The sequence below is a fragment of the Rhizobium sp. YTUHZ044 genome (assembly GCF_051123975.1).
In the GTDB taxonomy this organism is placed as follows: domain Bacteria; phylum Pseudomonadota; class Alphaproteobacteria; order Rhizobiales; family Rhizobiaceae; genus Rhizobium.
Genome location: NZ_CP101426.1, coordinates 3,715,687 through 3,772,493 on the forward strand (window position 1 = coordinate 3,715,687; position 56,807 = coordinate 3,772,493).

The 56,807-nt window shown below is 61.6% G+C and carries 51 protein-coding genes and 1 pseudogene (1 of these 52 running past the window's edge); 23 read left to right on the forward strand and 29 right to left on the reverse strand.

Annotated features, from left to right (window positions below; genetic code table 11):
- The 3 genes from NL154_RS18275 to NL154_RS18285 form a co-directional block, all read left to right on the forward strand.
- On the forward strand, positions 1-64 hold the end of the coding sequence (locus NL154_RS18275) for an alpha-D-glucose phosphate-specific phosphoglucomutase (RefSeq protein ID WP_210629828.1). 1,568 nt of this gene lie to the left of the window's left edge; only the last 64 of its 1,632 coding nucleotides appear in the window; its start codon lies off the left edge, out of view; it ends in the stop codon at positions 62-64.
- Positions 65-76: 12 nt separating this feature from the next.
- Positions 77-2,053 (forward strand): glycogen debranching protein GlgX, encoded by a 1,977-nt coding sequence (glgX, locus tag NL154_RS18280; protein ID WP_434733158.1) that lies wholly within the window; start codon positions 77-79, stop codon positions 2,051-2,053.
- Positions 2,054-2,142: 89 nt separating this feature from the next.
- Positions 2,143-2,631, forward strand: a complete 489-nt coding sequence (locus tag NL154_RS18285) for a MaoC family dehydratase (RefSeq protein ID WP_210629826.1) — start codon at positions 2,143-2,145, stop codon at positions 2,629-2,631.
- A gap of 137 nt (positions 2,632-2,768) precedes the next feature.
- Here NL154_RS18285 and NL154_RS18290 read toward each other — a convergent pair whose 3' ends face one another.
- The 4 genes from NL154_RS18290 to NL154_RS18305 all read right to left on the reverse strand — a co-directional run bounded on the left by NL154_RS18290 (position 2,769) and on the right by NL154_RS18305 (position 8,004).
- Positions 2,769-3,317 carry a sarcosine oxidase subunit gamma gene (locus NL154_RS18290; protein ID WP_210629825.1) on the reverse strand — a complete coding sequence of 183 codons (549 nt, stop codon included), beginning with the start codon at positions 3,315-3,317 and terminating at the stop codon, positions 2,769-2,771.
- Positions 3,310-6,303: a sarcosine oxidase subunit alpha gene (locus tag NL154_RS18295; RefSeq protein ID WP_434733159.1), complete on the reverse strand. Its 2,994-nt coding sequence runs from the start codon at positions 6,301-6,303 to the stop codon at positions 3,310-3,312. The genes NL154_RS18290 and NL154_RS18295 overlap by 8 nt, the downstream gene beginning before the upstream one ends.
- Positions 6,300-6,641, reverse strand: coding sequence for a sarcosine oxidase subunit delta (locus NL154_RS18300; protein WP_210629823.1), 342 nt, complete (start codon positions 6,639-6,641; stop codon positions 6,300-6,302). The genes NL154_RS18295 and NL154_RS18300 overlap by 4 nt, the downstream gene beginning before the upstream one ends.
- A gap of 109 nt (positions 6,642-6,750) precedes the next feature.
- Positions 6,751-8,004, reverse strand: a complete 1,254-nt coding sequence (locus NL154_RS18305) for a sarcosine oxidase subunit beta family protein (RefSeq protein ID WP_011426818.1) — start codon at positions 8,002-8,004, stop codon at positions 6,751-6,753.
- Between the two features lie 299 nt (positions 8,005-8,303).
- Here NL154_RS18305 and NL154_RS18310 point away from each other — a divergent pair, with 299 nt between their 5' ends.
- Positions 8,304-9,341 carry a FecR family protein gene (locus tag NL154_RS18310; protein WP_259668860.1) on the forward strand — a complete coding sequence of 346 codons (1,038 nt, stop codon included), beginning with the start codon at positions 8,304-8,306 and terminating at the stop codon, positions 9,339-9,341.
- A gap of 6 nt (positions 9,342-9,347) precedes the next feature.
- On the opposite strand, the gene NL154_RS18315 is transcribed toward NL154_RS18310, so the two are convergent.
- Positions 9,348-11,519, reverse strand: a complete 2,172-nt coding sequence (locus NL154_RS18315) for a CHASE2 domain-containing protein (RefSeq protein WP_434734113.1) — start codon at positions 11,517-11,519, stop codon at positions 9,348-9,350.
- A gap of 355 nt (positions 11,520-11,874) precedes the next feature.
- Between NL154_RS18315 and NL154_RS18320 the strand changes: the two genes are divergently transcribed.
- The 5 genes from NL154_RS18320 (at position 11,875) to NL154_RS18340 (ending at position 17,421) form a co-directional block, all read left to right on the forward strand.
- The gene (locus NL154_RS18320) at positions 11,875-13,425 is read left to right on the forward strand and encodes an adenylate/guanylate cyclase domain-containing protein (RefSeq protein ID WP_434734114.1); all 1,551 of its coding nucleotides are present in this window, start codon (positions 11,875-11,877) and stop codon (positions 13,423-13,425) included.
- Positions 13,426-13,581: 156 nt separating this feature from the next.
- Entirely contained in the window at positions 13,582-13,794 is a 213-nt protein-coding gene (gene rpsU / locus NL154_RS18325) for a 30S ribosomal protein S21 (protein WP_003585885.1), read from the forward strand.
- Between the two features lie 134 nt (positions 13,795-13,928).
- Positions 13,929-14,795, forward strand: coding sequence for a tetratricopeptide repeat protein (locus NL154_RS18330; protein ID WP_210629821.1), 867 nt, complete (start codon positions 13,929-13,931; stop codon positions 14,793-14,795).
- A 431-nt stretch (positions 14,796-15,226) separates the two neighbouring features.
- Positions 15,227-16,879 (forward strand): sensor histidine kinase, encoded by a 1,653-nt coding sequence (locus NL154_RS18335; protein WP_434733160.1) that lies wholly within the window; start codon positions 15,227-15,229, stop codon positions 16,877-16,879.
- 59 nt (positions 16,880-16,938) lie between these two features.
- Positions 16,939-17,421, forward strand: coding sequence for a DUF992 domain-containing protein (locus NL154_RS18340; protein WP_221146392.1), 483 nt, complete (start codon positions 16,939-16,941; stop codon positions 17,419-17,421).
- A gap of 31 nt (positions 17,422-17,452) precedes the next feature.
- Here NL154_RS18340 and NL154_RS18345 read toward each other — a convergent pair whose 3' ends face one another.
- From NL154_RS18345 to NL154_RS18370, 6 genes are all read right to left on the reverse strand, one after another.
- Entirely contained in the window at positions 17,453-18,847 is a 1,395-nt protein-coding gene (locus NL154_RS18345; protein WP_210629818.1) for an NAD(P)(+) transhydrogenase (Re/Si-specific) subunit beta, read from the reverse strand.
- 7 nt (positions 18,848-18,854) lie between these two features.
- On the reverse strand, positions 18,855-19,253 hold the full coding sequence (locus NL154_RS18350; protein ID WP_003582338.1) for a proton-translocating transhydrogenase family protein: 399 nt from the start codon (positions 19,251-19,253) through the stop codon (positions 18,855-18,857).
- A complete protein-coding gene (locus NL154_RS18355) occupies positions 19,253-20,401 on the reverse strand; it encodes a Re/Si-specific NAD(P)(+) transhydrogenase subunit alpha (RefSeq protein WP_221146391.1) in 1,149 nt (382 codons plus the stop codon). The genes NL154_RS18350 and NL154_RS18355 overlap by 1 nt, the downstream gene beginning before the upstream one ends.
- 309 nt (positions 20,402-20,710) lie before the next feature.
- Complete coding sequence (locus tag NL154_RS18360; protein WP_011426827.1) at positions 20,711-20,935, reverse strand: aa3-type cytochrome c oxidase subunit IV; 225 nt, start codon at positions 20,933-20,935, stop codon at positions 20,711-20,713.
- Between the two features lie 223 nt (positions 20,936-21,158).
- Positions 21,159-21,911, reverse strand: coding sequence for an N-acyl amino acid synthase FeeM domain-containing protein (locus NL154_RS18365; protein WP_210629816.1), 753 nt, complete (start codon positions 21,909-21,911; stop codon positions 21,159-21,161).
- Positions 21,912-22,052: 141 nt separating this feature from the next.
- The gene (locus tag NL154_RS18370; protein ID WP_210629815.1) at positions 22,053-24,356 is read right to left on the reverse strand and encodes a putative bifunctional diguanylate cyclase/phosphodiesterase; all 2,304 of its coding nucleotides are present in this window, start codon (positions 24,354-24,356) and stop codon (positions 22,053-22,055) included.
- Between the two features lie 327 nt (positions 24,357-24,683).
- Here NL154_RS18370 and NL154_RS18375 point away from each other — a divergent pair, with 327 nt between their 5' ends.
- Both NL154_RS18375 and NL154_RS18380 read left to right on the forward strand, forming a co-directional pair.
- Positions 24,684-25,223 carry a TRAP transporter small permease subunit gene (locus NL154_RS18375; RefSeq protein ID WP_210629814.1) on the forward strand — a complete coding sequence of 180 codons (540 nt, stop codon included), beginning with the start codon at positions 24,684-24,686 and terminating at the stop codon, positions 25,221-25,223.
- 20 nt (positions 25,224-25,243) lie between these two features.
- Positions 25,244-26,737 carry a TRAP transporter large permease gene (locus tag NL154_RS18380; protein WP_221146390.1) on the forward strand — a complete coding sequence of 498 codons (1,494 nt, stop codon included), beginning with the start codon at positions 25,244-25,246 and terminating at the stop codon, positions 26,735-26,737.
- 81 nt (positions 26,738-26,818) lie between these two features.
- Here the strand turns inward: NL154_RS18380 and NL154_RS18385 are convergent, their stop codons facing one another.
- A complete protein-coding gene (locus NL154_RS18385; protein ID WP_434733161.1) occupies positions 26,819-27,925 on the reverse strand; it encodes a TRAP transporter substrate-binding protein in 1,107 nt (368 codons plus the stop codon).
- 289 nt (positions 27,926-28,214) lie between these two features.
- Between NL154_RS18385 and NL154_RS18390 the strand changes: the two genes are divergently transcribed.
- Positions 28,215-28,994: a gamma-glutamyl-gamma-aminobutyrate hydrolase family protein gene (locus NL154_RS18390; RefSeq protein ID WP_434733162.1), complete on the forward strand. Its 780-nt coding sequence runs from the start codon at positions 28,215-28,217 to the stop codon at positions 28,992-28,994.
- 92 nt (positions 28,995-29,086) lie between these two features.
- On the opposite strand, the gene NL154_RS18395 is transcribed toward NL154_RS18390, so the two are convergent.
- From NL154_RS18395 to NL154_RS18405, 3 genes are all read right to left on the reverse strand, one after another.
- Positions 29,087-30,052 (reverse strand): 2-hydroxyacid dehydrogenase, encoded by a 966-nt coding sequence (locus NL154_RS18395; protein WP_434733163.1) that lies wholly within the window; start codon positions 30,050-30,052, stop codon positions 29,087-29,089.
- Positions 30,053-30,079: 27 nt separating this feature from the next.
- The gene (locus NL154_RS18400) at positions 30,080-31,102 is read right to left on the reverse strand and encodes a LacI family DNA-binding transcriptional regulator (protein WP_020922290.1); all 1,023 of its coding nucleotides are present in this window, start codon (positions 31,100-31,102) and stop codon (positions 30,080-30,082) included.
- Between the two features lie 119 nt (positions 31,103-31,221).
- The gene (locus NL154_RS18405) at positions 31,222-31,734 is read right to left on the reverse strand and encodes a MarR family winged helix-turn-helix transcriptional regulator (RefSeq protein WP_210629809.1); all 513 of its coding nucleotides are present in this window, start codon (positions 31,732-31,734) and stop codon (positions 31,222-31,224) included.
- An 85-nt stretch (positions 31,735-31,819) separates the two neighbouring features.
- Here NL154_RS18405 and NL154_RS18410 point away from each other — a divergent pair, with 85 nt between their 5' ends.
- The 4 genes from NL154_RS18410 to cysE all read left to right on the forward strand — a co-directional run bounded on the left by NL154_RS18410 (position 31,820) and on the right by cysE (position 35,963).
- Positions 31,820-32,608, forward strand: a complete 789-nt coding sequence (locus NL154_RS18410) for a creatininase family protein (protein WP_210629808.1) — start codon at positions 31,820-31,822, stop codon at positions 32,606-32,608.
- A gap of 145 nt (positions 32,609-32,753) precedes the next feature.
- A complete protein-coding gene (locus NL154_RS18415) occupies positions 32,754-33,833 on the forward strand; it encodes a CobW family GTP-binding protein (RefSeq protein WP_221146387.1) in 1,080 nt (359 codons plus the stop codon).
- Positions 33,833-34,822, forward strand: a complete 990-nt coding sequence (locus tag NL154_RS18420) for a WD40 repeat domain-containing protein (protein WP_221154517.1) — start codon at positions 33,833-33,835, stop codon at positions 34,820-34,822. Before NL154_RS18415 ends, NL154_RS18420 begins: the two co-directional genes overlap by 1 nt.
- A 319-nt stretch (positions 34,823-35,141) precedes the next feature.
- Positions 35,142-35,963, forward strand: a complete 822-nt coding sequence (cysE, locus tag NL154_RS18425; protein WP_210629805.1) for a serine O-acetyltransferase — start codon at positions 35,142-35,144, stop codon at positions 35,961-35,963.
- Between the two features lie 97 nt (positions 35,964-36,060).
- Here cysE and NL154_RS18430 read toward each other — a convergent pair whose 3' ends face one another.
- The 6 genes and pseudogenes from NL154_RS18430 to NL154_RS18455 form a co-directional block, all read right to left on the reverse strand.
- Positions 36,061-37,038, reverse strand: coding sequence for a phosphodiester glycosidase family protein (locus NL154_RS18430; protein ID WP_210629804.1), 978 nt, complete (start codon positions 37,036-37,038; stop codon positions 36,061-36,063).
- Between the two features lie 141 nt (positions 37,039-37,179).
- Complete coding sequence (locus NL154_RS18435) at positions 37,180-38,334, reverse strand: GGDEF domain-containing protein (RefSeq protein ID WP_210629803.1); 1,155 nt, start codon at positions 38,332-38,334, stop codon at positions 37,180-37,182.
- Positions 38,335-38,444: 110 nt separating this feature from the next.
- Positions 38,445-39,469 (reverse strand): annotated as a pseudogene (locus tag NL154_RS18440) (serine hydrolase domain-containing protein).
- 218 nt (positions 39,470-39,687) lie between these two features.
- Positions 39,688-40,278, reverse strand: a complete 591-nt coding sequence (locus tag NL154_RS18445; RefSeq protein ID WP_434733164.1) for a GNAT family N-acetyltransferase — start codon at positions 40,276-40,278, stop codon at positions 39,688-39,690.
- Between the two features lie 96 nt (positions 40,279-40,374).
- A complete protein-coding gene (gene odc2, locus NL154_RS18450) occupies positions 40,375-41,508 on the reverse strand; it encodes a type III PLP-dependent enzyme (RefSeq protein ID WP_210629800.1) in 1,134 nt (377 codons plus the stop codon).
- Positions 41,505-42,014: a hypothetical protein gene (locus NL154_RS18455; RefSeq protein ID WP_210629799.1), complete on the reverse strand. Its 510-nt coding sequence runs from the start codon at positions 42,012-42,014 to the stop codon at positions 41,505-41,507. The genes odc2 and NL154_RS18455 overlap by 4 nt, the downstream gene beginning before the upstream one ends.
- Positions 42,015-42,037: 23 nt before the next feature.
- Here NL154_RS18455 and NL154_RS18460 point away from each other — a divergent pair, with 23 nt between their 5' ends.
- The 3 genes from NL154_RS18460 to NL154_RS18470 all read left to right on the forward strand — a co-directional run bounded on the left by NL154_RS18460 (position 42,038) and on the right by NL154_RS18470 (position 44,773).
- On the forward strand, positions 42,038-42,931 hold the full coding sequence (locus NL154_RS18460; protein ID WP_434733165.1) for a LysR family transcriptional regulator: 894 nt from the start codon (positions 42,038-42,040) through the stop codon (positions 42,929-42,931).
- 130 nt (positions 42,932-43,061) lie between these two features.
- Positions 43,062-43,703 carry a DUF1007 family protein gene (locus NL154_RS18465; RefSeq protein WP_210629797.1) on the forward strand — a complete coding sequence of 214 codons (642 nt, stop codon included), beginning with the start codon at positions 43,062-43,064 and terminating at the stop codon, positions 43,701-43,703.
- Positions 43,697-44,773, forward strand: coding sequence for a nickel/cobalt transporter (locus NL154_RS18470; protein ID WP_434733166.1), 1,077 nt, complete (start codon positions 43,697-43,699; stop codon positions 44,771-44,773). The genes NL154_RS18465 and NL154_RS18470 overlap by 7 nt, the downstream gene beginning before the upstream one ends.
- Positions 44,774-44,809: 36 nt before the next feature.
- Here the strand turns inward: NL154_RS18470 and NL154_RS18475 are convergent, their stop codons facing one another.
- The 4 genes from NL154_RS18475 to NL154_RS18490 form a co-directional block, all read right to left on the reverse strand.
- Positions 44,810-45,019 (reverse strand): hypothetical protein, encoded by a 210-nt coding sequence (locus NL154_RS18475; RefSeq protein WP_210629795.1) that lies wholly within the window; start codon positions 45,017-45,019, stop codon positions 44,810-44,812.
- Positions 45,016-45,711 (reverse strand): GNAT family N-acetyltransferase, encoded by a 696-nt coding sequence (locus NL154_RS18480; protein ID WP_210629794.1) that lies wholly within the window; start codon positions 45,709-45,711, stop codon positions 45,016-45,018. The genes NL154_RS18475 and NL154_RS18480 overlap by 4 nt, the downstream gene beginning before the upstream one ends.
- Positions 45,712-45,828: 117 nt before the next feature.
- Positions 45,829-46,548, reverse strand: coding sequence for a tellurite resistance TerB family protein (locus NL154_RS18485; RefSeq protein ID WP_210629793.1), 720 nt, complete (start codon positions 46,546-46,548; stop codon positions 45,829-45,831).
- 111 nt (positions 46,549-46,659) lie between these two features.
- Positions 46,660-47,298 carry a 2-dehydro-3-deoxy-phosphogluconate aldolase gene (locus tag NL154_RS18490; RefSeq protein WP_221154505.1) on the reverse strand — a complete coding sequence of 213 codons (639 nt, stop codon included), beginning with the start codon at positions 47,296-47,298 and terminating at the stop codon, positions 46,660-46,662.
- Positions 47,299-47,452: 154 nt separating this feature from the next.
- Here NL154_RS18490 and NL154_RS18495 point away from each other — a divergent pair, with 154 nt between their 5' ends.
- The 3 genes from NL154_RS18495 (at position 47,453) to NL154_RS18505 (ending at position 49,843) form a co-directional block, all read left to right on the forward strand.
- On the forward strand, positions 47,453-47,941 hold the full coding sequence (locus NL154_RS18495) for a CYTH domain-containing protein (protein WP_210629791.1): 489 nt from the start codon (positions 47,453-47,455) through the stop codon (positions 47,939-47,941).
- Positions 47,919-48,827 (forward strand): CHAD domain-containing protein, encoded by a 909-nt coding sequence (locus tag NL154_RS18500; protein ID WP_434733167.1) that lies wholly within the window; start codon positions 47,919-47,921, stop codon positions 48,825-48,827. The genes NL154_RS18495 and NL154_RS18500 overlap by 23 nt, the downstream gene beginning before the upstream one ends.
- Positions 48,828-48,913: 86 nt before the next feature.
- Positions 48,914-49,843 carry a rhodanese-related sulfurtransferase gene (locus NL154_RS18505; RefSeq protein WP_221146498.1) on the forward strand — a complete coding sequence of 310 codons (930 nt, stop codon included), beginning with the start codon at positions 48,914-48,916 and terminating at the stop codon, positions 49,841-49,843.
- 42 nt (positions 49,844-49,885) lie between these two features.
- Here NL154_RS18505 and NL154_RS18510 read toward each other — a convergent pair whose 3' ends face one another.
- Together NL154_RS18510 and NL154_RS18515 are read right to left on the reverse strand one after the other, a co-directional pair.
- Entirely contained in the window at positions 49,886-52,099 is a 2,214-nt protein-coding gene (locus NL154_RS18510) for a putative bifunctional diguanylate cyclase/phosphodiesterase (RefSeq protein WP_221146372.1), read from the reverse strand.
- An 81-nt stretch (positions 52,100-52,180) separates the two neighbouring features.
- Complete coding sequence (locus tag NL154_RS18515; RefSeq protein WP_221146370.1) at positions 52,181-53,575, reverse strand: GH1 family beta-glucosidase; 1,395 nt, start codon at positions 53,573-53,575, stop codon at positions 52,181-52,183.
- Between the two features lie 251 nt (positions 53,576-53,826).
- Between NL154_RS18515 and NL154_RS18520 the strand changes: the two genes are divergently transcribed.
- Entirely contained in the window at positions 53,827-54,228 is a 402-nt protein-coding gene (locus NL154_RS18520; protein WP_210629786.1) for a DoxX family protein, read from the forward strand.
- Between the two features lie 85 nt (positions 54,229-54,313).
- On the opposite strand, the gene NL154_RS18525 is transcribed toward NL154_RS18520, so the two are convergent.
- Together NL154_RS18525 and NL154_RS18530 are read right to left on the reverse strand one after the other, a co-directional pair.
- Positions 54,314-55,501 carry a Gfo/Idh/MocA family protein gene (locus NL154_RS18525; protein ID WP_210629785.1) on the reverse strand — a complete coding sequence of 396 codons (1,188 nt, stop codon included), beginning with the start codon at positions 55,499-55,501 and terminating at the stop codon, positions 54,314-54,316.
- Between the two features lie 190 nt (positions 55,502-55,691).
- Positions 55,692-56,747, reverse strand: coding sequence for a sugar phosphate isomerase/epimerase family protein (locus tag NL154_RS18530; protein WP_210629784.1), 1,056 nt, complete (start codon positions 56,745-56,747; stop codon positions 55,692-55,694).
- Between the last annotated feature and the right edge of the window lie 60 nt (positions 56,748-56,807).

Genomic DNA, 56,807 nt, shown 5'->3' on the forward strand with positions numbered 1-56,807 from the left:
CGCCGAAAGCATTGCCAGCATTCGTGAGCGCACGGGACGCGATGAGCCAACCGTGATCACCTGATCCGGGGGGACCATGCGGGACAGCAATTCGGCGCGGGGCGCGATCGTCTTCGAGACCGGCGTCGAATTTGCGGTGTGGTCGCATCATGCCGCGCAGATCGAACTCTGCCTCTTCGAAGATGACGGCAACAAGGAATTCGCGCGCCTGCCGATGGCCCGCGATGGCAACCACATCCATCGCCTCTTCGTCGACGGCCTCCGGCAAGGCGCCCGCTACGGCTATCGCGCCGACGGCATCTATGCGCCCGACAACGGCCTCTGGTTCGATCCGTCAAAACTGCTGATCGACCCTTACGCCAAGGAGATCGACCGGCCGTTCCGTTACGATCCCCGCCTCGGGCTCTACGGCGAAGACAGCCAGGATCTGATGCCGAAGGCGATCGTCACCACCGACACCCCAGCCACAATCGACAAGCCACTCTTCGAGCCGGGCGGTTTTATCTATGAAGTGGCGGTGCGGCCCTTCACCATCCTTCACCCCGATGTGCCGGAAACCGAACGCGGCACGGTCGCAGCCCTTGCCCATCCCTCCGTTATCGCGCATCTGAAGCGAATCGGGGTCGATGCCATCGAACTGATGCCGATTACCGCCTGGATCGATGAGCGCCATCTGCCGCCGCTCGGCCTCACCAACGGCTGGGGCTACAACCCCGTCGGCCTGATGGCGCTCGATCCGCGGATCGCCCCCGGCGGCATGGCGGAGCTGCGCAACACCGTTGCCGCTCTCCATGCCGAAGGCATCGCCGTCATCCTCGATCTGGTCTTCAATCATACCGGCGAGAGCGACCGCTATGGCACCACGCTGTCGCTGCGCGGCCTCGACAATCTGCATTATTACCGCCACGCCCAAAACAGCCCCGGCGAACTCATAAACGACACCGGCACCGGCAACACGATCGCCTGCGATCATCCCGAGGTCAGGCGCCTCGTCATCGACAGCCTGCGCCATTTTGTCCTCAATGCCGGCGTCGATGGTTTCCGCTTCGATCTCGCCCCGGTGCTGGGCCGCACCGCGAGCGGGTTTGAGCGCGACGGAGGAACGCTTGCCGCAATCTTGGCGGACGACGTGCTCGCCGACCGGATCATGATCGCCGAACCCTGGGATATCGGTCCGGGCGGTTACCAGCTCGGCAACTTCCCGCCGCCCTTCCTCGAATGGAACGACAGGGTTCGTGACGATCTGCGCTGTTACTGGCGGGGCGACCAGTGGAAGACCGGCTCGCTCGCGACGGCGCTTGCCGGTTCCTCCGACATCTTCTCCGGCAACGACGGCAAAGAGACGCGCAGCGTCAACTTCCTCGCCGCCCATGACGGCTTCACGCTGATCGACCTCGTCTCCTATGCCGGCAAGCACAATGACGCCAATGGCGAGCACAATCGGGACGGCCACAACGAGAACCATTCCTGGAACAATGGGGTTGAAGGCGAGACCCTCTATCCCACAATTCGCAAGCGCCGGATCAATGACGTGATGGCGCTGATATCGACGCTCTTTGCCACCCGTGGCAGCATCATGCTGACGGCGGGTGACGAAGGCGGCCGCAGCCAGCGCGGCAACAACAACGCCTATTGCCAGGACAACGAAATCACCTGGCTGGACTGGAAGGCGCTGAACGAGGATCTCATCGCCCATACCGCTTTCGTCGCAGGGTTGCGCCGCCGCTTCACAGTTTTCTCCGAAACAGGCTTCCTCTCCGGCAACGGCGATGTCGAATGGATCTCGCTCTCCGGCGAACCGATGACCGTTGCCGAATGGGAGACGCCGTCGCTTTCGACGCTCGGCATGCTGCTCGCCACCGGCGACCGCTCCTCGCGCGGCAGAAACACCCGGCTTGCTGTGCTTTTCAATCGCTCGGAGAGCCGCCAGTTCTTTGTGCTTCCGTCGGAAAACGAGCCGGGCTGGAGCCAACTGACGCCGGAGGGAGCGAAGAAGCCCGACGCCAGCGTGACCGTCGAGCCACGCTCCGTCGCCTTTTTCGTAGAAAAATGACCGCCTCCTCACACTCACGCAAATCCTTGTCGCAATCGTCATAAATGCACGATAAGGCTTGGCCCGGCGGCTTTTCTCACGAGGAATTCATGGTCACGGAAATTTCACTCTCCGACGTGCGGGGATTGATCGGCATGGAAACGGGTCTTTCGGATTGGATTACCGTCGACCAGACAATGATCGACGCTTTTGCGGGGGCGACCGACGACCATCAGTTCATTCATGTCGATCCCGGGCGCGCGGCCGCTGAAAGCCCCTTCGGCGGCACCATCGCCCATGGCTTCCTGACGCTGTCCCTGCTGTCGGCGATGAACTACAATTGCCTGCCGAAAGTGCGCGAGCAGACCATGGGCATCAACTACGGCTTCGATCGCGTCCGCTTCATGACGCCGGTCAAGAGCGGCGCCCGCGTGCGCGGCCGTTTTCTGCTCTCCGACGCCCGCTTCCGGGGCGGCGGCATGCTGATGACCACCTACGACGTGACGATCGAGATCGAAAACGAGAAGAAGCCGGCACTGACGGCACGATGGATCACCATCATCCAGTTCGACCCGAAGGACCGGCCGGAAGACGCGTAGGAAAGCGCCGCTATCCTACGCGCCCGGAAACGACTTCGCCGCATCCAGCACGGATGCCGCCCATTGGTACGAAATGGGCGGCACTGTCATTTGCGACCCTGAAAATCTCATCCGGTTAGGCAGCGGGCTTGGAAGCCTCAATGGCCGGCATCTTCCGCCGCCTCGGCCAAGAGCCCGAAGACGTAATCGGAAAACGACCGCCAGCACTCCACCCGGAACGTATCTTCTTCCGTCCGGAAAAGTACGATCTCCGCCTTGCCGAAGACCGTGCGCGAGGCAGCACCGACCGGAAAGGACGACAGCGACAGGTCCTGCGGGCAGCCGGCCGCAAGCGTGGTCTCCGCACCCGGCCCCGAAACGATGACCGCCACGTTGCGGTGGGAGACATCTGTCGCGGAATGCAGCGCGCCGGCGCTGGAACATGCCGCCATCAGATCGCCGCCGGCCTCGTCGATCAACAGCCACTCGTCCGGCCCGATCCAGAGCGCCGAGCGCGCACCGGCGCGGCCGGACGTTTTCGGAGCGATCGGCACAGACAGGCCGAGAGCCAAAGAAAGTGCTTTGAGCGATCCAGCGGGCGCGCGCAGCGCCACGCGGCTCGCGGACGGTGCGACGGACAGGCGCACGGTGGCGGAGCCGCCGAGACGGCCGGCCAGCGCCGGCTTGCGAATTGCGACATCAGCCATGGATGCGGCCTCCTTCCTTGTCAAAGAACACCAGATCCGTCACTTCGACGGCGATCGTCCGGTCCGGCATCGGCACATAAAGCGTCTCGCCCATCCGCGCCCGGCCGCCGGCGACCAGCGCGAAGGCGATCGACCTGCCGCAATTTTCCGACCAATAGGCCGATGTGACATGGCCGAGCATCGTCATCGGCTTCGGCTCATTCGGGCTCGCGACGACCTGCGCGCCTTCTTCGAGCACCAGCTTCGGATCCTTGGTGACGAGGCCGACGAGCTGCTTGCGCCCCTCCTTGACGAGGTCCGGCCGCTGCAGCCCGCGAATGCCGACGAAGTCCTTCTTCTTCTTCGAAACGGCCCAGGCGACGCCCGCGTCGTCAGGGGTCACGGTCCCGTCCGTATCCTGGCCGACGATGATATAGCCCTTCTCGGCGCGAAGAACGTGCATCGTCTCCGTACCGTAGACGCAGGCGCCGAGCGGTTCGGCATTGGCCCAGACCGCTTCGAGCACCGACTGGCCGTAATCGGCCGGCACGTTGATTTCGAAACCGATTTCACCGGTGAAGGAAACGCGGAAGAGCCGCGCTGGTACGCCGCAGACCGTGCACTCGGCGACACTCATATGCGGGAAGGCCTCGTTGGAAAGATCGACGCCTTCGACGAGAGGTTCGACGATCTCGCGCGCCTTCGGCCCTTGTATGGCGATGACGGCCCATTGTTCAGTCACCGAGGTCAGCCATACCTTCAGATCCGGGAATTCCGTCTGCAGGTAATCTTCCATGTGATGGAGAACACGCGGCGCTCCGCCTGTTGTCGTCGTCACATGGAAACGGTCCTCCGCCAGACGACCGACGACGCCGTCGTCATAAACGAAGCCGTCCTCACGCGTCATGATGCCGTAGCGCGCCTTGCCTGGCTTCAGCGTGTCCCAGGCATTGGTGTAGATGAGATTGAGGAATTTCGCCGCATCCGGGCCTACGACCTCGATCTTGCCGAGCGTCGATGCGTCGAAGATACCCGCCGACTCGCGGGCCGTCCGGCACTCGCGCGCAACCGCCTGGTGCATGCTCTCGCCCGAGCGCGGATAGAACCAGGCGCGTTTCCAGTTGCCGACATCCTCGAAAACAGCGCCATGCGCTTCTTCCCAGCCGTGCAGCGGCGTCTTGCGCGTCGGATCGAACAACTTGCCGCGCGAATGGCCGATCAGCGTACCATAGGTCACCGGCGTATAGGGCGCGCGGAAGGTGGTGAGACCGACTCGCGGGATTTCCTTGCCGAGCATTTCGGCGGCGATCGCCAGGCCATGCATATTGGAAAGCTTGCCCTGGTCCGAGGCCATGCCGTTGGTCGTAAACCGCTTGATATGCTCGATCGAGTGCATGCCCTCGCGCACGGCGAGGCGGATATCCTTGGCGCAGACATCGTGCTGGAAATCGATGAAGGCCTTGGCATTCGTCTTTGGGCCGGCGCCTTCGGCAGCACCGATCATCCCGCCGGTCCAGTCATAGGGCTGCTCGGCCGAGATCGTGATCTTGCCGCCGCCGCTCTTGCCAGCGGCCTGCGCCATCAGTTCGCCGGCGGCAAGCGATTCCTCGACCGTCCGCTGCAGGTCGTCGGTGCCGTTGCAGGCGCCGACAGACAGGCAATCCTGCGCATAGGTGCCGGGCAGGAAGCGCTGACTTTCCGCCTCGAAGGCCACCTTGCCGCGCGACTGCGAGAACAGATGCACCGACGGCGTCCAGCCGGCCGAAACCAGAAGCGCATCGACCGCGATCTTGCGCGGCGAACCGCCGCCGTTGCGCGCCACCGTCATCGATGAGATGCGCAGCCGCCCCGCCGTATTGACGACCGACTGGCCGGTGAGCACGTCGATGCCAAGCGCACGCGCCTCCGCCAGTACCGCCGCTCCCGGCGCCTGTCTGCAGTCGACGATGGCGGCGACCGAGACACCGGCCCGCTTGAGATCGAAAGCCGCCTCGTAGGCGGAGTCATGCGCCGTGTAGATGCCGACATTGCTTCCGACGGCAACGCCGTAATGATTGAGGTACATCCGCCCCGCCGAAGCCAGCATGATGCCGGGCCGGTCGTTGTTCGGAAATACCATATGCCGCTCGATCGCGCCGTTGGCGAGGATTACCCGCTTGGCGCGGACCTGCCAGAGCCGCTCGCGCGGCAGATCGCTCGATGGTTTGGCGATATGATCGGTGACGCGTTCGGCAAGGCCGACGAAATTGTGGTTGTAGTAACCGAAGGCGGTCGTGCGGATGAGCACTTCGACATTGTCCATCGCCTTCAACCGCGCCACGGTTTTCTGCGCCCAGGCGTAACCATCCTGTCCGTCGATCCTGACGCCGGCATCGTAGCGCAGCGCACCGCCGGCTTCCGCCTGCTCGTCGCAAAGGATCACCTTCGCACCGGTCTGGGCCGCTGCCAGCGCCGCCGAAAGTCCGGCCACACCGGCGCCGACCACCAGCACGTCGCAATGGGCGTAGCGGCTGGCATAATGGTCCGGATCCTCCTCCGTCGGCGCGACGCCGAGGCCGGCAGCGCGACGGATGAACGGCTCGTAGACATGTTTCCAGGCGGAGCGCGGCCACATGAAGGTCTTGTAGTAGAAGCCGGCGGCGAAGAACGGCGACATCAGGTTGTTGACCGCGCCGACGTCATAGGCAAGCGAAGGCCAGCGGTTCTGCGACTGGACGATCATGCCGTCGAAGACTTCCTGCACCGTGGCGCGCACGTTCGGCTGCTTGCGCGCCTTGTCACGGGCGACGTCGATCAGCGCGTTCGGCTCTTCAGCCCCTGCCGAGAGGATGCCGCGGGCCCGGTGATATTTGAACGAACGGCCGACGAGATGAATGCCGTTGGCGATCAGCGCCGAGGCGACAGTATCACCTTCTAGCGCGGTATAGCTCTGGCCGTCGAAGCTGAAGCGCGCGGTCTTTGCAGGCGTCAGACGCCCCTTGCCGACGATACGATTGGCACCGCTCATTGCGCCTCTCCTTCCACGGCTTCATAGGTCTCGACAGGCCCGTGCTGTTCGGCCTCGGCACCGATCCGCGGCTTCGGCTCGCCTGCCTTGTAGGTCATGATGAACTTGTCGCTCACCGTATCGCGCGCCGCGTTGAAGAAGCGGCCGCAGCCGTGAATATGCCGCCAGCGCTCGAAGATCAGCCCCTTCGGGTTGTCACGCAGAAAGAAATACTCTTCGAATTCCTCATCCGAGATCGAGGCGATATCGGCCGGCCGCGCGATATGCGCGTCACCCGCGCCGCGGAATTCGAGTTCGGAACGCTCTTCCTGACAATAAGGGCAATGGATCAGCAGCATATGAAATTTCCTTCTCCTCCCTTTCTCCCCAGCAGGGAGAAGGTACGTTCAAGGCGGATGAGGGCGTGAATAACCAAAGAAGCGAGCATCTGAGCGAACACGTTCATCATCAGTGCGCCACCGCCGCAGCCGCCGCTTCATCGATCAGCCGGCCGCTGCGGAAGCGTTCCAGCGTCAGGCCGGCATTGAACTTGTGCGCTTCATCGCGGGCGATCAGATGCGCAAAGAGATTGGCCGAGCCCGGCGTCGCCTTGAAGCCGCCGGTGCCCCAGCCGCAATTGACGTAAAGCCCCGGAACCGGCGTCTTCGACTGGATTGCCGAACGATCCGGCGTATTGTCGACGATGCCACCCCATTGCCGCATCATCTTGACGCGCCGGAACATCGGAAAGAGTTCGCAGATGGCGTCGAGCGTATGCGTGATGATCTGCAACCCGCCGGTCTGGGAATAGGAATTATACTGGTCTGTGCCGGCGCCGATGACGAGCTCGCCCTTGTCGGACTGCGAGATATAGGCATGCACCGTGTTCGACATGACGACGCAGGGGAAGATCGGCTTCAGCGGCTCGGAGACCAGCGCCTGCAGCGGGCTCGACTGCAGCGGCACGCGCACATCCGCCATCTTCATGATTGTCGATGTATGGCCCGCGGCCGATACGCCGACCTTTCTGGCGCCGATGAAGCCGCGCGAAGTCTCGACCCCGGTCACCCGTCCGTCCGGACCGCGCCGGATGCCGGTCACTTCGCAGTTCTGGATGATGTGCACGCCTCGGTCTGAGGCTGCCCGCGCATATCCCCAGGCTACAGCATCGTGCCGCGCCGTGCCGCCGCGGCGCTGCAGCGCCGCACCATTGATCGGATAGCGCGCACTGGCAGAGATGTCGAGCGGCGGACAATAGGCCTTCGCCTGCTCCGGCGTCAGCCATTCATTGTCGATGCCGTAAAGCCGGTTGGCGTGGATGTGTCGCTTGAACGACTGCTGGTCGTGAATATTGTGCGAGAGCATCATCACGCCGCGCGGCGAATACATCACATTGTAGTTGAGCTCCTGTGAAAGCCCCTCCCAGAGCTTCATCGAATGCTCGTAAATGTGCATGCTCTCTTCATAGAGATAGTTCGAACGGATAATGGTCGTATTGCGCCCGGTATTGCCGCCGCCGAGCCAGCCCTTCTCGATCACCGCCACATTGGTGATGCCGTGCTCCTTGGCAAGATAGTAGGCGGCTCCCAAGCCGTGTCCGCCAGCGCCGATGATAACGACATCGTACTCGGCGCGCGGTTCCGGCGAAGTCCACTGCTTCTCCCAACCTCTGTGGCCGCGAAGGGCCTCCCGCGCCACGGCAAAAACCGAATATTTCCGCATCCGCCTTCTTCTCCTTCGGGCAAGGGCTGTTCTCGCGCCCATACAAATCGCAAATCCAAATGCGGCACAACGGCTCTTTTGCGACGTGCGAGAGCTTCACTTTTGACACTGAACGACATCGTGTCGAAAACTGCGCAGTTTCCGATGCTGTCCAGCGATGACTCTGAAACGAACGTCATCTTGCATGATGCTGCGAAGAACGCCGTTCTCCGGGCGGCAGACTTGCCTAACCCAAGAGGGTGAAAAGACAAGCAGTTAGTATGATGTTAATTTTTCCCCGTTGCCGGGACTGGTGTATCATGGGCATACGGAGGCGGGGTTTATTCCAGGCGCTTTTCATTGCGCTATGCGGCGTCCGGCTGGCAGCTGCCGCCGAGCCGGTCGGCCAGGCTGTGGTTATCAAGACCGAGGTGACGGGACAAGCCGGCCCGATCGAAGTCAACAACAGCGTTCACCGCGACGAGCGTATCAGGACATCGCAATCCGGACTCGGCCAATTCCTGTTTCGCGACGGTACCAAGCTGGCGGTCGGCTGGGGCTCTTCGGTCGTCATCGACAAATATGTCTTCGACGATTCACAATCGGTCAAGAAACTCACCATCAAGGCAGCGAAAGGTACCTTTCGCTGGGTCAGCGGCAATTCCCAATCCTCGGCCTACCAGATTCTGACGCCCGCCGGCACCATCGGCGTGCGCGGCACCGCATTCGATTTCTACGTCGGCCAGGACGGCACCACGGCCGTCGTCTTGCTGAACGGTGCGGCCAGCTTCTGCGGCCCGGGCGGCTGCCGCCAGTTGCAGCAGCGCTGCGATTGCGTCGTCGCCAAGCCGAACGGCGATATGTCGCCGGCCCGCCGGGTCGATCCGAGCGTTCTCGATACACTCGGAAATCCCCGCGCCCTCCCCTTCCTCTCCGGCAACCAGCGGCTTGCGGGCGGCATCGGCATGCTCGGCGGCTGCAATATGGCCTCGGTTGCACCGGAACGAAAAGACAGAGTGCGACCTCCGCCGGCAATTGCGCCAGCTCCGCAAAGACAGGATCCGCCGCAGAGACAGGCCGAGCCACAAAAGGAGCGACCGAGCAAGCCCGATAAGCCCCATCATGACCATGACAGGCCGCATCATGACAAGCCCCATCATGACAAGCCGGATAGACCGGACAAGCATGATGGCCATGGCCGGCATGACAATGACGGCAAGCCCGGAAATCACGGCGAGGATCATCGCGGACACAACCGCGGTGATCATGAACATCACGATCGCGATCACAATCGTGATCATGATGATGACAACGATCGCAACCACGACAGGGGTTGGAATTTCAATCGTGGCCGCTGAGGCCCGTCAGTCTGCAGCGCTCTTTTCGATTCCCTCCGGCACTTCGCGGAAATGACCGGTCCTGCCGGATATGCGCTGGTAGAATTCCGCCAGACCGCCGATCACCTGCACTGCCCTGAGCTTTGCGGTCCCGATAAGCTTACGGCTGTTCCTGGAATGCGATTGCAGGGCCTGCATCAGCTGCCGGTGAACGACCTCGAGCGCGGCGAATTCCTGGGACACCGCCACCCGTTCATCGCCGACGACGGCAAGGATCTGTGTCCGGCTGCTCTTCCCCTTGAGCGGAAGGGCGCCCGCTTCGATCAGCGCCATTCCCTGCACTGAGCGTGCGGTGCGGTCGGAGATAAGAATATCGAAGCCGACTTCCTTGCAGGACGATTCGATGCGGGCCGCGACGTTGACGGCATCTCCGACAGCCGAATAGTTGAAGCGGGTCTTGGCGCCCATATTGCCGACGCAAGCAACGCCGGTATGGATGCCGATGCCGATGCCGACCTCCTGATCGGATCCGAAACCGAAGGCGTCGGCGGCGTTCAGTTCGGCGAGTGTCTCGCGCATGGCGAGCGCCGCGCGAACCGCCTTGATTTCGTGATCCGCAACATCGACCGGCGCATTCCAGAATGCCATGATCGAATCGCCGATAAACTTGTCGAGAGTACCTTCGTTGGCCACGACATGACGGCTCAGCGCGTCGAGCAATGTATTCAGGAAGGCAACGACATCCGTCGGTGCCAGCCTTTCGCTGATCTCGGTGAAGTTCCTGACGTCGACGAACATTACCGTCAGCTCCCGGTCATCCCCACCGAGGCGCAAGGCATCGCGGTTATGTTCGATGCGATGGAGCAGTGACGGAGAAAGATAATGTCCGAAGGCGCGCCGCACCTCGCGCCTTTCCCGGTCGATCACCAGAATGCGGAACGAGGTTGCGGCAAAATGGGTGATCGATCCGCTGACGATCGGAGCCAGCGGATCAAGAAGAAGCCCCGCATAAAGAAAGGAGAGCCAGGAGGCCACGAGCGCCATTGCGGTAATAAGCAGGCCGCAGACCAGTGCGACGGCGGGACTGACGAAAGTCGTCACCACGACGAGCAGGCAGCCGAGCACCGCGATCGTGAGGATTTCCAGGCCGTCCGCCCAATCGGGCCGCGACAGGAAGCGGCCGGAGAGAATCTGTTCGACGGCCTGCGCATGCATCGAAACCCCGGGAACATTCTCGCCGAGCGCCGTGACGCGGATGTCCTGCAGGCCTGCCGCCGAGGTGCCGATGAAGACGATGCTGCCGTCAATGGCGGCAGCGACCTCGGGAGAGGCGCCTCCGGCGGCGAGCACCTGGCGGGCGGAGATATAGCGCTCGGCTCGGTCGGGGCTGACATAGAGCCAGAATTCGCCCGCCGCCGTTAGCGGCACGACGAAATCGCCGATCTTTGCCGATGTCATCACGCCGGCCCGATCGGGCGCGCCGGCCACTACATAAGTCGATACACCCTGCGCGACGCGCAACGCCTCGACGGCGAGATTGGGATAGAGCTGCACGCCGTCGGTCAGGAACAACGGCACCGCCCGCACCACCGGCGAAGGATTGCCGGGATTGAGGCTGATATGGCCGAGCCCTGCCGCGTTGGCTTCCAATTGCGGCCTGAGCGGCGTCGATGCGGCAAGGTAGGGCGGAGCCGAGACGGGGCTTTCCCCGGTGAAAGCAAAGCCCGCCTTGACAGGCGGCCGGTAACTGCCCTCGTTGGAAAGCCCGAAGCCGAGCACGACGGGTTTGCCGGAGATCGAGCGGGCAAATATCTCGTCATTGTCGGGGAGCTTCTCGGCCAGGGACGGGTCAACCCCCGCGACCTCGCGCACGACGTTGCGTGGCGACAGCCTGTCCGGCTCTGAAAAGAGGACGTCGAAGGCGATGGCCGCAGCGCCCATGTCGGAGAGCCGGTCCACCAGCATGGCCAACCGGTCCCGTGGCCACGGCCATTGACCGAACTCGCGCAGCGACGCCTCGTCGATGTCGATCACATGGACCGGCATGGGCTCGAATGTTCTCGGAAGCAGGCGCTGGTACTCGTCGAAAGTCACGCCACGGATCAGCTTGAAGATTCCGGGATCGTCTGCCCGCAGCATCGTCAGGGCCGCCACGATCACCAGGCCGATAACGACACCGATCTGCTGCACGCGCGTCATCATCTCAACCGGTGTCCCTCCCACGGCCGATCGAGCGGCCCGCGCCTGTCGGCCGACACGCTACGCCGCTTTCTGTCCGAACGCCATTCGCCCATGCGCTCCCGACGCTTCTTTTCGCTTTCCAGCCTTCCGCTTCCCGCCGGTCGGCGCAACAGTGTCTGCAAATTCGACGACGCTGTCGTTCCGCCATGCTTTTGCTTGGACGGCTCGGCTTCGAGCTTGCCGGGGGCGCGGCGAAATGTTCTTGTAACGGCCGAAGCGCGAATGCTTTTATATCGAAGAGTGAGGGGCTCCCGTGATTTCCGAAACCGCCGTGCGCCGCAGCGGCTATTGGCTGATCGTCGTCGTGCTGGCGATGCTTGCAGGACTGCCGCTTGCCGTCTGGCTCGACATCAGCGATCTCTCCGGAAACACCCTCAGACGCCAGGCGCGCGATATGAGCTCGCTAATATCGAGCATCCGCTCCTACTATTCCGCCAATGTCGTCGGACGCGTTCTGGCCGCGCACGCCAGCGGCGCGACCGCAGGCACGGTCGTTTCCCACAACTACGCCAATATCCCAGGCGCCATCCCGCTGCCGGCAACACTTTCGCTGGAACTCGGCGACGTCATAAAGGAGCAACAGGCCAACATCACATACCGCTTCGTCTCCGATCTGCAGTTCAAGAGCCGCGCTTCCCACGAGCTCGACGATTTCGAGAAACGAGCGCTTGCCGCGTTGCGCGCCAATCCGCAGCAGACGTTGAGCGACCTCACCCGCGTCGGATTGACCGATACCCTACGGCTCATCACGCCCGTCGTCATGAGCCAGGCCTGCGTTGCCTGTCACAACAGCCACCCGGAAAGCCCGAAGACCGATTGGAAGGTCGGCGATGTGCGCGGCATTCAGGAAGTGGTGATCAAGCAACCCTATGCAAGCAACGTCTTCGCCTTCAAATATCTGCTCTGTTATTTTCTTTTTGTCGCCGTCATCGGCCTCAGCTTCATTCTGCTGCAGCGCCAGCAGGCCCGCGCGATCCATGGCGCCAACCGGGATCTCGAAGCGGCGAACGAATTCCTGGCGAGCGTTTCGCTGAAGATTTCACGCTATCTGTCGCCGCAGATCTACAAAAGCATCTTCAGCGGACAGAAAGACGTCGTCGTCCATACCGAGCGCAAGCGCCTGACGATTTTCTTCTCCGACATCAAGGATTTCACCGCGACCACCGAGCGGCTGCAGCCCGAAGCGCTGACGGAGATGCTCAACGAATATCTCACCGAAATGTCGAACATTGCCCTCGCCCATGGCGGCACGGTGGACAAGTTCATCGGCGATGCCATGCTGGTCTTCTTCGGCGACCCGGAAACGAAGGGTCCGGAGGAGGATGCGAAAGCCTGCCTGCGCATGGCCGTCGACATGCAGCGCCGCCTCGGCGAACTCAAGGACAGATGGCGCAGAAACGGCACCGAGGAGCCTTTCGTCGTGCGCATGGGCATCAACAGCGGTTATTGCAACGTCGGCAATTTTGGCAGCAACGATCGCATGGACTATACGATCATCGGGGCGGAGGCCAATCTCGCAGCCAGGCTGCAGTCGATCGCCCAGGGCGGAGAAATCGTCATCAGCTACGAAACCTATGCGCTGGTGAACGAGATTGTCGATGCCCATCCCTTGCCGCCGATCACCATGAAGGGCATCCAGCGCGAGGTCGTGCCCTATGCCGTCGATGGACTGACGCTCGGCGCCGACCACAAAAGCCGGGTTCTCAGCGAACATCTCTCGGGTCTCGACCTGCATCTGGATATGAGCCGGCTGGAGCCTGCCGATCGACTCCGGGTCAGGACGGCGCTCAAGGAGGCAATCGCCGCCCTGGACGAGGCCCCTCCGGAAGCGGCTCGCTTGAGACAGGATGCCGGGCAGATGTGATTTTTCCACCTGCCGCCGATATCCATCTGGACTTCCCCTACTCGATCTGCTATCCCGCATCACCAATCGCAAGGCCGCGGCCGCGCGAACGTTATATTTTTGCCCCTGGCGCTGCGCTGCCTCAGGCATCAACCAAACCAAAGGAACGTGATTCTCGTGCAGGTACTTGTCCGCGATAACAATGTCGATCAGGCTCTCCGCGCTCTCAAGAAGAAGATGCAGCGCGAAGGCATTTTCCGCGAAATGAAGATGCGCGACTACTACGAGAAGCCGTCGCAGAAGCGCGCTCGCGAAAAGGCCGAGGCTGTTCGCCGTGTTCGCAAGCTGGCCCGCAAGCGCGCCCAGCGCGAAGGCCTGGTCGCACGCTAAGCGTTGCCGTCGTTTTTTCGACGTTTTCAGATGCATTGTGGCGGGGGCGATGGGTTCGCCGCCGCCTTTTTAGTTTGCCGCTGAAGATCGCATATCCAGATATCGGATATGCCGCATGGGGAAAGCGAGCCCGAATGGCTGATACCACCTTCAATCCGTCCCGCGCTTGGCGCTTTCAGAAAACCGCATTCCTGCCGGCCTTGACGCTGGCGGCCATGGTTGGCCTCGCCGGCTGCGAGACGACCAACACGACGGATGCCGTAATCCGCATCGACAAGGCGCAGGGCTCGGAAGAAAACATCGCGTCGCTGACGGCCGTTATCAACGCCAATCCGAGGGATCCCGAAGGGTATAATGTCCGCGGTTCAGCCTATGGCCGCGGCGGCCAGTTCCGTCAGGCGCTAAATGATTTCAACACTGCATTGCAGATCAACCCGCGCTTCTTCCAGGCCTATGCCAACCGCGCGCTCGTCTATCGCAACATGGGCCAGCAGCAGCAGGCGATTGCCGACTACAATGCCGCCCTGCAGATCAATCCGAGCTACGACGTCGCCTATATCGGCCGCGGCAATGTCTATCGCATAGCCGGACAGGACGATGCAGCTTTCAACGATTTCAGCAAGGCGATCCAGCTCGGCACGACCGATGGCCGCGCCTATCACAATCGTGGCCTGATCTACCAGAAGCGCAACCAGCAGGATAAGGCAATCGACGATTTCTCGAAGGCCATCTCGCTCGCGCCGAATTCGCCCGAGCCCTATAATGGCCGCGGCATCTCCTATATCGCGCTGAATGACGACGACAACGCGTTTGCCGATTTCAATCACGCGATCGATCTCAACGGCAACATCGCCGAATCCTGGGCCAACCAGGCTCTTGTCTACGAACGCCGCGGCGACAAGGCAAAAGCTGCCCGCTCCTATCGCCATGCGGTCGGACTTGACCCGAAATACCAGCCGGCCCGCGATGGTCTCGCCCGAGTCGGCGCTCCAGCCGGCTAAGGATGTGAATTGGGGCGGCCGGAACATCGGATGCCCCCAGAACCTTGGCGTTGCAGGAAAATAAATCTCCGGCAGAACCGCTTTATCGATGACCGGCCCCGGTGCGCGTGCAGCAACGGGTGGCCAGAGTAAGCCGTCATGAAGGCGCCGCATCGCTTTGAAAAGAGGGACGGAAAAACCGCCGCCGGCTTCGATGGCATGTCATAGTATGTTGCAACCTGCTTTTGCTCCCCCTAACATGTGGCTGCTTCGATAGCCCGCTATCGGGGTGTGCGAAAACACGTTGAGGGCGGTTTGCGAGAGATGCGGATCTTTGCTTTCCTGACCGCAGACGAAATTGTTGCGGACAGCGCGCACAGCAGCGCCGCGCGTCCTTCAAGACGCACGAGGGACGCGGCAATACCGGGACTTGTGGCGGCGGCGCGCAATAAATGAAGATCGTCGCACTGTTTTTTCCCAAAGCTTCGATCGGCACCTATCTGGTTGCCATGGCGGTGGCGATCGCGCTGCCGATCTTCGCCTTCGTGGCGCTGCTTCTGCTGCAGCTGGAGGACAACCAGCGCTCGACGCTGAAGCGCGAGACGGCGCAGGACGCGCTTGCCCTTTCGCGCATCATCGATCGCCAGCTTCAGGACATGGCGACGACGCTGCGGCTGCTTTCGAGCTCTCCTGAACTTGAAAACGGCGATCTCGCCTCCTTCCACGAGCGCACGGAAACGGCTCTGCGGAACAATGCGCTCTATGTCCTTGCCGTCGACCGCAATGGCCAGCAACTGCTGAACACGCGCCGGCCTTTCGGCACGCCGCTCGAAAAGACGGCAAACATCGCCGCGCTCGATGCCGCAATGAAATCCGGCCAAATCGAGGCGTCCGATGTTTTTCACGGCAGAACCAGCGGCGAGTGGGTCTACAACGTCACTTTGCCAAGGCAGGGCGATCCTGTCGCCGCCCTCATCATCACCCAGGACGCCAGGGATCTCGGCCGGCTGGTGACGACCCAAGGTCTTGCCCCCGGTTGGTCGGCCGCCGTCATCGATCAAAGCGGCCACGTGGTTGTTGCCGCCGGTCCCGCCGCCCTCAAGCCTGGCACCCCCTTCGATCCGCGCATCCTGCCGGCGCTTAGCTTTTCCCGGGGTGTTTTCGAAGACAAGGCGATCCTGCCGCACATGCTCCTCGGTTACGCACAGATTCCTGGCTGGTCGTGGAAGACGGTGATCTGGGGGCCGGTGGCGCAGGCGTCGATTCTCAGCACCTGGCGTTTCCTCATCATCGGCGGCGTCGCACTCGTGCTCGTCGCGATCCTGGCCGCCTATGCTGTCGCCAGGCAAGTCCGCAGCACCATCCGCGAGATTGCCGACATGGCGAACCGCATGGGCGAAGGCCACATCGTCTCGCCCGTTGAAACGAGCGTCATCGAGGCGAACCAGGTGGCGATCGCTCTTTCGAACGCCTCATTCGATCGCAGCCAGACCGAGGACCGGTTGCGCTTCGTCATGCATGAACTCGTCCACCGCACCAAGAACCTTCTCACGCTTGCTCAGGCCATGATGCGCCAGCTTGCCAAACAGGCCGAAAGCGTCGAAACCTTTCAAGCCGCTGTCGCCGACCGCCTGGAGGGGCTGGCGCGTTCGATCGAGCTCCTGACCAGCGAGCAATGGGGAGGCGTGTCGCTAAGGCGCGTTATCGACATCCACCTCCAGGCCTTCCCGCATGCGCGCGAACAGATCGAGGTCAGCGGTGAAGATTTCGTGCTGAAGCCGGATGCAGTGCAGAATCTTGGCCTTGCCCTGCATGAGCTCGCCACCAATTCGGTGAAATATGGTGCGCTTTCCGCCCCGCAGGGCCGCGTCCGCTTCGACTGGCACGATGTCGGGGATGAAGACAAGCCGGATGCCCTGCTCCGCTTCACCTGGGAGGAGCGCGGCGGCCCGCCGGTCACAGAGCCGTCGCGCTCGGGTTTCGGCACGACCGTCATCAAGGCGCACGCCGCCTCGGCCTTCCGCGGTACGGTAGAGATCGATTTCCGGCCAGAAGGCCTGTTATGGGTTCTGACAGCTCAGCGCTCCACGCTGGAGCGGGAATAACTCAGGAACAATCGCAACCTCAACCCGTTTCGAACAGGTCGTTCACAAGGAGACGGACCATGTTCAAGCAAACGATGACGGCCGCCGTGGCTCTGACGACGGCCGCCTGGGCAAGCCCGGCGAGCGCGGAAAATTATGTGACGCTTGGCCGCCTGGTCTGCGGATCGGATGGCGGTCAGGGTCTGATCGTCACCTCACAGAAGAACCTCATCTGCACCTACACGCCGGCAGCCGGCGGCGCCAAGGCAGTCTATGCCGGTAAAATCGAGAAGTTCGGCCTCGATATCGGCCAGACGGGCAAGAGCGTGATGATCTGGCAGGTCCTGGCAAAGACCGGCACCGACATGCCACAATTCGCCCTTGCCGGCGAATATTACGGTGTCGGCGCTGATGCGAGCATTGGCGCCGGCGCCGGCGCCAAAGTGATCGCCGGCGGCACCAACAAAGCTTTCATGCTGCAGCCGCTGAATGTCCAGGCCCAGGAAGGGCTGAACCTGGCGATCGGCGTAGAGAAGATGACGCTGGTGCCGGGCGAGATATGAGAAAGCCGCCCCAAAAGGGCGGTTCATCAGCTCAATGCGCGATCGCCTTGTTGATATCCTCGGTCATTTTCTTGGCGTCGCCGAGCAGCATCATCGTGCCGTCCTTGTAGAACAGGGTGTTGTCGATGCCGGCATAACCCGAACCGAGCGAGCGCTTGACGAACAGGCAGGTCTTGGCCCGATCGACGTCGAGGATGGGCATGCCGTAGATCGGCGAGGTCTTGTCGTCACGCGCTGCCGGATTGGTGACGTCATTGGCGCCGATGACATAGGCGACGTCGGCCTGGGCAAATTCCGAATTGATATCCTCGAGCTCGAAGACCTCGTCATAGGGAACATTGGCTTCGGCCAGCAGCACGTTCATATGGCCGGGCATGCGGCCGGCGACCGGGTGGATAGCATATTTCACCTCGACGCCGTTCTTCTTCAGATTGTCGGCAAGTTCGCGCAGCGCATGCTGGGCCTGGGCGACCGCCATGCCGTATCCCGGCACGATGATGACCTTCGAGGCATTCGCCATCAGATAGGCTGCATCCTCAGCCGAGCCGAGCTTGACGGTCTTGTCTGACGTATCGGCCCCACTCGACGCCGTCTCGCCACCGAAGCCGCCGAGAATGACGGAAATGAAGGAGCGGTTCATCCCTTTGCACATGATGTAGGACAGGATGGCGCCTGAGGAACCGACGAGCGCGCCGGTGATGATCAGCGCCAGATTGCCGAGCGTGAAGCCGATGCCGGCCGCAGCCCAGCCTGAATAGGAATTGAGCATCGAGACGACGACGGGCATGTCGGCCCCGCCGATCGGCACGATCAGCAGGACACCGAGCGCCAGCGACAGTGCCACGACCGCCCAGAAGTCGAAGTGGCTTTCGGTCGCGGCAAGGCCGATGATGAAGAGCACGATCAGCGCCAGCAGGGTTGCATTGATCAGGTGCCGGTAGGGCAGCAGGATCGGCTTACCGGACATGCGCCCGTCGAGCTTCAGGAAGGCGATGATCGAGCCGGTGAAAGTCAGCGCCCCAATCGCGACGCCCAGCGCCATCTCGATGCGCGCCTCGGTGTGGATATGGCCGATATCGCCGATGCCGAAGGAAGCGGGCGTATAAAGCGCGGAGGCGGCGACCAGCACGGCGGCAAGGCCGACCAGCGAATGGAAACCGGCAACGAGCTGCGGCATCGAGGTCATGGCGATGGTGCGGGCGACATAGGCGCCGACGCTGCCGCCGATGGCAAGGCCGAGGACGATCAGCACGAAGCCGGCGAAATTGGGCATCGCCAACACTAGCGTCGTCAGGATGGCGATCCCCATGCCGATCATGCCGTAGAGATTGCCCTTGCGGCTGGTGGCCGGGTGCGACAGGCCGCGCAGCGCCAGAATGAAGAGGACGCCGGAAACGAGGTAGAGGAAGGCTGCGATATTGGTCATCGGTCCCTCACCTGTCTTTCTTGCGGTACATCGAAAGCATGCGCTGCGTGACCAGGAAGCCGCCGAAGATGTTGACCGAAACCAGCACCAGGGCGACGAAGCCGAAGCCGGTCGCAAGTCCGCTTGTGGAGATGCCGACCGCCAGCAGCGCGCCGACGACGATGACCGAGGAGATCGCGTTAGTCACCGCCATCAGCGGCGTATGCAGCGCCGGCGTCACCGACCAGACGACGTAATAGCCGACGAAAATCGACAAGACGAAGATCGCCAGCTGAAAGACGAAGGGATCAATTGCCCCGCCCGTTGCCGCACTTGCCGCTTCCGGGGCATGCGCGGCTGCAGTGGCGACGGCCGTCACGGCGTCGTTTAACTGCTGCAGGGCTCTGTCCATTGCTTCGCTGGCCATCATATGTCTCCCTTCTTCGCACCGCCGAAGGCGGGATGAACCACGTCGCCGGCATAGGTCAGCATCGTTGCCTTGACGAGCTCGTCGTCGAGGTTGACGACGACCGCCTTCGTTTCCTTGTTGACCATCGTCTCGAGGAAGGTGACGAGGTTCTTGGCGTAAAGCGCCGAGGCGCTGGCCGCGACCCGGCCCGGCATATTCGCAAAGCCGATCACGCTGACGCCGTCGACGTCGGCGACCTCGCCGGCGACGACACCCTCGATATTGCCGCCGCGCTCGACCGCGAGGTCGACGGCGACCGCACCTGGCTTCATAGAGGAAAGCATGGCGCGCGAGACGAGCCGCGGCGCCGGCCGGCCGGGAATGAGAGCCGTGGTGATGACGATATCCTGCTTGGCGATATGTTCGGCGACGAGCGCCGCCTGCTTCGCCTGATAGTCTGCCGACATTTCCTTGGCATAACCGCCGGCCGTTTCCGCTGCCTTGAACTCCTCATCCTCGACAGCAATGAATTTGGCGCCGAGCGAGGCAACCTGCTCCTTGGCGGCCGGGCGCACGTCGGTGGCCGAGACCGCAGCACCGAGGCGGCGCGCCGTCGCAATCGCCTGGAGGCCGGCAACGCCGGCGCCCATGACGAAGACCTTGGCGGCCGGCACCGTGCCTGCCGCCGTCATCATCATCGGCATGGCGCGATCATAGACCGCCGCGGCCTCGATGACGGCCTGGTAGCCGGCGAGATTGGCCTGAGAGGAGAGCACGTCCATCGACTGGGCGCGGGTGATGCGCGGCATCAGCTCCATGGCGAAAGCCGAAAGCCCGGCGCTCGCGAGTGCCGCAATCGCCTCCTCATTGCCGTAGGGGTCCATGATCGCGATGACGACGGCGCCGCTCTTATAACCCGCGATTTCCGATGGGCTCGGGCGGCGCACCTTCAGCACCACGTCGGCCGAGGCGGCATCGGCAAAACTGCCGATTCTCGCGCCGACGGCCTCGAACTCGGCGTCCGGAATGCGCGAAGCCGTACCGGCGCCGGCTTCGACGACGACATCGAAGCCGAAACTTTTCATCTTCTTCACGGTCTCGGCGGAAGCCGCGACTCGCGTCTCTCCGTCCGTGACTTCCTTTGCAACGAAAACAATATTGCCCAACTGCCCCCTCCTCCGGGTCAGCCAGACCGCCGCAGGCTCGCCTGCGCAGGCCAAGCACCTAGAGCAATTCCAGGAAAGTGCGAATCGGTTTTCCGTCCGGAATTGCGTAAATCCAAAATGTTAGAGCGGTTCTGCGCTTCGGTGAAAAGCTGAACCGCTCTAATTCACAAAGCTTCGGAGAAGCCTCCCCTCCCCTTAGAGCGCCGTGCGTCCCCCTCCGGACGCACAAAGACGCTGCAACTCCCTCAGTCGACACATCGTGTTTGCTGAAAGTCAATTGCGATTTTCAGGCCGATGCGCCAGCCGCGATCAGCGGAACAGGAAGATGCCGGCGGCGAGAAGAACGATGAAGACGAAGAGGCCACCGAGAAGGCCGGCGCCGCCGAAGAAACCGGCGGTCATCGCCAGCAGGAGAACGACGAGAAGCATCGTGCCGTATTTCGTGCCGGCAATGAACATGTTGTAGGTCTGCTCATGTTCCTTGTAATCCATCGGCGCGCCGGTCTCGACCGGTCCGGTATGATGTTCGGCCATAAATATCGTCTCCCTGAAATGCTTTTGCGCTGCCTGATTCCCTCTTACGCCGAGGGAAGTCCCTGCCTGCAGGAATTACACAATGACAGGCGAAAGCGCAATGCATGAGAATGCCGCAGCCGCGGTTCCAAACCACCTTCTTCCGCAAGGAAAAACGTGAGGGCGTCGGCTGCGGATTTTGTTACCGCTATATGACTTCTCCTCATTCGCAGAGCAGGAGAAATTACAGCGGCAGGTCGGTGCCGAATTCACCTTGCGGCACGAAGCGCGCCGTCGGGATGATGGTAAGCGGCGGCAGCGTATCGTGGGGAGTGCGCGAAAACATCATGCGCTGTTCGCTGGCGCTGGAGATGAAGAAAGGATAGCGCGTCAACAACTTGCGCCCCACCTCCACCACATTCGTCGCCATCAGCGTGACATCAACCCCGTAACTCTCCGCCAGTCGGCCGGGCACGATGGTATCGGCATAGAAGACCCGCTTGTAGAAGGCAGCATGCGGGGGCCGGACGGACTGAATAACGCGGTCAGCCCGGAAATACGCTGCCGCGACGATGGCAGGTCTCAGCGTCAGATAGGGAACCCATGGCATGTTGGCGGTGAGCTCCGGATCGGCTGCGAAACGCGCCGGGTCGATCAAGGTCAGCCCCGCGTCCAAAAGCTCATCCATCGCCTCGGGAAAGGCCTCTCCGGATCGGCTGATACGATGCTCCGGCGTCACATAATGAATTCGGATCGTACTGACCAGTTCGCCATAATAGTAGAGACCGAAGATATAAGCATGGCTGTCGAAATCGACATCGTCCAATAGGCCTTCCGGGGCAAGCGACAGCGCGCCGTGGGCCTTGTAGGCCTTGTAGCGCAGCCGCTCCACCTCCTCCATGTCTTCGCTGCTTTCGACACGGCGATATTCGACGTGATCGAGAATTTCCAAAATTTTCGTACTGAAATCACTACGCGTGAACAGTGTGTCTGACATATTTTGATCCACTCGTTAACGGATCATTAATCATATGCCCGCGAGATTTAGGCAAGGAAATCCGATAATTCGGACCATTTATAAAGTATTAAGGTTAACGGCGGGGGAGTGTGACAAGGAAAATAGGCGGCTGCCGAGTGCTCAGGCGACCTTGTTGCGGCGACGTTGGACGACGCGGCGGCCGACGCCCTGTTGCAGAAGCGGGATGTTCTGGGAAGGCACCGGCTGCGAGAAAACATAGCCCTGCACCAGATCGGTGCTGCGGTGTTTGTTGAGCAATGCGAGCTGCTCTTCGGTCTCAACCCCCTCGATGACGATCTTGAGGCCGAGTTCCCTAGCGAGGTTGACCGTGCCGCGCAAGAGCTTGAGGCGACGGGTATCCTCGACGATATTACGCACGAAAGAGCGGTCGATCTTGACGATATCGAGCGGCAGCGTGTCGAGATAGCTGAGGCTGGAGAAGCCGGTGCCGAAATCGTCGATCGCGATGGTGATGCCGCGGGCTCTGAGTTCCGCCAGGATGGCGCGCACAGCCTGCGGCTCGTCGATCAGGCAGCTTTCGGTGACTTCGAGATGCAGCCGCGCCGCGTCGAGCCCGGAATTGGCAAGCGCGTCGGCGACCACCGACAGAATGTCGGCATCGCGCAAATCCCGTGCCGAGAGGTTGACCGAGACGGCGATGTGCTCCGGCCAGGTCATGCATTCGCTGCAGGCCTTGAACAGCACGAAACGGGTGATGTCGGAGATGATGCCCATATCCTCGGCGAGCCGGATGAAGACATCAGGCGGAATTGAACCCTTCTCCGGATGCACCCAGCGCGCCAGCGCCTCGGCGCATTCGATGCGCGAGCCGTCAGACCGGAACATTGGCTGAAAGACGAGATGCAGCGCCTGCGCCGTGACCGCCTCGCGAAGGTCTGCTTTCAGCTTCTGCTGCTCGATATAGCGCCCGTCCATCTCGCGTTCGAAGCCCGATATACCGCCCCTGAAGCGCGACTTGCTCTCGAACAGCGCAAGATCCGCCTTGACGCTCCATTCGTCCATCGCAAAAGCGGAACTTTCGAGAATGGCGTAACCAGCACTGAGCGAAATGAGGAAGGTCAGTTCATCGACCTCAAAATGGCCTTGGATCGCAGCGTGCACGCGACGGATCTCGAGGTCGAGTGAGGCTGGCTCCTTCGCATGCGGGAAGAACAGGATGAACTGGTCGCCCATCAGCCGGCCGAGGATGGCGTTGCCACAGACCTGTTTGATGCGGGCGGCGATGGCGCAAAGCAGATGGTCGCCGGTGACGTGACCGCGCATGTCGTTGACATGTTTGAACTCGTCGATATCGAGCACCATAAAGCCAAGCGGCCCCGATTTCCTCGGATGTTTGGCGAGATACTCCTGCACCAGCTGGCCGAAATATTCGCGGTTCGGCAGGCCGGTCAGCGCATCGAAGCGGACCATGTGCATGATCTTCTGCTCGGCTTTCACACGGCTGGATACGTCTTCGAAGATCAGCACTGCGCCGCCGTCAGCCCTGCGGCTGGCGGAGAATTCGAGCGACAGGCTCTCGGGAAAATGAATGAGCGTGCGCGACAGGTTGCCTTCGGCCACCTGGGTGAGCTGGCGCAGAATGAGCTCCGGCTGTGAGGCGTCCATGAAGCTGTAGCGTGCGCCATAGCGCAGCACGGCGCCAAGATCGCGGTCCTTCAACCGCTCCGGCGCGCCGATTTTCAACAGTTCGCAGGCCTTGCGGTTGACGACCTGGATGCGGTTTTCGGCATCGACCATCACGAGGCCATGCGGCATGTTGTTGAGCGCCGTGTCGAAACGGTCGGCGATGATGGTGATTTCCCGGCGCGCGATAACATTCTCATACAGAAACTCGCGCACGCCGTTCGCCATCGCCCGCGTCGTCAGCCAGAACGGGATGAGAAAGATCGACAGCACGCCGCGATAGAAGTCCAGCGCCAGCAGGCTGCCGACGATCATCGGCAGGCAGCAGAAGGCCGTCTGGAGGTCGACCGCGAAACGCGAGCCGTAGTTGCGCCCGACAACGGAAACCATGGTCGCCATGGTGACGGAAATGCAGGCAAGCTCCGCAAAGGAATCGTGCACGACGAAGATAGCGTAGCCGCTGGCGATGCCGAGGAGTGCGGTGGTGCAGGATCCGGAGGCAACAAGAATCCTCTCCCAACGTTCGATCCCGGCGCGCGACAGGCTCTGCTTGTCGATACGATCGAACTGCCGGAAGATGGCCATGCGAGCGCTGAAGACCAGAAGGAAGGCGACCGACAGCAGGATGTAGATGGAGTACTGTGTCTTGGCAGCCACTGCAAGGCACGTGGCGACATGGACGATCACGCCGACAAGAAGCGTCATGCGGTTCCCGGAAAGGGAGCTCACAAACGACAAATACACATCAATAGGGACCCTGTTCGGGTTATCTGGCTTCATCCACACTTTCCCTGTGCGCGGGGATTCTAAGCCCAACCCTTTAAAAATTGATTTCAATCGAATCAAACATTTGGTCAAATTTTCTAAAACCAACGGATGAACACCACAGCTTACGCGAGATAATGCATCCTGCTGGCGAGAACTGGAAAATAATTTATCCACGCCTGGGTTGTTAAAACATCGGCGAACCATACAGGCCGCCCGTTGCGACTTAGACTATGCTCTAACGCGAAGCATTTATCCTTCCAATTTCAAAAGCCGTGGTCTACACCGATTCCAAAGAGGGAAAGCTGCCGAAAAATGGCAGGACAAGAACAAGGGAAACGAATGTCGAGACTTCTGGCGGCAAGCCGGCTGATTGATTCGGTCAGTCGGATCATGGGCAAACTTTCCGAATATATGGTCCTGTTCTGCTGTCTCATCAGCGCCGGTAATGCCATCGTCCGCTACACCTTCAACTACAGTTCGAACGGTTGGCTTGAGATCCAGTGGTACCTCTTCGCCTTCGTCGTCATGCTCGGCGCCTCGCATGCGCTGCGCAACAATGAGCACGTTCGTGTTGACCTGATTTATGGCGCAGTGTCCGACAAGGCGAAGATCTGGATCGACATCGTCGGCCTCATCCTGTTCCTCATTCCCGTCTGCGTGTTCCTCACCTGGCTCTGCTGGCCCTTCTTCGCGCTTTCCTATCGGCAGGGAGAAATATCGGGCAATGCCGGTGGGCTGATCCGCTGGCCCGTCAAGCTGATCCTCGTCGCCGGCTTCGCGCTGCTTTCCCTCCAAGGCGTTTCCGAGCTGATCAAACGGATCGCGGCGCTGACCGGCCACATCAGCATCGACACCAAATACGAAAAGCCGCTGCAGTAGCGCTCCCGGGAGGAACGGATTTGTTTGATTTCGGCATCATTCCGCCGGCCATGTTCCTGGGCATGGTCATCTTCATGCTCTATGGCTTTCCGGTCGCCTTTTCACTCGCCGCCGTCGGCCTGTTCTTCGGCATCATCGGCATCGTCACCGGTCATTTCAGCGAAGCCTTTCTGCAAGCGCTGCCGCTGCGCTTTTTCGGCATCGTCTCCAACGACCTCTTGCTCGCCATTCCCTTCTTCACCTTCATGGGGGCGATATTAGAACGCTGCGGCCTTGCCGAGGATCTGCTCGAAGGCACCGGCAAGCTCTTCGGCGGCGTTCCCGGCGGCCTCGCCTATGCGGTCATCCTCGTCGGCGCCGTGCTCGGCGCCATCACCGGCACGGTAGCCGCCTCCGTCATTACCATGGGGGTGATCTCGCTGCCGATCATGCTGCGTTATGGCTACAGCCCGCGCCTTGCCACCGGCGTCATTGCCGCTTCGGGTACAATCACCCAGGTGATCCCGCCCTCGCTCGTGCTCGTCGTCCTCGCCGACCAGCTCGGCAGATCGGTCGGCGACATGTATCTCGGCGCCATCGGCCCCTCGATCCTGCAGGTGACGATTTTCGTGCTCTTCATCCTGGTGATGTCGATCATCCAGCCGAAATCGATGCCGCCGCTGCCGAAAGAGGTGCGCGGTGACTTCAACTGGGCGCTTTTAGCGAGGGTGCTGATGGGCATGGTGCCCTCGATCGTGCTGATCTTTCTCGTGCTCGGTACGATCTTCATGGGTCTTGCGACGCCGACGGAAGCCGGCGCGCTCGGCGTCGTCGGCGCCATGGCCCTGGCAGCCATGAACCGCCGTCTTACCTGGCCGCTGATCCGCGAAGCAATGACATCGACCACCCATATTACGTCGATGGTGGTGATGATCCTGATCGGCTCCACCTGCTTCAGCCTGGTCTTCCAGGGCATGGATGGTTCGCGCTGGATCGAGCACATGCTGTCGGGGATTCCCGGCGGCCCGGTCGGTTTCCTGATCTTCGTCAACATCTTCATCTTCGTGCTCGCCTTCTTTCTCGATTTCTTCGAGATTGCCTTCATCGTCATCCCGATGCTCGCCCCCGTAGCCTCCAGTCTTGGGATCGACCTGATCTGGTTCGGCGTGCTGATCTGCGTCAACATGCAGACCAGCTTCATGCATCCGCCCTTCGGCTTTGCGCTCTTCTACCTCCGCTCGATCGCCAGCAAGGACGTCAAGACCTCGGATATCTACATGGGCGCCCTTCCCTGGGTCGGCATGCAGATCATCCTCGTGGCGATCGTGATTTTCTGGCCGCAGTCAGTCACCTACTGGCTGGATCATGGCCCCAAGGTCGATCCGAACTCGATCAAGATCGAAGTCCCCGGCTTCGGCGGCCAGCTCGGCCTGCCCCCGGTGGGCGGCGGGGGCAACGGCTCGCCGCAGATTCCGGGCCTGACCCTGCCGCCGCTGAACGGCCTGCCGGGCGCCCCGCCGGCGCCAGCCAAATAGCCAAACAAAAACAAACCCCGGATCAATGATCCGGGGTTTTTCTTGCATTCGCCTAAAGCGTCGATGTCGGTCGTGGAAAGCCTAAAGCTTCCCGGCCCGCTGCTGGATCATCATGAATGTATCGAAGGTGTATTCCGAAAGCTGCATCCAGAGATAGGCGTCGCGCTTGAAGGCGGTCTGGTCCTCGTAGATCTTCTTGAAATACTGGTTGTTGGCCGAAATTTCGCCGTAGATGCCCATTGCCGCCTGGAAGCAGGCTTCCATGATCTCCTGGCTGAAGGGGCGCAACGTCGCACCCTCCGCAACGAGCTGTTTCAGCGCCGTCGGATTCTTCATGTCGTATTTCGCCAGCATGTTGGTGTTGGCGAAGGCGCAGGCGTCGGCGAGCGCTGCCTGATAGTGCTTCGGCAGGTTGCTCCACTTTTCCAGGTTGAAGAAGGCGTGCACCGTCGGGCCACCTTCCCACCAGCCCGGGTAATAGTAGTATTTCGCCACCTTGTGGAAGCCGAGCTTCAGGTCGTCATAGGGACCGACGAACTCGGCCGCATCGATCGTGCCCTTTTCGAGCGCCGGGTAGATGTCGCCGCCGGCAATCTGCTGCGGGACGACGCCGACCTTCTCCATGATGCGTCCGGCAAGGCCGGCAATGCGCATCTTCACACCCTTCAGATCGTCAAGCGTATTGATCTCCTTGCGGAACCAGCCGCCCATCTGCGCGCCGGTATTGCCGGCCGGCAGGGCATACATGCCCTGTGTGGCGTAGAACTCGTTCATCAGCGTATTGCCATTGCCCTCGTAGAACCAGGCATTGGTCAGGCGGCTGTTCAATCCAAACGGGATGGCTGTTCCGAAGGCATAGGCCGGATCCTTGCCGACGAAATAATAGGAGGTGGTGTGTGCTGCCTCGACGGTCCCTGCGGCCACCGCATCGACAGCCTGCAGGCCCGGCACGACTTCACCGGCCGCGAAAGGCTGGATCGTGAAATTACCGTTGGTGGCGGCGGCAACATGCTTGGCGATGTCTTCCGCACCGCCATAGATCGTGTCCAGGCTCTTCGGAAACGATGACGTCATACGCCATGCGATCTTCGGATTCTCCTGCGCGATCGCAGGCGCTGCCAGCGCCGTTGCGGCAACCGCTCCGGCGCCGGCGGTTCCCGCCTTCTTGAAAAACGAACGACGATCCATCAAAAAACCTCCCGTATAGATGGCACTGCGCGGCCAATCCATCCCTACCCGCAGCGAGGGCAGAGCTAAGCATGGAGGGGGCCGCGATTCAAGCTTTAGTCTATTAGCCTTTGGCATCAGGATAGCAATAGGGAGCGCGCGCGGCGCCCATCAAAATCAGCAGCTTAGCGCGGGCGCCGGAACCGCGACGCCGTTTGCGGCGCAATTGGTCGTCGGACAAAGCCAGGCGTTGACTTCACGACCGTTCTGGCGGCAAAAACGACGAGCAGAAGATTTTACCGGTGCAAAGATGACGAAACCGATCATTGCCATTCCTGCCGATATCCGCAGCTTCGACGGCGCGACCTGGCATGCCGTACAGCATCAATATCTCAGTGCCGCATTGAATGCGGCCGGCGTCATGGCCTTCGTGATCCCCGCCTTCGAGGCAGGCTATGATCCCGACGCGGTGCTCGACCGCGTCGATGGTCTGCTGGTATCAGGCTCGGCCAGCAATGTGCATCCCTCGCTTTACGGCGCCGAGGCGACCGACCGGGACGGCCCCTTCGACCCGGCGCGCGACGCCACCAGCCTGCCGCTCATTCGCCGCGCCATCGACCGCGCCATCCCACTGCTTGCCATCTGCCGCGGCATTCAGGAACTGAACGTCGCTCTCGGCGGCTCGCTGGCAAGCGAGATCCATGAGCAGCCCGGCATCTGGGACCATCGCCGGCCGGAGGGCGTCGACCGTGACGGCATGTATGCCATCCGCCAGACCGTCCATGTCAAGGAAGGCTCCTGCATATCAGGCATTCTCGGCCCGGGCGATATCCGCGTGAATTCGCTGCATCGCCAGGCGATCGCCAGAACCGCAGCGCGCCTGCAGGTGGAAGCCACCGCCGAAGACGGCACGGTGGAGGCAGTATCCGTTATCGATGCCCGGGCCTTCGCCGTCGGCGTACAATGGCATCCGGAATATTGGGCCGAAACCGACAAGGCGTCGAACAAGCTGTTTGCCGCCTTCGGCGACGCCGTCCGCAGCTACGCCGCCAGAAAACTGGCGGTTGTCGCCGCGCAGGCGATCGCCTAGCGCATCGGCCGACCGTCGGTGCCGATTTCCGGAAAGCACGAGCGTCCTTTGTGCGTCCTCAAGCACGCATGGTATCTCAGAGGCAGCCGAGCTCAGTCTCGCTTCGCCTTTTGCGGTGTCTCCGGCACCGGCGTCAGCGCCGCCCCCACCTCGAACCAGGCGACGAGATTGTCGGCGACCAGATCGGCCATTGCCATGCGCGTGGGCACGGAGGCCGAAGCAACGTGCGGCAGCAGCACGGCATTGGCCGCTTCCAGCAGGCCGGATGGGACGCTCGGCTCTTCGTAAAAGACGTCGAGGCCGGCCGCACCGAGCGCGCCTGATGCGAGGGCGGCACTCAGCGCCTCTTCGTCAACCGTCCAGCCGCGGCCGACATTGACGAGAATTCCGTTCGGACCGAGAGCGGCCAGGATATCGGCATCGATCGTCTTATGCGTCTGCGGCGTTTTCGGAACGATGGCGATCAGCGTGTCCACCGCCTCCGCCAATCCCTTCAACGTCGGGTGATAATCATACGGTGCATCCGGATGGCGCGAACGCGTGTGATAACTGATCTTCACCTTGAACGGCTCCAGCCGTTTAGCGATCTCGACGCCGATGCGGCCAAGGCCGTAGAGCCCGACATGACGGCCCTTGAGCGAAAAGCGTGACAGCGGATAAGCCGTGCCCGGCTTCCAATTGCCCTGACGCAGCCAGGCTTCGGCCCGCGGCAGCTCGCGAATGGTGTTCAGGAGCAGGCCGATCGCCGTATCAGCAACCTCGTCGTTCAGAACGTCTGGCGTATTGGTGACGACGATACCCTTTTCCGCCGCACGCTTCACATCGATGCCGTCATAACCGACGCCGAAACTGGCGATCACGTCGACGTCAGGCAACTGGTCCATCCAGGCGCCGGGAAAAGCGCCGGAGACGGCGACGCCGCGGATGCGGCCGGCGGTGTCGCTGTCGAGCGCTAGCTTTTCCTCGCGGGTGACAGCGATGATCTCAAAACGATCCTTCAGCCTTTCGAGAACACGCTCGTGTATCTTCCCAGGAACGAGAATGGCGATGCGGGACATGGCTTTTCCTCTTGGACGGGGGCTGGTTCAGGCGCGGGGCCGATGGGGACTGGTCGACTGGCGGATGCGCATTTCCGGCTTGATGAGATGCATGCCATCCGGTTCGTGGCTGCCGGCAAGACGATCGAGAAGCGCGCGCGCAGCCAGGCGGCCGACTTCGGTCTGGCCGTTCCAGACGGTTGTCAGCGCCGGCGTGGCGATCGAGGCCTCCTCGAGATCGTCATAACCGGTAACGGAAATATCCCGGCCCGGCACCAGGCCGGCGCGGGCAATGCCGTTCATCAGACCAATCGCGACGAGGTCGTTCCAGCAGACGGCCGCCGTCGGTTTCTGCGGCAGCGAGAGGAAATGTACCGCCGCCTCGAAACCGCCCTGCTTCGAGCGGGGCCCGGGAATGCGCAGGTTCGGATCGACTTCGATGCCCGCCTTGCGCAGGGCATTGACATAGCCCTGGTAGCGGTCGCGGCCGGTGGATGTCTGGTCCGTACCGCCGATCATGGCGATTGAGCGGTGACCGAGACCGATCAGGTGGTTGGTGGCGAGCGAGATGCCATAGCTGTCGTCACCGCGATAGGTCGGCAGCTCCAGACCGTCCATCGAGCGGGCGACCAGGATCGCCGGCATGCCGTTCTCTTCCGCCAGTTGCAGATCTTCCGGCGGCGTACCGATTGCTGGAGACATGATGACGCCGTCGCCGCCGAGCTGCAGCAGCGTCTCGATGAAGGTGCGCTGCTTTTCGACATTGTCGTAATGGTTGGAAAGAATGAAGGTGTGACGGCTGCGATCGAGCTCGCTTTCGATCGCCTTCAGAATCTCCCCGTAAAATGGGTTCATGATATCGTGGACGACGACGCCGATGATGCCCGAGCGCGAGGTGCGCAGGCTGGCGGCGCGGCGATTGTAGATATAGCCGAGCGCGCGCGCCTGCTCCTTGATCTTCTCCCGCGTATTGCCGGCGACGAGCGGACTGTCGCGCAAGGCGAGCGACACGGTCGCCGTTGAGATGCCGAGCGTCTCGGCGATTGTCGAAAGCTTGATCTTCTGGACCACGTGTCCTCCTCCAGGCAGCACGCAAGGCAGCAAGAGACCACGCCGGAAACGGCGCCGCCCTTAAAATGTTTAATTAAAAGATTTAACCGGCGGAGGCAATTCGTCTTTCAGGGGAAATTTCAGTCTTCGTCCGGCTCTTCGATGGCCTGCGCTTCGGCCTGCAGATTGGCGTCGATCGCCTTCAGCAGACGAACCAGATTGCGGATTTCCTTTTCTGAAAATTCCTGCGTCGCCAGCCTGTCGCAGGCCGAGGCCGCCATCTCGATCGCCCGCACGCTGTCACGGCCCAGCGCAGTGAGATAGACCTTGGTGAGGCGTGCATCCTCGGCATCGGGCTTGCGCTCGAGAAACCCCTGCGCCTCCATGCGACCGATTGTGCGCGTCATCGTCGGCGCTTTCACGCCGAGCTTTTGCGCAAGACCGCCCGCTGTCATGCCGTCGCTCTCGGCAAGCGAGAGAATGACGCCGTCCTGGCCGGCATAGAGACCGCTTTCGAACAGGTTGCGCGAGAGCACCGTGCGCATGGAACGGGCCGCCTGGGTGAGCGCCGGAGAAAGATCGACGAGCGTGTACTCCGTCTGGTCCTTCTTCTTGGACTTGCTCTTCTTGCCGTCCTTATGCTTCTTTCCCATAGCCATCCCTTTGATCTTTAAGCCCCGACGCCACTGCGCTATGACATTGCCCATGATCTCGTCATAAACAAGAGGCAACGACCGGATGATGACGCCTTCGCCCCGTTTCGAGGACAGCGGCTCGGTCTGCGCCCCTGCCGGGCGCCATCCGATCGCCGTACTGCCGCTTGGCGCCCACGAGCAGCACGGCCCTCACTTGCCCTTCGAAACGGACACGCTGATTGCCGAAGGCATCGCCGGACGATTGAAGATGGCCCTGCCCGCCGGCCTACCCGTTACCTTCCTGCCCGCCGAATCGGTCGGATATTCCATAGAGCATATGGATGTTGAAGGAACGAAGACGCTTGCCTTCGAAGAAGCGGTCAACCGCTGGCTCGGCATTGCCGAAGGGTTGGCGAAGAGAGACATTCGCAAATTCGTGATGCTGAACGCCCATGGCGGCAATTCGCCTCTGATATCAGTCGTCGCGACCGAGGCGCGGGTCCGCTTTGCCATGCTGGCGGTAGCGACGAGCTGGACCCGCTTCGGCCTGCCGGATGGCGTGATCCCACTGGCAGAAAAGGCGATCGGCATCCATGGCGGCGATATCGAGACCTCGGTGATGCTGGCGCTTCACCCCGACAAGGTAGACATGGCAAAGGCTGAGGATTTTCCCTCGCGGCAGACGGAATTCGCCACCCGCTTCAAGCACCTGCGCGCCTACGGCCCGCATGCCTTCGGCTGGAAGATGTCGGATATCAATGAACAAGGCGTGGCGGGCAATGCCGCGGCTGCGACGGCTGAAAAGGGCGAGGCGCTGATTGCCCATGCGGTGAAGGGGTTGGTGGAATTGTTGGAGGATGTCGATGCCTTCGACGTCAGCGCACTGAGTTGAAGAGGGATCATCCGCATCGGCCGGCAACGTGATCTTATAACATATAAAATCCTTTGAACTGCCGTGCCCATGCCATTATATGAGACCAACCGTTCAAGCGGCCGATCCCTAGCCGCTCGGCCGTACGCCTAATTTAGAGGTTCTCATGACCGACGCGATCTCCACCCAGAAGCCTATTCCCGTCACTGTGCTCACCGGTTATCTCGGTGCGGGAAAGACGACCTTGCTCAACCGCATCCTCTCCGAAAACCACGGCAAGAAATACGCGGTCATCGTCAACGAGTTCGGCGAAATCGGCATCGACAACGACCTGATCGTCGAGTCGGATGAAGAAATCTACGAGATGAACAACGGCTGCGTCTGTTGCACGGTGCGCGGCGACCTGATCCGTGTCGTCGAGGGCCTGATGCGCCGCCCCGGCCGTTTCGACGGCATCATCGTCGAGACGACAGGTCTCGCCGATCCGGTACCGGTCGCCCAGACCTTCTTCATGGACGACGACGTTCGCGCCAAGACCGAGCTCGACGCCGTCATCGCCCTCGTCGACGCCAAGCACCTGCCGCTGCGCCTGAAGGACAGCCGTGAGGCCGAAGACCAGATCGCCTTCGCCGACGTCGTCGTCATCAACAAGAGCGACCTCGTTACCCCGGAAGAGCTCGATGTGATCGAAGACATCGTCCGCGCCATCAACCCGGCCGCCCGCGTCTACAAGACCAGCCGCTCCGGCGTCGATCTCGCCCGCGTGCTCGATCAGGGCGCCTTCAACCTGGAGCGCGCGCTCGAAAACGATCCGCATTTCCTGGAACACGGCCATGACGACCACGTCTGCGGCCCGGATTGCGATCATGATCACGACCACCACCATCACGATCATGGCCATGATCACGACCATCACCATCATGGTGCGATGTCGGCGATCCATGATGTGACGGTGCAGTCGGTGTCGCTGCGCGGCGGCGAGATGAATCCGGAGCGCTTCTTCCCGTGGATTCAGAAAGTCACCCAGGTGCAAGGCCCGAACATTCTTCGCCTCAAGGGCATCATCGCATTCAAGGACGATCCCCAGCGTTACGTCGTCCAGGGCGTACACATGATCATCGAGGGTGATCACCAGCGTCCGTGGAAGGATGGCGAGAAGCATGAAAGCCGTCTCGTCTTCATCGGCCGCGATCTCGACCGCGAAAAACTCGAGGCTTCCTTCAAGGCCTGCGAGGCAGCCGCCTGATGCCGACAGTTGCGCCGCTTGATCTCGACGGCCACGTTCTGGCCGTCGAATTTTTGGGTGATGTCCCCTTCTTCGCAAGCGCAAACGGTACGTTTCACCGGCTGGATGGCGGCGAGAAGGTTTCAGAGGCCCATCAGGGCATGCTCACCGCGATCCGCGATCCCTACAGCGAAAGCCTGATCTCCGGCGGCGAGGATGGCAAGGTCCTGCGCATCGCCGCCGACGGCAGCGTCAGCGAGCTCGCGACCGCGCCGCGCAAGTGGATTTCTCAGGTCGCGGCCGGCCCGCAAGGCGCCATCGCCTATTCCTACGGCAAGAGTTCGCTCGTGCGTCTTGCCGACGGCACGACCAAGGAATTCGCTGAGGAGCGCACCGTCGAAGGAATCGCCTTCGCGCCGAAGGGTCTGCGCATCGCCGCCGCCCGTTACAATGGCGTGTCGCTCCACTGGGTCGGCATGAGCGCCAAACCGGTCGATCTCGAATGGAAGGGTGCGCATACCGGCGTGACCTTCTCGCCCGACGGCAATTTCCTCGTCACCTCGATGCAGGAAAACGCCTTGCATGGCTGGAAGCTCGACAGCAAACCCGGCGCGGAAGCCCGGCACATGCGCATGACCGGCTACCCCTCCAAGGTGAAATCCCTCTCCTGGTCGGTCAAGGGCAAATGGCTCGCCTCCTCGGGCGCGCCGGCGGCCATCGTCTGGCCGTTCCAGGGCAAGGACGGGCCGATGGGCAAGGCGCCGCTGGAGCTCGGCACTCGCGCCAACATCATGGCGACGTCGGTGAAGTTCCATCCGCTGGAGGATATCCTTGCCATCGGCTTCGTCGATGGGATGATCCTGGCTGTGCGCATCGCCGACAGCAAGGAAGCGCTGCTTCGCCGCCCCGGCAAGGGCGCGATCACGGCGATGAGCTGGAGCAGGGACGGCAAGCTGCTTGCGTTCGCCTCGGAAGCCGGCGATTGCGGTGTCGTCGACATTTCGGCATGAGGCTGCGTTACCCGCAATGGCCGATGCCTTGACGGAACCTAAAATCGTCGCACTTGGCGCCGACCAACTACGAGCGGCGGTAAGGATTCGGCCTGTCACTCTGTGGGAGCCGCTGCCCGCTGCAGACGCCTGGGAAAGAAGAGCCTGACGTGCTCTTTCATTCGCGCGCCGGCTTCCGAAGCCGACGCCTGCCTGAACGAACTGGCTAGAAGATCGGATGCCAAGGCTTTAGAATATCGGGCTTGCCACTGTCTTGGCCAGAGGAAACATAAAAATCCGCGCAGCGATCACCTGGGCGTGACGGACGGAGGAAACGCCAATGCCGGAATCGACCGGCCTCGGTTTGGCCGAGCCACAGGCTCAGTCCCTCGATAGCGTATCCGCCGTCTGGGCCGTGATCCGCGCCGAGGCGAACGAGCTTGCGACGCGCGAGCCGATATTGCGGCGGCTGCTTGCCGAGCAGGTGACGGACGCTGCCGGCAGCCATGAGATCCTCGCCCGCGTGCTAGCCGCGCGGCTCGCGGTGGCGCAAGTTGAAACAGGCGATCTGTTGGATCTCATCCTGTCTGCGCTTGATGACGACATCATGCGGAAAGTCGAGGCCGATCTCGCCGCCGTACGCGAGCGCGACCCGGCCTGCACGACGTTTCTGCACGCGCTTCTGAACCTCAAAGGCTTCCATGCGCTGCAGACCCATCGCATCGCCCATGCGCTCTGGAACGGCGGCCGCCCGGAGATTGCCACCTGGCTCGCCAATCTGGCCTCGCTGGTCTTCGGCCCCGATATCCATCCGGCAGCACGGATCGGCGCCGCCATCATGCTCGACCATGGCTCGGGCATCGTCATCGGTGAAACGGCTGTCATCGAGGACGAAGTGTCGATCCTCCAGAACGTCACGCTAGGCGGCACCGGCAAAGAGACGGGCGACCGTCATCCGAAGATCCGCCACGGCGTGATGATTGGCGCCGGCGCCAAGATACTCGGCAATATCGAAATCGGCGCCTTCAGCAAAATCGCCGCCGGCAGCGTCGTGCTGAAGCCGGTTCCCGAACATTGCACGGTCGCCGGCGTGCCGGCCGCTGTCGTTCGTATCCATCGCGGCGATGAGATCCCGGCCGAGACGATGGATCAGAATATTTAGCGCAAATCCTCCGATCGATGAATCGATTGCGATGTGACGACGGAGCTCGAATGCCGGCGGAGACGACAGGTATTGTTCTTGCGGCTTTGCCCTCAAACTATCTCCGCTCGACCGTCAAAACCATCGGCATGGCCCAAGTGGCCTGAAGAATCGGCCAACGTAGCAATTTGACGTTGTCATCCTCGACCTGCGCCTCCCATCGCGCATAAAATTTCTGGCTATACCCGTTCAGCCGAACGCTGCGGTGCGCGAGGGGTCCGCCGTCAAGGTTAAGGGCGACCTTGAGATCAAGTGGCGACGCCTTGAGAAATTCCGCCAACCGATCGAGAGAAAAGAACGCCTCCTTCGTCGTGCCGATCACGATGCGATCTGAGCCATCCTTGGCGACAAAGGTTCGATTGGCCAGCCAGCGGCTTTTCACATTCACATGAGTCTGACCATCGTCGCCGATCAGGAGCGGATAAGAAACCATCGCATTCGTCGCCCCGGCGAAGGCGCTTCCCCAATCTTGATGGGTCAGGTCACGGATGTCGGCGGAGGCAGCGTCCGCGATGAAGGCGCCTGCCTTCGCATCATACTGCTGGGGACCCATCGCTACACCCTCACTGATGAAGGGCGTGTCGGGCCGGCCATGCATGTCGTAGTAGCTGCCATTGACGATCAGCACGGCCTTGGGCAAGGCATGTTCCCATTCGTCAATGCCCTTAACACCCTGTGACGCATTGTGGACGACGAAGCGGAAGCGCGCCGGATCAATTCTGCTGAGGAAAATGCGATCGACTTCACGACCATTGGCAAGCACCGGCAGCTCCGCCACCTCGAAGCCAATTTCAGGTTCTTGCCAGGCCAGCGATCCCGGCTGCACGGCCGGAACCGGGCTCTTCAACGCCAATTGCATCGAGGCCGATAGCCGCTCATCGTCAGGCTTAACGGTGATCCAGTAGGTTCCGCCACGGCGCAATATCGTGTTGAACCCATAAACGCCGGCGACCTGCCAGAGCCAACCGGCGCCGACAACAATCATAACGACAAAAGCTGCCGTCAGCCCGAATAGGAGCTTGCGAATTACTGACATCAAATTCTCTATGAGCAAATAGTCGGGTTCAGTATGCGACGCGATGGTTCGCCCTGCGCAAATGCGATTTCAAGTGAGGCTTTTCTACGACGTCCAAATACATCAAAGGCGGCACCTAGGCTTCGCCGATAAGTACGGCCCTTAGGCAGCCTGCTGATTTTCTCCGAAGGCTTCGACGCGGTTGCGACCTTCACGCTTCGAGCGATAGAGCGCCTCGTCGGCCTTGTGTACGAGCCGTTCGAATTCTCCGCCGCCTTCCCGCGTGGCGACGCCGATGCTCAGCGTCGGAAAGACGGCGAGATCCTGCCGCTGCGTGACGGCGGCGGCGAAGTCGAGACGGATGCGCTCGGCAATCGCCACCGCATCTTCCTGGGAGAGGTTTTTCAGCACCGCCAGGAACTCGTCTCCGCCTTGCCGGGAGAGCAGATCGTTTGAGCGCATGATGCCTTTACAAATGCTGGCGAAAAGCCGCAGGATCTCGTCGCCGGCGGCGTGGCCATGCCTGTCGTTCAGCTGCTTGAAATGGTCGATATCGATGATCAGCAGCGATATCGGCCGGGAAGCGAGAGCGGGCAAATGCTGGGCAAGGCCGCCCCGATTGAGTGCGCCGGTCAGTGGATCGTGATGGGCGAGTTCGGTCAGCTGATTGCGGCTGCGCTCGGCTGCCATCAGCACCATGGCCATGCTGCGCAGCATGATGAAAGCCACCGCCGATACCCCCATCCAGCTATGGACCACGCTGCCGCCGAATGGATCCGGCCCGCCGATCTCGCCGGTCGCAGCAAGGATGCTGCGGACCGCAAAGATCATGGCGGTGCAGACATAGAGGCCGATGAGCAGACCGGCGGAATAGAGCTTCTCGCGGCGGACAATGCTGATCGCCTCCCCTGCGACCGCAAGATCGCACAGGCTGCAGATGACTGAGACGTAAAGAAGCCTTGCCGAGACCGCTGCGGGATCGCTGACGATCAGCACGACGGGAACGCTGACGAGAGAGATGGCAAGCCAGAAGGTGCGCTGGTCGAGAACCCGTCCCGAAAAGACGCGCACGGCAAAAAACATCAGCATATAGCCCGCGACGGTGACGATATTGCCGCCGTCGACCGAGACCGCGTAGGGAACGAAATTGCGCAGCGCCACGAGGAAGGAACCGACGCCGACGAAGAGGTTGCTCAAGCCCCACCAAAGCGGCCACCTCTCGAAGCGGCCTGTTGCATAGGCTGCAAGCTGGAGAATCCCCAGCACGAAGCAGCTTACGGCAACGATGAAATAGATCGTCCTGAGATCCAGTAGCATGGCGCTTTTCCGAAGTTCTGGTGGCGGAACCTACAGCAAGGATTTTGCGGTTTGATTGGAGCCTTCGTTAAAACTTGAACGATCGGTGGTTTTCCCTGCCGCCGCCGTGGTCAAGCCGCCCGCACCGTGCCGATGATGTCGGCCAGCAGATCGTGCAGCAAATCCCGGTAGCCGTTTCGGGCCGAGGGACCGCTCTCTTCCGAGGTCATGACGACGGTCAGATCGAGCGACGGCACGATGTAGAGCATTTGGCCGCCATAACCCCAGGCGAAATGCACCTGCTCGCTGCCGATCTCACGCGTGAACCAGCCATAGCCATATTCGTCGCCGGAGAAGCGTGAATTGGTACGGCGCTGCCAGGATTGCACGATCCAGTCGGCAGGCACCACCTGCACTCCCTCCGTCGTACGCCCGCCATTGCGATAGAGCTCGCCGAAGGCAAGCAGGGACCGGGCGCTCATCGCCATCTGATTGCCGCCGAGATAGATCCCCTGCGGGTCGCGCTCCCATGCGCCGATGCGGAAACCCTCGATTGGGCCGAGCCATTCGCGCGCCAGCGCCATGGTCGACCGGCCGCTGACCTTGGTCAGAATGGCCGAAAGCAGATGCGTGGATGCGGTGGAATAGAGCATCTCCCCACCGGGCTGGTCGACGAAAGGCTGCGAAAGGGCAAAGCGCACCCAGTTGCGCGAGGAGACCCAGCGGCCATAATTCGGCCCGGACATACGGTCGAGCCCCGCCTGCATGGAGAGAAGATTGCCGATAGTGATGTCGTTGAGGCGCGGATCAGGCGATGAAGGAAGATCGGCTTCAGGATCGGCGCGATCTTCTGGTCCGGCCCATCAAGCAGTCCTTTGCCGATCGCGATACCGACAGGCGCCGAAATGATCGATTTCGAAGCGGATTTGATATTGGTCGATTCCGACGGCGAATGACCACGGAAGGCGCGTTCGGCGAGCACGCGTCCCTCACGAGCGACGACCACCGTCTTGAGCGGTCGCAGCGCCGGATCGGTCGCCGCTTGGTCGAGACGCGGACCAAGCCCGGCGGCGGATGCCGTGCCCTGGGCAGACGCCTGGCCTGTTGCGCCAAACGGCAGGCAGAGAAAAAGGAGAAGGGAAAAAATACGGATCATGCGGCACATGATAGGATATCGCAGCGGCATCGCATGCCCTATGGCACTTCTCACGCGATCGTGTCTGCTGGTGAGCCCATTATTCGCACTCCTCACCGCTCTGTCACTGAAAGACAATCCGCGCCGCAACCATCGCAGGCCCGCCTGCCTACATGGCCAAGCGGCGCGGACGTCGCCGGCCAGGGAAGAGATCCCCACCTGCCCGGCGGGCGCGCAGCTCAAGCTGCGCGGCGAACCGGCGCCCTGGCCAGCATGCGTCCCGAGGGGACGATCATTCCGGCCGCGCCGTCAAGCCAGCCCTCGGTGAGCTCAAGGGCGAGAAAGCGCGAACGTTCGAACGGACCGGGCATGACAAGATGGCGAGCCTTTTCGGCGAAGAAGCCGAAACGCTCGTAATAGGCGGCATCGCCGACGAGCAGGACCGCGCCATGCCCGCGGTTCTTTGCCTCGAGGATCGCCGCGCGCATCAGGGCCGAGCCGACGCCCTTGCCGCCGTGACGGCAATCGACGGCCAGCGGACCGAGCAGCAGCGCATTGATCGGCGTGCCTTCAGCGTTGACGCCGGCCTCGACGTTCCAGAGCCGCACTGTGCCGATCAGATGGCCGTCGCGATCACGAGCGACCAGCGCAAGTCCTTCGGCCGCAATGCGGTTGCGGCGGATCTTCTCCGACGACTTCTTGCGACGGTCAATGCCCATGACGCGATCGAGCAGGTTTTCACGCGCGACGACATCCGACGGATTTTCGGCGTCGATGGTGAAAATGGAAGGCGCAAAGAATGCGCGGACAGAATCAAGAACAGCGGCCATCGTGGCCTCCCGCACTCAAAACCGCTTCAGACGGTGACTTCGGAGAATTGTGGATTTGCCGCCCCGGCTGGTGACGGGACTAGCAGAAACAAGACCTTAGATGACGTAGGCCTTCAGCGGCTCGAAGCCGTTGAAAGCGACTGCCGAGTAGGTCGTCGTATAGGCGCCGGTGCCTTCGATCAGGACCTCGTCACCGATCGTCAGGGACAGCGGCAGCGGGTAGAGGTTCTTTTCATACAGCACGTCAGCCGAGTCGCAGGTCGGGCCGGCGATCACGCAGGGCTCCATCTCGTCGCCGTCGCGTTCGGTGCGGATCGGGTAACGAATAGCCTCGTCCATGGTTTCGGCGAGACCGCCGAACTTGCCGATGTCGAGGAAGACCCAGCGCGCGTCGTCATTGTCCGACTTCTTGGAGATCAGCACGACCTCAGCCTTGATGACGCCGGCATTGCCGACCATGCCGCGGCCCGGCTCGATGATCGTCTGCGGGATCTGGTTGCCGAAATGCGTGCGCAGCGCCTGGTAGATCGACTTTCCGTAAGCTTCCGCGGACGGAACGTCACGCAGATACTTGGTCGGGAAGCCGCCGCCCATGTTGACCATCTGCAGGTGGATGCCCTGCTTGGCCAGCTGGACGAAGACACGCTTGGCATCGGCAAGAGCCGAATCCCAGGCATCGACCTTGGTCATCTGCGACCCGACATGGAAGGAGACGCCGTAGGACTGCAGGCCGAGCTGATGAGCGTAGACGAGAACGTCGACGGCCATCTGCGGAACGCAGCCGAACTTGCGCGACAGCGGCCATTCGGCGCCTTCGCCATCGGTCAGCACGCGGCAGAAGACACGGGCGCCGGGCGCGGCGCGCGCGATCTTCTCGACTTCCTCGTGGCTGTCGACAGCAAAGAGGCTGACGCCGAGCGTATGCGCGCGGGCGACATCACGTTCCTTCTTGATCGTGTTGCCATAGGAGATGCGGGCGGCGGTCGCACCGGCTTCGAGCGCCATTTCGATTTCGGCAACGGATGCGCAATCGAAATTGGAGCCGAGGCTGGCGAGCAGCTTCAGCACTTCCGGAGCCGGGTTGGCCTTGACGGCGTAGTAGATGGCGCTATCCGGCATGGCGTGGCGGAAAGCGTGGAAATTGTCGCTGATGACATCGAGGTCAACCACGAGGCAGGGACCGTCGGGACGTCGGGTTGCGAGAAAGTCGCGGATGCGCTGGGTGGTCATATCAGTTCCCTCTTCCAGTTCCAGAGCTCCGGCATGATCCGGAGGACAAAGGGCATACGAGAACTCGCATTGGAACCAGCCGGTGGAGACCCCGGAACCACAGCAAGCGCTCGATGCGCGGATAATGAACCAACGCCGCAAACGCGGTGTAAGTTCGGCTTTGTCTGCCATGGATTGGAGGGAGAGTCCCAACCGCACTTCCGGCAATGATGGTGTGCCTCTTCAGTAACCCCCGCTGATGGAAAGCAGGGAGAGAACAAAAAGGCCCGCACCGTCGTTGCTTCAGGCGTCCTCGCATTTTCCGGTTGGCCGGAATAGCGACTGGAGGGGTTAATTCCAGGTACCTTACCGATTTCCTCACCAATTCGAGGGTTCGGCGGACACCCATGGGCACGTGCGACTTTGGGCTGACTGGTGAGATAAGAATATTCGCCTTCATAATCAAGCGATTTTTTGATCTTGAGGTCAAAAAATAATTGAACAAACCGGCGCGATTTGTTCAACATTCCAAAACACCTGTGGGGATTTCATGGACACCTTGACCCGCATACGCGCCTTCATTGAAGTCGTCGAGGCCGAAGGCTTTTCCGCCGCCGCGCGGCGCACCGGCCGCTCGAAGGCGCTGCTGTCCAAATATGTGCGCGAACTGGAAGACGAACTCGGCGCGTTGCTGCTCAACCGCACGACCCGGCAGTTCTCTATGACGGAGGCCGGCCACACCTATTATCGCAGCGCCTCCGACATTTTGAAGGAGATCGACAACCTTGCCGATCTCGTGCGCGAAAACAATGCACAGCTGAAGGGACGGTTGCGCGTCTCCGTCCCCCGCACCTTCGTCGATGCCGACGTCGGCCAGTCGCTGATCGATTTCGCCGGCGAGAACCCGGACCTTTCGCTGGAGATCGCCGCCGATGACCGATTCGTCGATCTGATCGAGGAAGGCTTTGACGTGGCGATCCGGATCAGCAAGCTCGAAGATTCCGGCATGATTGCTCGCAAGATCTCCGATTTCCGCGTCCATCTCTGCGCCACCCCGGATTTTCTCGGGCGCCATCCGGATCTGGAGCATCCAAGCGACATGTCCAATCTTCCCTTCATCGTCGATACCAATTCACGCACCCAGGGGAGTATCCGCTTCCACAATCCTGACAACACAACCTTCGCCGTCGCCGTCTCCGGGCCGATCGAGGTCAACAGCCCGCACGCGACACTCCGCGCCGCCCTCGCCGGCATCGGCATCGCCCTCATTCCCGATTTCATCGCCCGCAAGCCGATCGAAAGCGGCGAACTGGTGACGCTATTCAACGATTACATACCAACCGACCGCGGCATTTATGCCGTCTACCCGCACCGGCGCTACCTGCCGGCCAAGGTGAGGATCTTTGTCGATTACCTGCACAACTGGTTCAAGAAGCATCCGTGAGATCTGCACGGCAAGACCGGTCGGGCCGGACGATGGAGCGGTGCCGATCGGGACTCACCGACAAGCCGGTCCCAATTCCGTCCCAATTTCTGGCAAGAACTCGGGTCGAGCGAACAAGGCAGCGGGACGCATGAACAAATCCATACCATTGATCACCGCGCTTCTTTCGCTGGCGCCGGCCGCCGCCTTCGCGCATCCGCACATCTTCGTGGAGGCGCGGCTCGAAGTCGTGGCCGGCGCTGACGGCAGTATCGAGGAACTGCGCAATGTCTGGCGCTTTGACGAGGTCTTCTCCTCCTCGGTCGTCATGGATTTCGACAAGAACACCGATCTGAAGCTGGAGCCGAACGAACTCGCGCAGGTCGGCAAAACGGTGAAGCAATCGCTTGCCGATTACGATTATTACATGAACCTGACGATCAACGGGAAGAGCATCACCGTCCAGCAGCCCGACATCATCCATGTCGACTATAAGAACGGCCAGCTCCTGATGTTCTTTGCGGTCAAGCCGGTGGAGAAGATGCCGCTCAAGGGCAGGCTTACCTTCGGCGTCTACGATCCGACGCTCTATACGTCGATCGATTTCCCCACAGACAACGAGCTGGCAACGGTGGGCGACGGCTTCAAGGCCTGCAAGCACCAGGTGATAAGGCCGGATGCCGACGAGGTGATCTCGCAAAACAAGCAGTCGCTGACAGACGCCTTTTTCAACGATCCCACCGGCACCAACATGTCCAAACTCTTCGCCACCCGGCTGGAGCTCACATGCTGATAAAACGCCCGTCCCTGATCCTTTCCGCGGCGCTCCTTGCGCTCCTGACCGCGGCAAGCCTCGCCCACGCGCAATCGCCGCTCGGCATCGGCACGGCCGAACCCAGTTTCCAACCGACCGGCGGGCCGCTTGCGCCACTTTTGCTCTACGTGAACTATGAACAGCAGGCTTTCTATCGGGCGCTGACCGGTGCGTTGAAGGGCATGCGCGAGGATCCGTGGCAGCTGACATCGCTGGTCGGCCTTTCCTTCGCCTACGGCGTCTTCCATGCCGCCGGCCCCGGCCATGGCAAGGCGGTCATCTCCTCCTACATGATCGCCAACGAGGTCGAGTTGAAGCGCGGCGTGGTTATTTCCTTCATTTCGGCTTTCATCCAGGGCGTCGTCGCTGTGGCGCTGGTCGGCGGCGCCTGGCTGGTGCTGCGCGGCACCGGCATTACACTGACGACAGCCACTCATGCCATGGAAATTATAAGTTTCGTCATGGTTATCCTCTTCGGCGGCTGGCTGCTGTTCCGCAAACTGCGTTTGATGGCTCGCAATCTGCCGCGCCGCCGGCTGGTGGCGACGTCGGCCGGTCCGGTGTCCATGATGCTGGATTGGAAGGATAACGCAGCCGAACGCCAGGCCTATGCCTTCAACGGCAAGGCGCAGGCCGTGAACGCCGGCCACAGCTTCGTTCCCGGCATGGCCTGCGAGACCTGCGGCAATACGCACGTGCCGGACCCGGCCCTGCTCGCCGGCGACAGGTTCAGCGCTCGAGAGGCTTGGTCGGCGATCGTAGCCGTCGGCCTTCGACCCTGCTCAGGGGCTTTGCTTGTCATGACTTTCTCGTTGCTGAACGGCCTCTATCTCGGCGGCGCGCTTTCGGTCGCCGCCATGTCGCTCGGCACGGCGATCACGGTTTCCGTGCTCGCGACGCTTGCCGTCACCGCCAAAGGTGCGGCGGTCCGTCTCTCCGGACGCGGCTCGACGGCTTCGGTCTGGGTCGGCAACGCCATCGAAATCCTCGGCGCCCTGCTCGTCATCCTGATGGGCGCCGTCCTGCTCGGAGCTTCGCTGCAAGGCTAGACACCCTCAGGGCTCCGTGCCCCGGACGCCCCTGGATTACTGTCTATCTCTGCGACGCTGGTAGCGCGCCCGCAGCCAGAAGATCGCAAAGAACGCCATGATCAGGCAGAAGCCGACGGCGATCCCCAGCGTTGGCGAGAAATTGCCGATCCATAGAACGATGGTCGGCAGAAAGTAGACGACGAGGCCGGCGCCGAGCAAGATGACAGCGGCGGCGATCGCCTGCGAGCGGCTTTCCGGGCTCACGCGAGCCTTTCCTTCTCCAGATCCGCACGAATATCCTGCAGGCGACGGATCTGATTGCCGGCCGCGTCGAAATTTGCAGGCGAAAGCCAGGCCTCGAAAGCATCGTTGATCAGCGGCCATTCGGCGTCGATCATCGAGAACCAGGCGGTGTCGCGGTTGCGATGCTTGGAGATCATGTGCTGACGGAACACCCCTTCGAAGCTGAAGCCGTAGCGCAGTGCCGTCGTCTTGCTCGCCTCGTTCTTATTATCGCATTTCCATTCGTAGCGGCGATAGCCGAGATCTTCGAAAACATGTTTGGCCATCAGATAGTGCGCTTCGGTGGACAGCGGCGAACGGCTCATAGCGCGACCATGAGCCACGCCGCCGATTTCGACGACGCCGTTTGCCGGGTCGGCGCGCATGTAGTTCGCCATGCCGACAACCTTGCCGGTGGCGTTGTCGCGGAAGATATGGGTGAGCCAACCGGACTTGGTGTGGACGTTTTCCAGCCAGCTGGCGAAGTCCTCGATGCCCGAGAAATCATCCTGCGAAAAATAGAGCAGCAGCGGGTTGATGCCCATGCCGCCGAGCCCTTCCCACAGCGCTTCGAGATGCTCCTCGCGGCGATAGGGCTCGACGGTGACGAAACGGCCTTTCAGCGTAACCGGCTTTGGCGCCGGGCAGCCCTTGAAATTTGCAAGATCGCGCATGTTCACTCCCCTATTCCAGAGCCTTCCCCGGTTAAATTGACGAACGCGTCAATTTGACCGGGGAAGGCTCCGGGAGTGGATAGGCCAGTCGCCCGATAAAGGCAATCGGCCGGCATGTCACTGTGACAAGGTCGTCTTGGCGGATGACACCGTCGCCTCGATATGGTCGACCAGCTGATCAGCAAGGCCGAGCCGGCCGGCGAGCAGATCGAGATAACCGCGCTCGGCGCGCGAATCCGGATCGATGGTCAGCCGCGAGGCGGTGTAGAGCTCGACGCGCTGTTCTTCCGTGAGCGCCGCAGCAACGAGCGCGTCGATATCCGTCGGAGACGCAAGTTCTCCCTCGATGAAAGCCGCAGCCTCGCCGCTGACGTCAGCAGCCTTGATCTTGTCCATGATCAGGACGCGTTCGGCGTCGTCGATATGACCATCGGCCTTGGCGGCGGCGATCATCGCCCGGATCAGCACCAGCACGAATTCGTTGCTCCCGGCAGGCGATGCTGGTCCGAAACCGGAGTCGACGGGCGGCGGCAGGAGCACCGGATTGTTTGCCGACGGCGCATCCGAGGGGGCCGCGGGCGCTTGCCCAGCCTGATAGTTCTTGTAAGCCTGATAGCCAAGGCCGGCGATAGCAGCAAGACCGCCGATCGCCAATGCGTTGCCGGCAATACTGCGGCCGGTCTTGGTGCCGAGAAGCACGGCTGCGATCGCGCCGCTCTTCATCGGATTGTTCTTTGCCGTCTGTATGGCCTCGCCCGCCCTGTCGCGGACTGAACCGCCGAGACCCGGCACCTGCGAACCCAAGAACTGGTCGAGAAGCTTCTTTGCGTCGAACATTCCTCGTCGTCTCCCTGTTTGAGGCCGGAGGAGAACATAGGTTTGCGACGGCTGAAATACAAATATTGGGCGTGGGGCTGTGCCTGGCGCTCATACCCCGCTCATGCAACCTCAGGCCTTCAGAGCGGCGGCCTCAGCCGCAAGCTTGGTAACGCCGGCCCAGTCGCCGGCTGCGACCAGTTCCTTCGGCGCAACCCACGAACCGCCGACACAGACGACGTTCGGCAGCGAAAGATAATCCCTGGCGTTCTTCAGCGAAATGCTGCCGGTCGGGCAGAACAGCGTGCCGGCGAGCGGCGAAGAAAGCGCTTTAAGATAAGCGGCGCCCCCAGCCTGCTCAGCCGGAAAGAACTTCAGCACCTGATAACCTTCCTCACGCAACGCCATGACTTCGCTGGCGGTCGCAGCTCCCGGAAGCAGCGGCACGTCGGAATCGGCAGCGGCATCAAGCAGCTCCTGCGTCGTGCCCGGGCTGACGATGAACTTCGAGCCGGCCTCGACAGCCGCTTCCCAATGGGCGGCATTCAGGATGGTGCCGGCGCCGACTTCGGCGCCCTCGACCTCGGCGGCGACGGCGCGCACGGCTTCAAGTGCCGCCGGCGTGCGCATGGTGATCTCGATTGCTTTCAGGCCGCCTGCGACAAGCGCGCGGGCCAGCGGCACCGCCGACCTGGCATCGTCAACGATCAGGACCGGAACGACCGGCTGGAGTTTCAGGATGGAAAGGAGCTTCTCTGTTTTCTCGCCCATGGTCGCACGACCTCCTTGAAACGATTGAAATTTGCATCCCGAATAACGCCCTCGCCGAACCTTGTCGAGATAAAACCCGGCTGCGTGAGAAGAAGGTATGAAATGCTTGGAAATTGGTCTACCGTGCGGCATTCGTCACAAAAGGTTCACTGACATGGCGAAAGAGATCGAGCGGAAGTTTCTTGTACGCGGCGATGGATGGCGTTCCGCCGTCGAGAGCAAGTCTGTCCTGAGGCAGGGTTACATCGCCTCGATGGACGACCGTTCCGTCCGCGTTCGCACCCTCGACGGCAGGAAAGCGAAGCTGACGATCAAGATTGGCCGCAGTGCCATCACCCGTGACGAATTCGAATATGACATCCCGATTGCCGATGCCGAGGAGCTGTTGCAGAGCGCGATCGGCGTCGTCATCGAGAAGACGCGCTACCGCGTCCCGCATCAGGGCTTCGTCTGGGAAGTCGACGTCTTTGCCGGCGAGCATCTCGGGCTGGTGATTGCCGAGGTGGAGATGACGGCAGAAACCGACAAACCCGTCCTGCCTGCCTGGCTTGGTCGCGAAGTGACCGGCGATTTCCGCTACTCCAACCAGGCCCTTGCCACAGAATACGAGCACGACAGGCATGGCCTATCGCATTCGGCCTGACGCCGATTTCACCGAGGCATTCCGGAGCATCGCGACCGAGCAGCTGGAAGGTGCCATTACCTTTCTCGAAGAGCGGCCGGAAGGTGCGCACGAGGCGATCCATTCCTTCCGAAAAAACCTGAAGCGATTGCGCTCGCTCTACCGGCTCGTCGCACGCGAGGTGCCTGATTTCCAGGAGCAGGAAAATGCAAGGTTGCGCGACGCCGCGCGCTCGCTTTCGGCAATCCGCGACGCTGCCGCGCTCATCGGCACCGCGCAATATCTGCAGCATTCAGCCCGCGGGAAAGAGGAAAGCGAGGCGCTCGGCCGGATCGTCATCATTCTCGAGGGGCGCCGCGACTGGATGGCGGAGGCCGAAAGCGGTCTTGAACGGCAGCTGATGGAAACCTCGGACGTGCTCAGAGAGGCGATTTCCGCTCTGGATGGAATCTCCTTCGATGGCAGCCACCGCAAGAATGCCCGCATGCTGGCGAAGAGCTGGCGCCGCACGGCGCGCAAGGCTGAGGCCGCGCTCGCCAACTGCCACGGTGATGCATCGGCCGGCGATTTCCATGATCTGCGCAAACGCACCTACGACTACCGGCTTTACCACGCTCTTCTGCGCGACGTCTGGCCGGGTGCGATGAAGGCCAAGCAGGGTGCGGCCAAGGAGCTCGTCGAGGATCTCGGCCGCATCCATGACCTTGCCGTACTCTGCGAACTGGTCGAAGCCGAGCCGCAGCTCTTCACCCGCAACGACGACCTGGCGCATCTTCTTGAGGCAATCATCGTCCGCCAGCAGGAAGACCGGCGGCAGGCCCTCCTCAAGGCCGAAGCCGTCTTCGCCGATGATCCCGACGAGGAATCGGAGCGTATCGAGCTTCTCTGGCTGACGGCTGCAAGTTGAGCGATGGCAGGCGCGATCCTGGAGGCGGTCGGCCGCCTGTGCGGAAGGCAATTGCGCGACCGGTCAATTTTCTGTATTTCCGGCGCATGACCGACAGCCTGACACACACCGGCCCGTTCCTCGTAGCGGCGCTCTACCATTTCGTATCCGTGCCGCGCTTTGCCAGCTTGCAGGCCCCGCTGCAGGCGCTGTGCGAGGAAAACGGCGTCAAGGGAACGCTGCTTCTGGCGCATGAGGGCATCAACGGTACGATCGCGGGACCGGATGCCGGCATTCACGCCGTGCTCGCCTTCCTGCGCGTCCAGCCGGAATTTGCGGGCCTGGAGCACAAGGAAAGCCGCGCCTCGAAAATGCCCTTCCTGCGCATGAAAGTGAAGCTGAAGAAGGAAATCGTCACCATGGGCGTCGAGGACATCGACCCCAACAAGGTGGTCGGCACCTATGTCGCGCCCAAGGACTGGAATGCGCTGATCTCCGATCCCGATACGATCGTCATCGACACCCGCAACGACTATGAGACGGCGATCGGTGCTTTTCGCGGCGCGCTCGACCCCAAGACCAAGACATTCCGCGAATTTCCGGATTGGGTGCGCCGGAATACGGGACTGCACAACAAGCCGAAAGTCGCCATGTATTGCACCGGCGGCATACGCTGCGAAAAGGCCACTGCCTTCATGAAGGCCGAGGGTTTCGACGAGGTCTATCATCTGAAGGGCGGCATCCTGAAATATCTGGAGGAAGTGCCGCAGGAAGAAAGCCTCTGGGAGGGCGCCTGCTTCGTGTTTGATGAGCGTGTATCCGTCGAACACGGGCTGAAGGAGGGTGAGCACCGGCTGTGCCACGCCTGCCGCAACCCGATCACATCAGAGGAAATTGCCTCGCCGCTTTATGAGGAAGGCGTTTCCTGCAGCCACTGCTATCCAAGACGCACAGAAGAAGACCGGCTGCGCTACCGTCAACGGCAGCATCAGATCGCGCTGGCAAAAAAACGCGGCCAACGGCATATCGGCAGCTGAGCTTGTTGCTGTTGAATGAGCTTTGCGCCCAGAATTTCGCCGTCAGGCCGCGCCGAGACGGCACGGGGTTGACTGTTCCGCAGTACGAAGCTCGTTGAGCATCTCGGTAATTCGCTCGGCCGCCGCAGGCTTTCCGAACAAATAGCCCTGCAGACAGTCGCAGCCGAACAGGCGCATGGCGACCGCCTGCCCCTCGGTTTCGATGCCTTCCGCCGTCACCGGGATATCGAGCGAGCGGGCGAGCGCCACCGTCGCCTGCAGCATTTCGCGCTGGCGCTTGTCCTCGTTGACGCCCATCACCAACGAGCGGTCGATCTTGATGCGGTCGAAGCCGAACTGCCGGAGATAGCCGATCGATGAGAAGCCGGAACCGAAGTCGTCGAGCGCCACCTTGACCCCCAGACCTTTCAGCCGCTCGATCGACTGGCGGGTACGCTGCGGATTCTGGATCATATACCCTTCGGTGATCTCGAGAGTGATGCGGCTGGCCTCGATCTCCGTCTGCTTCAACACGTAGCGCACATAGTCGGTGAAGGCTGGATTGCGGAACTGGCCGGGCGAGACATTGACAGATACGTTCAGCTCCGGCCACTGCTTGGCCGTCTCGCAGGCCTTGCGCAGCACGAACAGGCCGAGTGATTCAATGAGGCCGCTGGTCTCGGCGATCGGAATGAACACCTCTGGCGAAACCGGGCCGTGGCCCGGACGGTTCCAGCGCACCAGCGCCTCGACGCCGGTCAGCGCATGCGTGGCCGCATCGACCAGCGGCTGATAGGCAAGGGTCAGATCACCGCTTTCAATGGCGATTCTGAGATCGAGTTCCAGCGCATTGCGCTGCTGCCGGTCCGCATCCATCGACGGGTCGTAAAGCGTCATGCGCGCACGGCCCGCCTCCTTCGCCTTATACATGGCAAGGTCGGAACGGCGCACCAGTTCCTCGCGATCGATTGCGCCGGCGGGCGACATGGCGATGCCGATGCTGGCGCCGACGACGACGACACGGCGACCGATCTCCAGCGGCTCGACGAGAAAATCGAGGATCTGCTCGGCGAGCTGCAGGGCGGCGGCGTTCTCGCCATCGGAGAGAAAGGCGATCGCAAATTCATCGCCGCCGATGCGGGCTAGAACTGCGCCTTGCGGGATCAATACCTTGAGGCCGGCCGCGACCGCGCGGATCAATTGGTCACCGGTGCCGTGTCCATAGCTGTCATTGACTTCCTTGAAACCGTCGAGATCGAGATAGAGGAGCAGCACGTTGCGTTTGCTCTGGCGCGCTTCGAGGACACAACGATCGACGGCGAGCCCGAGGCCGTCGCGATTGGAAAGGCCGCTCAGCCTGTCGCGCAGCGCCTCTTCGCGCGCGCTGTTTTCCTCCGCCTTCAGGCGTCGGCCGACCAGCCAGCCGATGGCCAGAAGCACCCCGAAGAAAAGCCCGACGAGACCGAGTGCCTCGATGACCATCGGTCGTACCTGCGCGTAGGCAATATTGCCGGGTGAGCGCGAATTCCAGACGAGCTTGCCGATCGTTGCCCCCGACGGATCGGCGATAGGTACAAAATATTCTGCCTCGAAACTCGGCGGCGCCAGCCTCAGTCCGCCGATCACATAGGTCTGGCCGAGTCCGGCCACCCTGTCGTCATCGAGATGGCGTGCGAAAATGAGATACCGGTGCTGCCCGGCGGGCGCATCAAGCGCGCCGGATTTCTTCCGCACCAATGCCACGCCGACAGCGGCAATGCCGCGTTTGGTGGTGATGAATCCGACCGCCTGGGGCGAATCGGCCGGACCGGCCGCCTTGACCACGTCGAACAGCTTCCACAGCGAAGGCGCGAAGAAATCCGCGGGCGGCTCCTCCATCGGTTTGCCGTCGCGATACGCCATGATCGAGTTCTTCGCATCATCGACAACGATTGCCATGTCGAAAAGTGAGCTGTTGACCGACATCTCGCCGTAGTTGCTGACCGTCCACGCCATGCCATCCGACGCATAGACGTTGGCGGCGGCATCGTCCCAGGCGGCATAATCGTCGAGCGTCGCACCGAGCTGATCCTCGAAGGTCTTCAACGCGCCGATTGTCGTTTCGCGCGAGCGCTCGTCATCAAGGACATTGGCGTTCTCAGCCACGCGTTCGAGTGCCGTCAGCACCATGATGGTGGCGACCGCGACGATGACGGCGAAGGAGAGCAGCACGCCCGTGACGGTGACGTCACGGCCTATTCCCGATCCCCTGCCCTGCAATTTTCCGAGTATCTGCATTCCTGCTCCCTGACCAGCGGAGTTTGCCAGTCAAGGGTTCAGAAACGTTTAAGCAACCGCCTGTTGCAGCTTTCCGCTGGTCTATTTTTTCAGTTTGCTATGCTGAGCCGGCGTGTGATTGCCTTTCGGAAATTCAGCCGCGAGTGCGCGATACCATTTACCGCTCTTCTTCACCGTGCGCCGCTGCGTCTCATAATCGACATGAACGAGACCGAAGCGCATGCGATAGCCTTCCGCCCATTCGAAATTATCCATCAGGCTCCAGGCAAAATAGCCGCGCATGGGGTAGCCGTCTTTGATGAGGTCGGCCACGACATCGAGGTGACCGCCGAGATAGTCGAGGCGCATCGTATCGTCGACCTCGTCCCCGACGACACCGGTATTGTCACAGGCGCCGTTCTCGGTGATGTAGCATTCCGGCAGGTCGTAGCGGCGATAGAGGTCCTCGACCAGGAGCTTCAATCCGGGCGCATAGATTTCCCAGCCGATATCGGTCTTGACGTCGCTTGCAGGCGGCGCTTTCACCGTCCAGGGGAAGTCGCCTTTTCGTTCGGCATCGTCGGTGACGCGCTCGGGCGTGTAATAATTCAGACCCCACCAGTCGAGCTTCTGACTGATGAGCTTCAGGTCCCCGTCATCGATCACGGGCATGCGGTCCCCGAGCGCCTCGACGAATTCGTTCGGATATTCGCCCTTGAAGACGGGATCGAAGAAGGCGCCGTTGTGGAACTGATGCGCCCGTTCGGCGGCTGCCAGATCGGCCGGGCTGTCGGAGCCCGGGATGACCGCGGCGGCGTTGAGCACGAGCCCGACCGGCACATTGGGAGCTTCCGAACGGATTGCCTCGACACCGAGGCCATGGGCGAGGTTCATGTAATGCATGGCGTGAAGGGCAGCCTGCATGTTGCGCTCACCCGGAGCATGGATGCCGTAAAGGTGGCTCAGCCAGACGATGCACCAGGGCTCATTGAATGTCGCGACGGCGTCGAGACGATCGCCGAGGCGGTTCATCACAGTCTTGGCGTAGCGCTGATAGGCATAGGCGGTCGAGCGCGCCGTCCAGCCGCCGTCGCCGGCGAGCATCAGAGGCAGGTCCCAATGGTAGAGCGTCGCGAAGGTCCTGATCCCGCGCGCCTTGCAGCCATCGACCAGCCGATCGTAGAAATCGAGGCCCGCCTCGTTCACCGGGCCCGTGCCCTCCGGGACGATCCGCGGCCAGGCAATGGAAAAACGGTAGGCCTCAACGCTCATGTCCTTGATGAGATCGAGGTCTCGCTCCAGGCGGTTATAGTGGTCGCAGGCAATGTCGCCGTTGTCGCGGTTATAGACGCGGCCGGGCATGTTGCAGAAGGCGTCCCAGATCGACGGCTTGCGGCCATCGGCCTTGCTGGCGCCTTCGATCTGGAAGGCGGCGGTGGCAACGCCGAAGGTGAAATCACCGGGAAAGCGGCTTGCAAGCGTCTTGGCGTCGATCATCTGTATCCCCCGGCTCTCAGCAATGTGGGTTGCCCGTGGGCCGGATTTAGCCAAGCCGGCAAGCAAAGTACAGGTGCTGGGGAAGAAAAACTGCAACGTTGCAGGACTAGTGACAGAACGGCATCGTTCCGTCGCCTCGGTCGCCATACTTTCGGCCCCCACGCTCTCATAACGCGAATGTCAGCAGTCGTGACTTCTGCCGAGCCCATGATCACTACACAGCGAAGACATCACAACGTGAAAGGAATCCCATGCTGTCTTCGATCCATCTGCTGCAGCCGCATCTGCTGAGCCTGCTGCGCCTCGTCTCGTCGCTCGTGCTTTTCAGCTACGGAACGCAGAAGATTTTGCACTTTCCGGCCGCGGCAAGCGTGCCGCCGATGGGCTCGCTCTCCTGGATCGCCGGGCTGATCGAACTCACCCTCGGCTTCGTCGTGGTGATAGGATTCCAGACACGCATTGCAGCCTTCGTACTCTCCGGCCTGATGGCCTTCGCCTATTTCATCGGCCATGCGGGGAAGAGCTTTTATCCCGCGCAGAACGGTGGCGTCGCCGCGATCCTGTTCTGCTTCGTGTTTCTCTATTTGGTGGCGGCAGGCGCCGGCCCGCTCAGCATTGACGGCCTCATGAAGCGCGACCGCGCTGCGGCCTGAGGCCTGACGGACAAGCCGAGGCGGCCCAAGACCGCCGCGGCATTTCCTGCGACTCCGCGCCATCCGACGCACGGATCGCCAAAGATCAGAGCTTGACCCAGGCGCCGTTTTTCTTGGACGAGGCAACACAGGCCTCGACGAAGGCGACACCCTTCACGCCGTCGTCGACTGTGGGATAGACCACCGCCTTATCGACTTCCTTGCCCCTCTTGCGGGCGTTGATCGCATGCGCGGCTTCCGTATAGATCGTCGCAAAGGCTTCGAGATACCCTTCCGGATGCCCTGACGGCACGCGTGACACGCGCCCGGCAGCCGCTCCGGCGCCGGCGCCGCCGCGGGTGATCAGCCGCTTCGGCTCGCCGAAAGGCGTGTACCAGAGGTAATTCGGGTCCTTCTGGGTCCATTCCAGCCCGCCCTTGCTGCCATAGACGCGCACCATCAGGCCGTTTTCATGGCCCGGCGCCACCTGGCTGCACCAGAGCATACCCTTAGCCGGCTTCTCCGCGCCCTTCGCCTTGAAGCGCAGCATGACATGGGCGTTATCGTCCAGCCGGCGGCCGGGAACGAAGCTGTCGAGGTCGGCGGCCAGGCTGTCGAGTTCCAGTCCGGTAATGAAGGAGGCAAGATTATAGGCATGTGTGCCGATATCGCCTGTAGACCCGCCGACGCCGGACTGGGCCGGATCGGTGCGCCAGGCAGCCTGCTTCTGCCCGGTCTGCTCGACCGCTTCCGTCAGCCAATCCTGCGGATATTCGGCCTGGACCACTCTTATATCGCCGAGTTCGCCGTTCGCGATCATCTCCCGCGCCTGGCGGACCATCGGATAGCCGGTGTAATTATGCGTCAGCACGAAGAGCGCGCCGCTCTCGTCGGCCACCTTCTTCAGCTTCTTCGCATCGGCGAGGTTCGATGTCAGCGGCTTGTCGCAGATGACATGAATGCCGCGTTTCAGGAATTCCTTGGCCGCGTCATAGTGCACATGGTTCGGCGTGACGATCGCCACCGCCTCGATGCCGTTCTTCAGCTTCGCCTCGCGGATCGCCATCTCGCGGTAGCTGGAATAGGTCCGCGACGGGTCGAGGCCAAGGTCGCGGCCGGACTGAACCGCCTTCTCAGGCGTCGACGACAGCGCGCCGGCGATGAGATCGTACTGATCGTCGATGCGGGCTGCGATGCGGTGCACTGCACCGATGAACGCGCCCGCGCCGCCGCCCACCATGCCAAGCCGGATGCGCGGCTCGCGGGTCTGTTCGGATGATGCTTCGATTGCCATTCTTGTCCTCCTGAAATTGAATCTGGTGCGGGTGCGCCCCTCATCCGGCTGCTGCCCCCTTCGCCCCGCAAGCGGGGCGGAGGGGATATGCCGCAGCGGCTTTTCCGCTCTCAACGTTTGGTCGGGCAAGTCCCCTCTCCCCCTTTACGGGGAGAGGGTTAGGGTGAGGGGCACCCACCAGATGCCCTGTTTAGGAAAGCCCCAGCATCCGCCGATTGGCCGCTTGGTCCGTGCCGCCGGCGGCAAAATCGTCGAAGGCCTTTTCCGTGACGCGGATGATATGGGCGGCGACGAATTCGGCCCCCTCGCGGGCGCCATCCTCCGGATGCTTCAGCGCGCATTCCCATTCGACCACGGCCCAGCCGTCGAAATTATTGGCCGTCATCTTCGAGAAGACCGCGCCGAAATCGACCTGGCCGTCGCCGAGCGAGCGGAAGCGGCCGGCGCGTTCCACCCAGCCCTGGTAACCGCCGTAAACGCCCTGGCGCCCGGTCGGATTGAACTCGGCATCCTTGACGTGAAACATCTTGATGCGGTCCTTGTAGATGTCGATGTTCTCGAGATAATCGAGGCACTGCAGGACATAATGCGAGGGATCATAGAGCATGTTGGCGCGGGAATGGTTCTTCACCCGCTCCAGGAACATCTCGAAGGTGATGCCGTCATGCAGGTCTTCACCCGGATGGATCTCGTAGCAGACGTCGATGCCGTTTTCATCCGCATGGTTGAGGATCGGCGTCCAGCGGCGGGCAAGTTCGTCGAATGCGGTCTCAACCAGGCCGGCGGGACGCTGCGGCCAGGGATAGATGAAGGGCCAGGCAAGCGCCCCGGAGAAGGTCGCATGCGCCTTGAGGCCGAGGTTTTTCGATGCGGTCAGCGCCAGCTTGACCTGCTCGACCGCCCATTCCTGGCGCGCCTTCGGGTTGCCGCGCACCTCGGGGGCCGCGAAGCCGTCGAAGGCTTCGTCATAGGCCGGGTGAACGGCGACGAGCTGGCCCTGCAGATGGGTCGAAAGTTCGGTGATTTCGATGCCGTTTTCGCGGGCCTTGCCGGCGAATTCGTCGCAATAATCCTTCGACGTCGCGGCCTTCTTCAGATCGATCAGCTGGCTTGTCCAGGTCGGCACCTGGACGCCCTTGTAGCCGATGTCGGCCGCCCATTTGGTGATCGCGTCCCAGGAATTGAAAGGCGCGGTATCGCCCGCGAACTGGCCAAGAAAAAGGCCGGGGCCCTTGATCGTCTTCATGTCAGATTCCTCCCTGAACATCGACCGTAAACGTTTCTGAAAACTTGTAGCACGCATTTT

Excerpts from the sequence above, each read along its gene's own strand:
- glgX (WP_434733158.1), top strand. The coding sequence starts at position 77 with ATGCGGGACAGCAATTCGGCGCGGGGCGCGATCGTCTTCGAGACCGGC.
- NL154_RS18285 (WP_210629826.1), top strand. The coding sequence starts at position 2,143 with ATGGTCACGGAAATTTCACTCTCCGACGTGCGGGGATTGATCGGCATG.
- NL154_RS18290 (WP_210629825.1), bottom strand. The coding sequence starts at position 3,317 with ATGGCTGATGTCGCAATTCGCAAGCCGGCGCTGGCCGGCCGTCTCGGC.
- NL154_RS18295 (WP_434733159.1), bottom strand. The coding sequence starts at position 6,303 with ATGAGCGGTGCCAATCGTATCGTCGGCAAGGGGCGTCTGACGCCTGCA.
- NL154_RS18300 (WP_210629823.1), bottom strand. The coding sequence starts at position 6,641 with ATGCTGCTGATCCATTGCCCTTATTGTCAGGAAGAGCGTTCCGAACTC.
- NL154_RS18305 (WP_011426818.1), bottom strand. The coding sequence starts at position 8,004 with ATGCGGAAATATTCGGTTTTTGCCGTGGCGCGGGAGGCCCTTCGCGGC.
- NL154_RS18310 (WP_259668860.1), top strand. The coding sequence starts at position 8,304 with ATGGGCATACGGAGGCGGGGTTTATTCCAGGCGCTTTTCATTGCGCTA.
- NL154_RS18315 (WP_434734113.1), bottom strand. The coding sequence starts at position 11,519 with ATGACGCGCGTGCAGCAGATCGGTGTCGTTATCGGCCTGGTGATCGTG.
- NL154_RS18320 (WP_434734114.1), top strand. The coding sequence starts at position 11,875 with ATGCTTGCAGGACTGCCGCTTGCCGTCTGGCTCGACATCAGCGATCTC.
- NL154_RS18330 (WP_210629821.1), top strand. The coding sequence starts at position 13,929 with ATGGCTGATACCACCTTCAATCCGTCCCGCGCTTGGCGCTTTCAGAAA.
- NL154_RS18335 (WP_434733160.1), top strand. The coding sequence starts at position 15,227 with ATGAAGATCGTCGCACTGTTTTTTCCCAAAGCTTCGATCGGCACCTAT.
- NL154_RS18340 (WP_221146392.1), top strand. The coding sequence starts at position 16,939 with ATGTTCAAGCAAACGATGACGGCCGCCGTGGCTCTGACGACGGCCGCC.
- NL154_RS18345 (WP_210629818.1), bottom strand. The coding sequence starts at position 18,847 with ATGACCAATATCGCAGCCTTCCTCTACCTCGTTTCCGGCGTCCTCTTC.
- NL154_RS18350 (WP_003582338.1), bottom strand. The coding sequence starts at position 19,253 with ATGGCCAGCGAAGCAATGGACAGAGCCCTGCAGCAGTTAAACGACGCC.
- NL154_RS18360 (WP_011426827.1), bottom strand. The coding sequence starts at position 20,935 with ATGGCCGAACATCATACCGGACCGGTCGAGACCGGCGCGCCGATGGAT.
- NL154_RS18365 (WP_210629816.1), bottom strand. The coding sequence starts at position 21,911 with ATGTCAGACACACTGTTCACGCGTAGTGATTTCAGTACGAAAATTTTG.
- NL154_RS18370 (WP_210629815.1), bottom strand. The coding sequence starts at position 24,356 with ATGAAGCCAGATAACCCGAACAGGGTCCCTATTGATGTGTATTTGTCG.
- NL154_RS18375 (WP_210629814.1), top strand. The coding sequence starts at position 24,684 with ATGTCGAGACTTCTGGCGGCAAGCCGGCTGATTGATTCGGTCAGTCGG.
- NL154_RS18385 (WP_434733161.1), bottom strand. The coding sequence starts at position 27,925 with ATGGATCGTCGTTCGTTTTTCAAGAAGGCGGGAACCGCCGGCGCCGGA.
- NL154_RS18390 (WP_434733162.1), top strand. The coding sequence starts at position 28,215 with ATGACGAAACCGATCATTGCCATTCCTGCCGATATCCGCAGCTTCGAC.
- NL154_RS18395 (WP_434733163.1), bottom strand. The coding sequence starts at position 30,052 with ATGTCCCGCATCGCCATTCTCGTTCCTGGGAAGATACACGAGCGTGTT.
- NL154_RS18405 (WP_210629809.1), bottom strand. The coding sequence starts at position 31,734 with ATGGGAAAGAAGCATAAGGACGGCAAGAAGAGCAAGTCCAAGAAGAAG.
- NL154_RS18410 (WP_210629808.1), top strand. The coding sequence starts at position 31,820 with ATGATGACGCCTTCGCCCCGTTTCGAGGACAGCGGCTCGGTCTGCGCC.
- NL154_RS18415 (WP_221146387.1), top strand. The coding sequence starts at position 32,754 with ATGACCGACGCGATCTCCACCCAGAAGCCTATTCCCGTCACTGTGCTC.
- NL154_RS18420 (WP_221154517.1), top strand. The coding sequence starts at position 33,833 with ATGCCGACAGTTGCGCCGCTTGATCTCGACGGCCACGTTCTGGCCGTC.
- cysE (WP_210629805.1), top strand. The coding sequence starts at position 35,142 with ATGCCGGAATCGACCGGCCTCGGTTTGGCCGAGCCACAGGCTCAGTCC.
- NL154_RS18430 (WP_210629804.1), bottom strand. The coding sequence starts at position 37,038 with ATGTCAGTAATTCGCAAGCTCCTATTCGGGCTGACGGCAGCTTTTGTC.
- NL154_RS18435 (WP_210629803.1), bottom strand. The coding sequence starts at position 38,334 with ATGCTACTGGATCTCAGGACGATCTATTTCATCGTTGCCGTAAGCTGC.
- NL154_RS18445 (WP_434733164.1), bottom strand. The coding sequence starts at position 40,278 with ATGGCCGCTGTTCTTGATTCTGTCCGCGCATTCTTTGCGCCTTCCATT.
- odc2 (WP_210629800.1), bottom strand. The coding sequence starts at position 41,508 with ATGACCACCCAGCGCATCCGCGACTTTCTCGCAACCCGACGTCCCGAC.
- NL154_RS18455 (WP_210629799.1), bottom strand. The coding sequence starts at position 42,014 with ATGTTGAACAAATCGCGCCGGTTTGTTCAATTATTTTTTGACCTCAAG.
- NL154_RS18460 (WP_434733165.1), top strand. The coding sequence starts at position 42,038 with ATGGACACCTTGACCCGCATACGCGCCTTCATTGAAGTCGTCGAGGCC.
- NL154_RS18465 (WP_210629797.1), top strand. The coding sequence starts at position 43,062 with ATGAACAAATCCATACCATTGATCACCGCGCTTCTTTCGCTGGCGCCG.
- NL154_RS18470 (WP_434733166.1), top strand. The coding sequence starts at position 43,697 with ATGCTGATAAAACGCCCGTCCCTGATCCTTTCCGCGGCGCTCCTTGCG.
- NL154_RS18480 (WP_210629794.1), bottom strand. The coding sequence starts at position 45,711 with ATGCGCGATCTTGCAAATTTCAAGGGCTGCCCGGCGCCAAAGCCGGTT.
- NL154_RS18485 (WP_210629793.1), bottom strand. The coding sequence starts at position 46,548 with ATGTTCGACGCAAAGAAGCTTCTCGACCAGTTCTTGGGTTCGCAGGTG.
- NL154_RS18490 (WP_221154505.1), bottom strand. The coding sequence starts at position 47,298 with ATGGGCGAGAAAACAGAGAAGCTCCTTTCCATCCTGAAACTCCAGCCG.
- NL154_RS18495 (WP_210629791.1), top strand. The coding sequence starts at position 47,453 with ATGGCGAAAGAGATCGAGCGGAAGTTTCTTGTACGCGGCGATGGATGG.
- NL154_RS18500 (WP_434733167.1), top strand. The coding sequence starts at position 47,919 with ATGGCCTATCGCATTCGGCCTGACGCCGATTTCACCGAGGCATTCCGG.
- NL154_RS18505 (WP_221146498.1), top strand. The coding sequence starts at position 48,914 with ATGACCGACAGCCTGACACACACCGGCCCGTTCCTCGTAGCGGCGCTC.
- NL154_RS18510 (WP_221146372.1), bottom strand. The coding sequence starts at position 52,099 with ATGCAGATACTCGGAAAATTGCAGGGCAGGGGATCGGGAATAGGCCGT.
- NL154_RS18515 (WP_221146370.1), bottom strand. The coding sequence starts at position 53,575 with ATGATCGACGCCAAGACGCTTGCAAGCCGCTTTCCCGGTGATTTCACC.
- NL154_RS18520 (WP_210629786.1), top strand. The coding sequence starts at position 53,827 with ATGCTGTCTTCGATCCATCTGCTGCAGCCGCATCTGCTGAGCCTGCTG.
- NL154_RS18525 (WP_210629785.1), bottom strand. The coding sequence starts at position 55,501 with ATGGCAATCGAAGCATCATCCGAACAGACCCGCGAGCCGCGCATCCGG.
- NL154_RS18530 (WP_210629784.1), bottom strand. The coding sequence starts at position 56,747 with ATGAAGACGATCAAGGGCCCCGGCCTTTTTCTTGGCCAGTTCGCGGGC.